Origin of the sequence: Cellulomonas sp. Y8, from assembly GCF_008033115.1 — a bacterium.
GTDB lineage: Bacteria > Actinomycetota > Actinomycetes > Actinomycetales > Cellulomonadaceae > Cellulomonas.
In genome coordinates this window covers 3,317,410-3,374,122 of sequence record NZ_CP041203.1, presented here as the reverse complement: position 1 = coordinate 3,374,122, position 56,713 = coordinate 3,317,410, and the positions used below count along the sequence as shown (strand labels likewise).

General features: G+C 75.5%; 55 protein-coding genes, 1 tRNA gene and 1 pseudogene (2 of these 57 running past the window's edge). 13 read left to right on the top strand and 44 right to left on the bottom strand.

Annotated features, from left to right (window positions below; translation table 11 throughout):
- The 4 genes from FKM96_RS15315 to FKM96_RS15300 form a co-directional block, all read right to left on the bottom strand.
- Positions 1 to 163, bottom strand: partial view of a carbohydrate ABC transporter permease gene (locus FKM96_RS15315; protein ID WP_147795963.1) — the start only. 761 nt of this gene lie to the left of the window's left edge; only the first 163 of its 924 coding nucleotides appear in the window; the start codon lies at positions 161 to 163; its stop codon lies off the left edge, out of view.
- A complete protein-coding gene (locus tag FKM96_RS15310; RefSeq protein ID WP_246855010.1) occupies positions 163 to 1,131 on the bottom strand; it encodes a carbohydrate ABC transporter permease in 969 nt (322 codons plus the stop codon). Before FKM96_RS15310 ends, FKM96_RS15315 begins: the two co-directional genes overlap by 1 nt.
- A 70-nt stretch (positions 1,132 to 1,201) precedes the next feature.
- Positions 1,202 to 2,512 (bottom strand): ABC transporter substrate-binding protein, encoded by a 1,311-nt coding sequence (locus FKM96_RS15305; RefSeq protein WP_147795962.1) that lies wholly within the window; start codon positions 2,510 to 2,512, stop codon positions 1,202 to 1,204.
- 75 nt (positions 2,513 to 2,587) lie between these two features.
- Positions 2,588 to 3,637, bottom strand: a complete 1,050-nt coding sequence (locus FKM96_RS15300) for a LacI family DNA-binding transcriptional regulator (RefSeq protein ID WP_168217000.1) — start codon at positions 3,635 to 3,637, stop codon at positions 2,588 to 2,590.
- Between the two features lie 382 nt (positions 3,638 to 4,019).
- On the opposite strand from FKM96_RS15300, the gene FKM96_RS15295 reads away from it, so the two are divergent.
- Entirely contained in the window at positions 4,020 to 5,036 is a 1,017-nt protein-coding gene (locus FKM96_RS15295) for a LacI family DNA-binding transcriptional regulator (RefSeq protein WP_147795960.1), read from the top strand.
- Between the two features lie 16 nt (positions 5,037 to 5,052).
- On the opposite strand, the gene FKM96_RS15290 is transcribed toward FKM96_RS15295, so the two are convergent.
- The 17 genes and pseudogenes from FKM96_RS15290 to rpmE form a co-directional block, all read right to left on the bottom strand.
- On the bottom strand, positions 5,053 to 6,327 hold the full coding sequence (locus FKM96_RS15290; RefSeq protein WP_147795959.1) for an N-acetylglucosamine-6-phosphate deacetylase: 1,275 nt from the start codon (positions 6,325 to 6,327) through the stop codon (positions 5,053 to 5,055).
- 111 nt (positions 6,328 to 6,438) lie between these two features.
- A complete protein-coding gene (nucS, locus tag FKM96_RS15285) occupies positions 6,439 to 7,134 on the bottom strand; it encodes an endonuclease NucS (protein WP_147795958.1) in 696 nt (231 codons plus the stop codon).
- A 17-nt stretch (positions 7,135 to 7,151) separates the two neighbouring features.
- Entirely contained in the window at positions 7,152 to 7,574 is a 423-nt protein-coding gene (locus FKM96_RS15280; protein ID WP_147795957.1) for a DUF2550 domain-containing protein, read from the bottom strand.
- 16 nt (positions 7,575 to 7,590) lie between these two features.
- On the bottom strand, positions 7,591 to 7,872 hold the full coding sequence (locus FKM96_RS15275) for a F0F1 ATP synthase subunit epsilon (protein ID WP_147795956.1): 282 nt from the start codon (positions 7,870 to 7,872) through the stop codon (positions 7,591 to 7,593).
- A gap of 65 nt (positions 7,873 to 7,937) precedes the next feature.
- Positions 7,938 to 9,422, bottom strand: a complete 1,485-nt coding sequence (gene atpD, locus FKM96_RS15270) for a F0F1 ATP synthase subunit beta (protein ID WP_147795955.1) — start codon at positions 9,420 to 9,422, stop codon at positions 7,938 to 7,940.
- 65 nt (positions 9,423 to 9,487) lie between these two features.
- A pseudogene (locus FKM96_RS15265) lies at positions 9,488 to 10,382 on the bottom strand (F0F1 ATP synthase subunit gamma).
- Positions 10,383 to 10,385: 3 nt separating this feature from the next.
- Positions 10,386 to 12,014, bottom strand: coding sequence for a F0F1 ATP synthase subunit alpha (atpA, locus tag FKM96_RS15260; RefSeq protein WP_147795954.1), 1,629 nt, complete (start codon positions 12,012 to 12,014; stop codon positions 10,386 to 10,388).
- An 84-nt stretch (positions 12,015 to 12,098) separates the two neighbouring features.
- Positions 12,099 to 12,911 carry a F0F1 ATP synthase subunit delta gene (locus FKM96_RS15255; RefSeq protein ID WP_147795953.1) on the bottom strand — a complete coding sequence of 271 codons (813 nt, stop codon included), beginning with the start codon at positions 12,909 to 12,911 and terminating at the stop codon, positions 12,099 to 12,101.
- Positions 12,911 to 13,495 (bottom strand): F0F1 ATP synthase subunit B, encoded by a 585-nt coding sequence (locus FKM96_RS15250; protein WP_371300433.1) that lies wholly within the window; start codon positions 13,493 to 13,495, stop codon positions 12,911 to 12,913. Before FKM96_RS15250 ends, FKM96_RS15255 begins: the two co-directional genes overlap by 1 nt.
- Complete coding sequence (atpE, locus tag FKM96_RS15245) at positions 13,492 to 13,746, bottom strand: ATP synthase F0 subunit C (RefSeq protein ID WP_276509384.1); 255 nt, start codon at positions 13,744 to 13,746, stop codon at positions 13,492 to 13,494. The genes FKM96_RS15250 and atpE overlap by 4 nt, the downstream gene beginning before the upstream one ends.
- Positions 13,747 to 13,850: 104 nt before the next feature.
- Positions 13,851 to 14,528, bottom strand: a complete 678-nt coding sequence (gene atpB, locus FKM96_RS15240; protein WP_371300432.1) for a F0F1 ATP synthase subunit A — start codon at positions 14,526 to 14,528, stop codon at positions 13,851 to 13,853.
- Positions 14,529 to 14,761: 233 nt separating this feature from the next.
- The gene (locus FKM96_RS15235; protein WP_246855009.1) at positions 14,762 to 15,268 is read right to left on the bottom strand and encodes a hypothetical protein; all 507 of its coding nucleotides are present in this window, start codon (positions 15,266 to 15,268) and stop codon (positions 14,762 to 14,764) included.
- Entirely contained in the window at positions 15,265 to 16,629 is a 1,365-nt protein-coding gene (locus FKM96_RS15230; RefSeq protein WP_147795952.1) for an MraY family glycosyltransferase, read from the bottom strand. Before FKM96_RS15230 ends, FKM96_RS15235 begins: the two co-directional genes overlap by 4 nt.
- Positions 16,626 to 17,285, bottom strand: a complete 660-nt coding sequence (locus FKM96_RS15225) for an L-threonylcarbamoyladenylate synthase (protein ID WP_246855008.1) — start codon at positions 17,283 to 17,285, stop codon at positions 16,626 to 16,628. Before FKM96_RS15225 ends, FKM96_RS15230 begins: the two co-directional genes overlap by 4 nt.
- On the bottom strand, positions 17,282 to 18,280 hold the full coding sequence (gene prmC, locus FKM96_RS15220; RefSeq protein ID WP_147795951.1) for a peptide chain release factor N(5)-glutamine methyltransferase: 999 nt from the start codon (positions 18,278 to 18,280) through the stop codon (positions 17,282 to 17,284). Before prmC ends, FKM96_RS15225 begins: the two co-directional genes overlap by 4 nt.
- Complete coding sequence (gene prfA, locus FKM96_RS15215; RefSeq protein WP_147795950.1) at positions 18,277 to 19,368, bottom strand: peptide chain release factor 1; 1,092 nt, start codon at positions 19,366 to 19,368, stop codon at positions 18,277 to 18,279. Before prfA ends, prmC begins: the two co-directional genes overlap by 4 nt.
- A 149-nt stretch (positions 19,369 to 19,517) precedes the next feature.
- Complete coding sequence (gene rpmE / locus FKM96_RS15210) at positions 19,518 to 19,733, bottom strand: 50S ribosomal protein L31 (RefSeq protein ID WP_147795949.1); 216 nt, start codon at positions 19,731 to 19,733, stop codon at positions 19,518 to 19,520.
- A 151-nt stretch (positions 19,734 to 19,884) separates the two neighbouring features.
- Here rpmE and FKM96_RS15205 point away from each other — a divergent pair, with 151 nt between their 5' ends.
- Entirely contained in the window at positions 19,885 to 20,649 is a 765-nt protein-coding gene (locus tag FKM96_RS15205; RefSeq protein ID WP_147795948.1) for a hypothetical protein, read from the top strand.
- 14 nt (positions 20,650 to 20,663) lie between these two features.
- A complete protein-coding gene (locus tag FKM96_RS15200; protein WP_147795947.1) occupies positions 20,664 to 21,875 on the top strand; it encodes a glycosyltransferase family 4 protein in 1,212 nt (403 codons plus the stop codon).
- A gap of 193 nt (positions 21,876 to 22,068) precedes the next feature.
- Here FKM96_RS15200 and rho read toward each other — a convergent pair whose 3' ends face one another.
- The 9 genes from rho to FKM96_RS15155 form a co-directional block, all read right to left on the bottom strand.
- A complete protein-coding gene (gene rho, locus FKM96_RS15195; RefSeq protein ID WP_147795946.1) occupies positions 22,069 to 24,195 on the bottom strand; it encodes a transcription termination factor Rho in 2,127 nt (708 codons plus the stop codon).
- Between the two features lie 244 nt (positions 24,196 to 24,439).
- Positions 24,440 to 25,393 carry a homoserine kinase gene (thrB, locus tag FKM96_RS15190; protein ID WP_147795945.1) on the bottom strand — a complete coding sequence of 318 codons (954 nt, stop codon included), beginning with the start codon at positions 25,391 to 25,393 and terminating at the stop codon, positions 24,440 to 24,442.
- An 8-nt stretch (positions 25,394 to 25,401) separates the two neighbouring features.
- Positions 25,402 to 26,493: a threonine synthase gene (gene thrC / locus FKM96_RS15185; protein WP_147795944.1), complete on the bottom strand. Its 1,092-nt coding sequence runs from the start codon at positions 26,491 to 26,493 to the stop codon at positions 25,402 to 25,404.
- On the bottom strand, positions 26,493 to 27,815 hold the full coding sequence (locus FKM96_RS15180) for a homoserine dehydrogenase (RefSeq protein ID WP_147795943.1): 1,323 nt from the start codon (positions 27,813 to 27,815) through the stop codon (positions 26,493 to 26,495). The genes thrC and FKM96_RS15180 overlap by 1 nt, the downstream gene beginning before the upstream one ends.
- 342 nt (positions 27,816 to 28,157) lie before the next feature.
- Complete coding sequence (locus FKM96_RS15175; RefSeq protein WP_147795942.1) at positions 28,158 to 28,496, bottom strand: DUF86 domain-containing protein; 339 nt, start codon at positions 28,494 to 28,496, stop codon at positions 28,158 to 28,160.
- Positions 28,493 to 29,116, bottom strand: a complete 624-nt coding sequence (locus tag FKM96_RS21680; RefSeq protein WP_147795941.1) for a nucleotidyltransferase family protein — start codon at positions 29,114 to 29,116, stop codon at positions 28,493 to 28,495. Before FKM96_RS21680 ends, FKM96_RS15175 begins: the two co-directional genes overlap by 4 nt.
- A 90-nt stretch (positions 29,117 to 29,206) precedes the next feature.
- The gene (lysA, locus tag FKM96_RS15165; RefSeq protein ID WP_147795940.1) at positions 29,207 to 30,598 is read right to left on the bottom strand and encodes a diaminopimelate decarboxylase; all 1,392 of its coding nucleotides are present in this window, start codon (positions 30,596 to 30,598) and stop codon (positions 29,207 to 29,209) included.
- The gene (gene argS, locus FKM96_RS15160; RefSeq protein WP_147795939.1) at positions 30,595 to 32,274 is read right to left on the bottom strand and encodes an arginine--tRNA ligase; all 1,680 of its coding nucleotides are present in this window, start codon (positions 32,272 to 32,274) and stop codon (positions 30,595 to 30,597) included. The genes lysA and argS overlap by 4 nt, the downstream gene beginning before the upstream one ends.
- 39 nt (positions 32,275 to 32,313) lie before the next feature.
- Positions 32,314 to 33,312: an MFS transporter gene (locus tag FKM96_RS15155; protein ID WP_246855007.1), complete on the bottom strand. Its 999-nt coding sequence runs from the start codon at positions 33,310 to 33,312 to the stop codon at positions 32,314 to 32,316.
- A gap of 390 nt (positions 33,313 to 33,702) precedes the next feature.
- On the opposite strand from FKM96_RS15155, the gene FKM96_RS15150 reads away from it, so the two are divergent.
- Together FKM96_RS15150 and FKM96_RS15145 are read left to right on the top strand one after the other, a co-directional pair.
- Complete coding sequence (locus FKM96_RS15150) at positions 33,703 to 34,356, top strand: FadR/GntR family transcriptional regulator (protein WP_147795938.1); 654 nt, start codon at positions 33,703 to 33,705, stop codon at positions 34,354 to 34,356.
- A 60-nt stretch (positions 34,357 to 34,416) separates the two neighbouring features.
- A tRNA-Arg gene (locus FKM96_RS15145) sits at positions 34,417 to 34,492 on the top strand.
- 69 nt (positions 34,493 to 34,561) lie between these two features.
- Here the strand turns inward: FKM96_RS15145 and FKM96_RS15140 are convergent.
- Together FKM96_RS15140 and FKM96_RS15135 are read right to left on the bottom strand one after the other, a co-directional pair.
- Positions 34,562 to 35,548 (bottom strand): Gfo/Idh/MocA family protein, encoded by a 987-nt coding sequence (locus FKM96_RS15140; RefSeq protein ID WP_147797154.1) that lies wholly within the window; start codon positions 35,546 to 35,548, stop codon positions 34,562 to 34,564.
- A gap of 50 nt (positions 35,549 to 35,598) precedes the next feature.
- Positions 35,599 to 35,901, bottom strand: coding sequence for a hypothetical protein (locus FKM96_RS15135; protein WP_147795937.1), 303 nt, complete (start codon positions 35,899 to 35,901; stop codon positions 35,599 to 35,601).
- Positions 35,902 to 36,055: 154 nt separating this feature from the next.
- Between FKM96_RS15135 and FKM96_RS15130 the strand changes: the two genes are divergently transcribed.
- From FKM96_RS15130 to FKM96_RS15120, 3 genes are all read left to right on the top strand, one after another.
- Entirely contained in the window at positions 36,056 to 36,445 is a 390-nt protein-coding gene (locus FKM96_RS15130; RefSeq protein WP_147795936.1) for a hypothetical protein, read from the top strand.
- A 120-nt stretch (positions 36,446 to 36,565) separates the two neighbouring features.
- Entirely contained in the window at positions 36,566 to 37,450 is an 885-nt protein-coding gene (locus tag FKM96_RS15125; protein ID WP_371300431.1) for a type II CAAX prenyl endopeptidase Rce1 family protein, read from the top strand.
- Positions 37,451 to 37,593: 143 nt separating this feature from the next.
- The gene (locus FKM96_RS15120; RefSeq protein WP_168216999.1) at positions 37,594 to 38,643 is read left to right on the top strand and encodes a serine hydrolase; all 1,050 of its coding nucleotides are present in this window, start codon (positions 37,594 to 37,596) and stop codon (positions 38,641 to 38,643) included.
- Positions 38,644 to 38,808: 165 nt separating this feature from the next.
- Here FKM96_RS15120 and FKM96_RS15115 read toward each other — a convergent pair whose 3' ends face one another.
- Together FKM96_RS15115 and FKM96_RS15110 are read right to left on the bottom strand one after the other, a co-directional pair.
- A complete protein-coding gene (locus FKM96_RS15115; protein WP_147795934.1) occupies positions 38,809 to 39,507 on the bottom strand; it encodes an AMP-binding protein in 699 nt (232 codons plus the stop codon).
- Positions 39,508 to 40,270: 763 nt separating this feature from the next.
- Positions 40,271 to 42,205, bottom strand: a complete 1,935-nt coding sequence (locus tag FKM96_RS15110; RefSeq protein WP_147795933.1) for an HNH endonuclease signature motif containing protein — start codon at positions 42,203 to 42,205, stop codon at positions 40,271 to 40,273.
- A 277-nt stretch (positions 42,206 to 42,482) separates the two neighbouring features.
- On the opposite strand from FKM96_RS15110, the gene FKM96_RS20775 reads away from it, so the two are divergent.
- Entirely contained in the window at positions 42,483 to 42,626 is a 144-nt protein-coding gene (locus tag FKM96_RS20775; protein WP_168216998.1) for a hypothetical protein, read from the top strand.
- A 443-nt stretch (positions 42,627 to 43,069) separates the two neighbouring features.
- Here FKM96_RS20775 and FKM96_RS15105 read toward each other — a convergent pair whose 3' ends face one another.
- The gene (locus FKM96_RS15105) at positions 43,070 to 45,427 is read right to left on the bottom strand and encodes an LLM class flavin-dependent oxidoreductase (protein WP_246855006.1); all 2,358 of its coding nucleotides are present in this window, start codon (positions 45,425 to 45,427) and stop codon (positions 43,070 to 43,072) included.
- The gene (locus FKM96_RS15100) at positions 45,424 to 46,368 is read right to left on the bottom strand and encodes an LLM class flavin-dependent oxidoreductase (protein ID WP_147795932.1); all 945 of its coding nucleotides are present in this window, start codon (positions 46,366 to 46,368) and stop codon (positions 45,424 to 45,426) included. Before FKM96_RS15100 ends, FKM96_RS15105 begins: the two co-directional genes overlap by 4 nt.
- Before the next feature lie 100 nt (positions 46,369 to 46,468).
- Here FKM96_RS15100 and FKM96_RS15095 point away from each other — a divergent pair, with 100 nt between their 5' ends.
- A complete protein-coding gene (locus FKM96_RS15095) occupies positions 46,469 to 46,957 on the top strand; it encodes a MarR family winged helix-turn-helix transcriptional regulator (protein ID WP_147795931.1) in 489 nt (162 codons plus the stop codon).
- 35 nt (positions 46,958 to 46,992) lie between these two features.
- Here the strand turns inward: FKM96_RS15095 and FKM96_RS15090 are convergent, their stop codons facing one another.
- Complete coding sequence (locus FKM96_RS15090; protein ID WP_371300430.1) at positions 46,993 to 47,520, bottom strand: MarR family winged helix-turn-helix transcriptional regulator; 528 nt, start codon at positions 47,518 to 47,520, stop codon at positions 46,993 to 46,995.
- Positions 47,521 to 47,557: 37 nt separating this feature from the next.
- Here FKM96_RS15090 and FKM96_RS15085 point away from each other — a divergent pair, with 37 nt between their 5' ends.
- Positions 47,558 to 47,803, top strand: a complete 246-nt coding sequence (locus FKM96_RS15085) for a hypothetical protein (protein ID WP_246855005.1) — start codon at positions 47,558 to 47,560, stop codon at positions 47,801 to 47,803.
- Between the two features lie 87 nt (positions 47,804 to 47,890).
- Here the strand turns inward: FKM96_RS15085 and FKM96_RS15080 are convergent, their stop codons facing one another.
- From FKM96_RS15080 to FKM96_RS15070, 3 genes are all read right to left on the bottom strand, one after another.
- Positions 47,891 to 48,652, bottom strand: a complete 762-nt coding sequence (locus FKM96_RS15080) for a YcnI family protein (RefSeq protein ID WP_147795929.1) — start codon at positions 48,650 to 48,652, stop codon at positions 47,891 to 47,893.
- A 116-nt stretch (positions 48,653 to 48,768) separates the two neighbouring features.
- Entirely contained in the window at positions 48,769 to 49,419 is a 651-nt protein-coding gene (locus FKM96_RS15075; protein WP_147795928.1) for a hypothetical protein, read from the bottom strand.
- Positions 49,420 to 49,539: 120 nt separating this feature from the next.
- Entirely contained in the window at positions 49,540 to 50,295 is a 756-nt protein-coding gene (locus tag FKM96_RS15070; RefSeq protein WP_147795927.1) for an SDR family NAD(P)-dependent oxidoreductase, read from the bottom strand.
- Between the two features lie 223 nt (positions 50,296 to 50,518).
- Between FKM96_RS15070 and FKM96_RS15065 the strand changes: the two genes are divergently transcribed.
- Entirely contained in the window at positions 50,519 to 52,597 is a 2,079-nt protein-coding gene (locus FKM96_RS15065; protein ID WP_147795926.1) for a SpoIIE family protein phosphatase, read from the top strand.
- 40 nt (positions 52,598 to 52,637) lie between these two features.
- Complete coding sequence (locus tag FKM96_RS15060; protein WP_147795925.1) at positions 52,638 to 53,141, top strand: metallophosphoesterase; 504 nt, start codon at positions 52,638 to 52,640, stop codon at positions 53,139 to 53,141.
- A gap of 41 nt (positions 53,142 to 53,182) precedes the next feature.
- On the opposite strand, the gene FKM96_RS15055 is transcribed toward FKM96_RS15060, so the two are convergent.
- The 4 genes in view from FKM96_RS15055 to FKM96_RS15040 are tightly spaced (at most 19 nt apart) and all read right to left on the bottom strand, a layout consistent with a single transcriptional unit that may run on beyond the window.
- Positions 53,183 to 54,358, bottom strand: a complete 1,176-nt coding sequence (locus FKM96_RS15055; RefSeq protein WP_147795924.1) for a PP2C family protein-serine/threonine phosphatase — start codon at positions 54,356 to 54,358, stop codon at positions 53,183 to 53,185.
- A 15-nt stretch (positions 54,359 to 54,373) separates the two neighbouring features.
- Entirely contained in the window at positions 54,374 to 54,799 is a 426-nt protein-coding gene (locus FKM96_RS15050) for an ATP-binding protein (protein WP_147795923.1), read from the bottom strand.
- Entirely contained in the window at positions 54,786 to 55,121 is a 336-nt protein-coding gene (locus tag FKM96_RS15045; RefSeq protein ID WP_147795922.1) for an STAS domain-containing protein, read from the bottom strand. Before FKM96_RS15045 ends, FKM96_RS15050 begins: the two co-directional genes overlap by 14 nt.
- Before the next feature lie 19 nt (positions 55,122 to 55,140).
- Positions 55,141 to 56,713: the 3' portion of a glycosyltransferase family 2 protein gene (locus tag FKM96_RS15040; protein WP_147795921.1), read on the bottom strand. 398 nt of this gene lie beyond the right edge of the window; the window shows 1,573 of its 1,971 coding nt (coding positions 399–1,971); its start codon lies off the right edge, out of view; its stop codon occupies positions 55,141 to 55,143.

Genomic DNA, 56,713 nt, shown 5'->3' with positions numbered 1-56,713 from the left:
GCATGACCACGGCGACCAGCACGGCGGCGGCGAGCACGAACCAGCGCGCGGTGCCGCGGCGGTGCCGGCGGTCGGTGTCGGTGGCCTTGGCGCGCGGCGGGCGGACCGGGCGGCCCGTGCAGACGGCGGTGCCGGCGGGCAGCGTCTCGATCGGGGCGGCCATCAGCGACCCTCCTCCTCACGGCGGGCGCTGCGGGCCTGCAGCACCATGATGACGACGGCGATCAGGATGATCAGGACCGTCAGGACGTTCGCGATCGCGGCGCCGTAGCCGACCTTCGACTTGTCGAAGAAGTTCAGGTACGAGTAGTACGACGGCACGAGCGTCGACGACTCGGGGCCGCCGCGGGTCAGCACGTAGATCGGGCCGAACACCTTGAGCGCGGCCACGGTGCAGGTGAGCGTGATGACGAACGTCTCGGGCTTGATCTGCGGGATCGTGATGGCGCGGAACCGGTGCCACCAGCCGGCGCCGTCCAGCTCGGCGGCCTCGTAGAGCTCGGGGTCGACCCGCTGCAGCGCGGACATGAAGATGACGACCGGGTAGCCGATCTGGATCCAGATCAGCACGAGCATGACGGTCGGCAGCGCGGTGTCGGTCGAGCCCAGCCAGTTCGGCGGGTTCGCGACGCCGATCTCCCGCAGGATCACGTTCACGGCGCCGGTCTGGGAGTTGAGGATCCAGTTCCACAGCACGCCGGCGACGGCGACCGGCAGGATCTGCGGCAGGTAGTAGGTGGCTCGGAGCACCGAGGCCACGCGCGGGCCGAACCGCTTGCCGAGCACGTCGAACAGCGTGGTCGCGAGCAGCAGGCCGATCAGCGTCGGCACCACCACCATCGCGAGGATCATCGCGATCGAGTTCCGGAACGACGTCCAGAACTGCTCGTCCGCGAGCAGGTCGGTGTAGTTGCCGAGCCCGTACCAGCGCAGCGGGGCGTTGCCGCCCTTCCACTTGTGCAGGCTGTACCAGATGTTCATCCCGAACGGGATCAGGATGACGACGGTGAAGGCGATCAGGCCGGGCAGCAGGTAGGGCAGGTACCCGACCCAGTCGCGCGAACGGCGGCCGCGGCGGCTGCCGCGGGTGCGCGGCTCCTGCGGCGGCGCGGCGCGGTCGACGGTGGTCAAAGCGGCTCCTCGCGAGGTGGGGCGCCCGGGCCGGCGGCGTGCACCGCCGGCCCGGGCAGGGGGTGGGGACTCAGCCCTCGAGCAGGTCCGTCTTGCCGTCCTGGTAGGCGGTGGACAGGCCGTCCAGCACCTCGGACGGGGACTTCGACTGGTTGACCAGCGACTGCAGCTCGCTGACGATCACGTCGTAGTAGCCCGGGACCGGCCAGTCGGGGTAGAACGCCAGGCCGTCCTCGTCGAGGATCGACTCGAAGTTCTCGGTCATCTCCTTCGTCTTCTCGTCGGTGATCGACGAGGAGTCGCCGGCGACCGGCAGGCCGCCCTTCTGGCCGAGGATCTCCTGCACCTCGGGGCGCAGCGTGATGTCGATGAAGTCGTACGCCAGGTCCTTGTTGGCGGCGTTCTCCGGGACGACCCACAGGTTGCCGGACGATCCCGGGTGCATCGTGTTGTCCGGGAACAGCGCCTGGGTCCAGGTGAACGGGATCTCCTCGACCAGGCGGCCGAACCACCAGGAGCCGGAGACCATGATCGGGTAGGTGCCGTTGATGAACGACACGCCCATGTCCTCGGCGGTCAGCGCGGCCGAGTCGGACGCGATGTAGCCGGCCTTGATCCACTCGTCGAGCTTCTCGGTCGCCTGCGTGAACGCCTCGTTCTGGAAGTCCACGTCGTCGGCGAACAGCTGGTAGTCGTCGATGAGGTCGCGGTCGCCGTAGTGCAGCACGAGCTCGTACCAGAGCTGGCCGAGCGGGTACTCCGCGCCGGCCTCGGCGAGCGGGGTGATGCCGGCGGCCTTGAACGTGGCGAGCGCGGCCTCGAACTCGTCGAACGTCGTCGGCTGCGCGATGCCCTGCGCGTCCAGCATGTCCTGGTTGTAGTAGACGCCGACGAACTCGCCGTAGTTCGGCACCCCGTACCAGTCGCCGGAGCCCATGAGGCCCTGCTCGTCGTACATCGCCGTCGTCTGGATCGAGTCGGGCAGGGTGTCCGCCCAGCCGCGCGAGTCGGCCTCCTCGGTCAGCGGGGTGATGAGGCCCTGCGAGGCGAGCTGGCCCGCGGTCGCGTTGCCCTTGTTGTACTCCATGACGTCCGGCACGTCGTCGCCGGTGAGGAAGATCTTCGCGTTCTTCTGGATCTGCTCGAACGTCTGGTTCTCGACGTTCACCGTGACGTCCGGGTGCTCGTCCTCGAAGATCTCGATGGCCTTGGCCCACGCCTGGCCCATCGCCGAGTCGTCGTTCTCGTAGTGCCAGACGGTCAGCGTGTCGCCGTCCGAGCCACCGCCCCCGCCGCTGCTGTCTCCGCCGCACGCCGCCAGGGCGAGCGGCAGGGCGAGCGCCAGGGCGCCGGCCACGTACCGCTTCCGCGCAGATGCCATCACACGTCCTCCTCGTCGAGTTCCTGCTGTGCTGGTCGGGGTCCGGCGGTCGCCGGCGCCCCGTGGTCGATCGGTCTAGGGGGTCGTCGCCCCGGCGAGCGCACCCGCCTGGGCGTCGCGCGGCGCCGGGCCGGTGCTGCCCAGGTCCACGAGCCGGCACGGCTCGAGGACGGGGGCGGGCACCTCGCCGGTGCCGAGCAGGGCGAGCAGGGCGTCGACGCCCGCCCGCCCGAGCTGCGCGCCGGGGGCGTGCAGCGTCGTGAGCGGCGGCACCGTCTGCCCGGCGACCGCCGGGGACGAGACCACCGCGAGCACGGACAGCTCCGCGGGCACGGCCACGCGGCGGACGGCGAGCTCGGCGGCCACGCCGAACGTCGCGTCCTCGTTCATGGTGATGACCGCCGTCGGCGCCGGGGACGCGTCGAGCAGCCCGGCCAGCGCCGCGCGGCCCCCGGCCACGGACTCCTCGGCGTACACCTGCACGGGGTCGAGGCCGCGGGCCAGCATCTCGGCGGTGTAGGCCGCGGCGGCGCGCACGGTCGGGCCGTGGCCCTCGGCGAGCCGGTGCTCCGCGTGGTTGACGAACGCGATCCGGGTGTGGCCGAGCCCCGCGAGGTGCGCGACGGCGTCGGCCAGCGTGGCGGCGAAGTCGACGTCCACGGTCGGCACCTCGGGGTCCGCCTCGTCCGCGGTGCGGCCGATGAGCGTCACCGGGACGCCGGCACCCCGGAGGGCGGCGACCCGGGCGTCCCAGGCGTGCACCTCCATGACCAGCACGCCGTCGGCCAGCCCGCGCCGCGCGACGTCGAGCACGCCGTCGGCGTCCTCGGCCGCGAACGGCCAGAGCACCAGCTGGTACCCGCGCTCCTGGGCGACCGCGGCCGCGCTGAGCACGAACTCGGCCGACGTCCGGCTGAGCCCCGAGTCCGCGACGGGGTAGGTCAGCGCGAGCACCCGGCTGCGGCGCGTGGCCAGGCCGCGGGCCAGGGCGTTGGGGCGGTAGCCGAGCTCGTCCATCACGGACTCGACCCGGGCGCGGGTCGCGGCGGAGACGGGGCGGGCGCCGGTGAGGGTGGCCGACACGGTGGACAGCGCGACGCCGGCCCGGCGTGCCACGTCCTGCATCGTCACCATCGTCGTGCGGACCTCTCCCTCGAGTGTCTCGGCGGCACCTCGTCCGTGAGGTGTCGAAGCGCTTCGCGCGGTCGTCACTGTAGGCCCGGGATCACGAGGGCGTCCAGCCCCAGGGGTCTCGAAACGGTCACAACTCGTGTCGAATCGCTTCGATAGTAGGCGATGGATCGCGCCCGACGTCAAACCGCGGGAACGCGCGGCACACGTAGGACGAATCGCGCGAACGGCGCACCTGTGCCCGACCCCGCGTCGAACCGCTTGCACACCGCGAAGCGCTTCGCCTCAGCGCGCCACTGCTCCTCGTCCAGGTGCCGGCACGCACCCGCGCCCCGACCTGCGCCGGGGGACGCCGCACCCCCACTACCCTGGGCGGATGGCGACCATCGGGGACGTGGCCCGCGCGGCGGGGGTGTCCGTGTCGACCGTCAGCTACGTGCTGAGCGGCAAGCGCACGATCTCCGGCCCCACCCGCGACCGGGTGCAGCGCGCCATCGCCGAGCTCGGGTACCGCCCGCACGCCGGCGCCCGCGCCCTGGCGTCCAGCCGCAGCAACGTGATCGCCCTGATGGTGCCGTTCCGGCCGGGGATCAACGTGCAGATCATCATGCAGTTCGTCGGCGGCGTCGTGACCACCGCGCGTGAGCACGACCACGACGTCCTCGTGCTCACCCAGGACGACGCCCAGGGCATCGACCGGGTCGCGGCGAGCTCGACGGCCGACGCCCTGATCGTGATGGACATCGAGTCCGAGGACGCCCGGCTCCCCGCGCTGCGCGCGCTGGCGCTGCCGAGCATCCTCATCGGCGTCCCCGACGACACCACCGGGCTCAGCTGCGTCGACCTCGACTTCGCCGGGGCGGGCCGGCTGGCCGTCCGCGAGCTCGCCGGGCACGGCCACCACCGGCTCGTCCTGGTCGGGGCGTCCCAGGACCGGCTCGACCACCGCGCGAACTACGCCGTGCGCATGCGGCAGGGCGTGCTGGAGCAGGCCGCCGCGGCCGGGGTCGAGGCCGCGGTCGTGCCGGCCGAGCCGACCTTCTCCGGCGGCGCCGCCGCCCTGGACGCGGTGCTCGCGCGGCACCCGGGCACCACGGGTCTCGTCGTGCACAACGAGGCGGCCCTCGGCGGGCTGCTGGCCCGGGCGGCCGAGCGCGGCCTGCGCGTGCCGGACGACCTGTCGATCGTGGCCGTCAGCCCGGCGGAGATGGCCGCGGGCCTGCCCGTGCCGGTGTCGCTCATCGAGGTGCCGGGCGAGCGGATCGGGCGGATCGCGGTCGAGATGGTGATGGCCCGCCTGTCCGGCGAGGACACCGCCGAGACGCGCCTGGTCTCCCCCGCCTTCGCCGACCACGGCAGCGTGACGGCGCCCGCCGGGACGCGCGCGGGCTGAGTCCCGCGGCGCCGCGTCAGGCCGTGACCAGCCGCCCCGCGCGGTACACCGCGACCGGCGCCAGGTCCTCGTCCGTCACGACCACGTCCGCGCGCCGCCCGACCGTCAGCGCGCCCAGGTCGGGCCGGCCCAGGACCTCCGCGGGCGTCGTCGCCGCGGCGCGCACCGCCGCCACCAGCCCGATCCCGGCACCGACCACGGTCCGCACCACGTCCAGCAGGTGCGCCGTCCCGCCGGCGATCGCGCCGGCCGAGCCGTCGTCGGCCAGGATCCGCGCCACCCCGCCGCCCACCCGGACCGCCATCGGCCCGAGCCGGTAGTCGCCGTCCGCCATGCCCGCCGCGGCCATCGCGTCGGTGACCAGCGCGATCGAGCCCGGGCCCACCAGGTCGAAGACGGCCCGCACGGTGCCGTCGGCCAGGTGGGTGCCGTCCGCGACGAGCTCGACCACCAGGTCCCCGCGCGCGGCGGCGGCCAGGCAGGCGGCGATCGGGCCGGGGTCGCGGTGGTGCAGCGGGCGCATGCCGTTGAACAGGTGCGTGGCGGTGGGCCGCGGCGACCGGCCCGGCGCGCCGAGGCGCCCGGTCAGCAGGGCTCGCGCCCGGTGCACCGCGACGTCCACCTGCTCCGACGCGGCGTCCGTGTGCCCGATCGACGGCACGACGCCCCCGCGCACCAGCGCGGCCAGCACGTCCGCGCCGTCGCCGGCCCCCGCGGCGCCCGTGCCGTCCGCCACCCCCGGGACCTCCGGGGCGACCGTCATCGTCACCAGGTGCCCGCGCGCGGCGGCCACCAGGTCCGCGACCAGCGCGGGGTCCCCGGCCAGCATGTCCGCCGGGTTCTGCGCCCCGCACCGGTCGACCGACAGGAACGGTCCCTCCGCGTGGACGCCGACCAGGTCGCCCGACTCCACCAGGTCCGCCAGCAGCGCCGCGCGCGCCAGCAGCACGTCCCGGGGCGCCGTGACCAGCGAGGCGACCAGGCTCGTCGTGCCGTGCCGCAGGTGCTCGCGCACGGCGACCAGGGCCTCGTCGCGGGTGGTCGCGTCCGGGAAGCTCGACCCGCCGCCGCCGTGGTCGTGCAGGTCGACCAGCCCGGGGAGCAGGGTCGTCCCGGGGGCCGGGGCGGGCGGGACCTCGTCGGCCCAGCGCCCGGGGACCTGCGCGGCGGGCCCGACCCAGGCGATGCGGCCCTCGGCGAGCACGACGGCGCCGTCGGGCAGGACCTCGGAGGGCGTCACCACCTCCCCGCGCAGGACGACGGCGGCGGGGGCGGTGTCGGCGGTGGTCACGGGCCCATCATGGCGCACGCTCGAACCCGGCCGACGCAGTTGGGTGGAAGGTTCTGACCGACACGCCGACGGCGTGTCGGTCAGAACCTTCCACTCGACGCAGGAACCCGGTCAGAACAGCCGGGAGTCCACGTCGTCGACGCCGCGCATCGCGTCGTAGTCCAGCACCAGGCACGCGATGCCGCGGTCCGTGGCCAGGACCCGCGCCTGCGGCTTGATCTCCTGCGCCGCGAACACGCCCCGCACGGGCGCGAGCAGCGGGTCGCGGTTCAGCAGCTCCAGGTACCGGGTCAGCTGCTCGACACCGTCGATGTCGCCGCGGCGCTTGATCTCGACGGCCACCGTGGCTCCGGCCGCGTCCTTCGCGAGGATGTCGACCGGGCCGATCGCGGTCGGGAACTCGCGGCGCACCAGCGTGTGACCCGCGCCGAGGACGTCGATCTGCGCGGCCATGAGCTCCTGCAGGTGCGCCTCGACGCCGTCCTTGATCAGGCCGGGGTCGACGCCCAGGTCGTGGTCGGAGTCGTGCAGCACCTCGTGCACCTCGATGACCAGCCGGTCGTCGCTCTTGGTGTGCTGCACGGTCCACACCTGGGCGACGCCGCGCTCGAGCGCCTCGCCCGCGGCGTCCTCGGTGCGCAGCGTGCACGGCGGGCTCATCCAGTTGAGCGGCTTGTACGAGCCGCCGTCGGAGTGCAGCAGCACCGAGCCGTCCGCCTTGACCACGACCAGCCGGGTCGCGAGGGGCAGGTGGGCGTTGAGCCGGCCGCTGTACCGGGCCGAGCAGCGCGCGACGAGCAGGCGCATGGGAGTCCTTACGACGGTCAGATCACGTGGTGCGGCACCGGCGGGGCGGCCTCGAGCCAGGACGTCAGCCCGGCGTACGCCTCGGGCGTCATGAGCAGCTCGACCTCCTCGGCGCCGGCCGGGCCCGGGACCCGGCAGCGCACCAGGTACGGACCGCCGGACACCGCGGCGTCCACCGCGGTGCGCTCCAGCACCTCCATGCCGCCGCGCGGCCAGACCTGGCCGGGGCGCGGGGCGAGCGAGCGCAGCCGCCACCAGTACAGGTGGCGGGCGCCGTAGTGCGCGATGCCGCGGGACCAGCGGGTGCCGACCCGCAGCGAGCAGCGGAAGGACCCCACCCGCCGGGTGAGGCTGCTCCACCGGGACAGGCCGAGGCCCACGACCACCAGCGCGGCCACGACGAGCAGCAGCGCGAGGAACGCGATCTGGTGCCCGGTCACGGCCTGCCCGCCGACGTCAGCGGCCGGACGTGCCGGAGGCCACCGCCTCGGCGGCGTCGACGACGACGGTCACCTGGTCGCCGTCGACGGAGAGGAAGCCCCCCTCGACCGCCCAGCGGTGCACCGTCCCGCCGGCCTCGATCACCCGGACCTCTCCGCGCCGGAGCACGGAGAGGACCGGGGTGTGCCCGGCCAGGATGCCGATCTCGCCGTCCGAGGCGGGCGCGCTCACCTGACGCGCGTCGCCGGACCAGATGGTGCCGTCGGTGTCGACGAGGTCGACCTCGAGCTGGGCCATGGGACGAGAACCTCCTGGAAGGGGGTGGATCGAGGGTGGTGCGGGTGGAGCGGGCGACGCCTGCGTCAGACGCCGTACTCCTTCTGGATGCGGGCCCAGTTGCGCTCGAGGTCCTCGAGGCCGCCGATGTTGAAGAAGGCCTGCTCGGCGATGTGGTCGAACTCGCCGTCGGCGATCTTCGCGAACGCCTCGACGGTCTCGGACACCGGGACCGTGGAGCCCACGACTCCGGTGAACTTCTCGGCCATGTAGGTGTTCTGCGAGAGGAACTGCTGGATGCGGCGGGCGCGCGCGACGACCGTCTTGTCCTCCTCCGACAGCTCGTCGACACCGAGGATCGCGATGATGTCCTGGAGCTCCTTGTTGCGCTGCAGGATCGACTTCACGCGGGTGGCGACGTCGTAGTGCTCCTGGCCCACGTAGCGCGGGTCGAGGATGCGGGACGTCGACGCCAGCGGGTCCACCGCGGGGTACAGACCGCGGGACGCGATCTCGCGGGAGAGCTCCGTCGTCGCGTCGAGGTGCGCGAACGTCGTGGCCGGGGCCGGGTCGGTGTAGTCGTCGGCCGGCACGTAGATCGCCTGCAGCGAGGTGATCGAGTGGCCGCGGGTCGAGGTGATGCGCTCCTGCAGGAGGCCCATCTCGTCCGCGAGGTTCGGCTGGTAGCCCACCGCGGACGGCATGCGGCCGAGCAGCGTGGAGACCTCGGAGCCGGCCTGGGTGAACCGGAAGATGTTGTCGATGAAGAGCAGCACGTCCTGCTTGGCGACGTCGCGGAAGTACTCCGCCATCGTCAGGGCCGACAGGGCGACGCGCAGACGCGTGCCCGGCGGCTCGTCCATCTGGCCGAAGACGAGGGCGGTCTTGTCGAAGACGCCCGCCTCCTCCATCTCGACGATGAGGTCGTTGCCCTCGCGCGTGCGCTCGCCGACGCCGGCGAACACCGACACACCGCCGTGGTCCTGCGCGACGCGCTGGATCATCTCCTGGATGAGGACGGTCTTGCCGACGCCGGCACCGCCGAACAGGCCGATCTTCCCGCCGAGCACGTACGGCGTCAGCAGGTCGATGACCTTGATGCCGGTCTCGAACATCTGGGTCTTCGACTCGAGCTGGTCGAAGGCCGGCGCCTTGCGGTGGATGGGCCAGCGCTCGGTGACCTCGAACGTCTCGCCCTCGGCGAGGTTCAGCACCTCACCGGTGACGTTGAAGACGCGGCCCTTGGTGACGTCGCCGACGGGCACCGAGATCGGCGCGCCGGTGTCGGTGACCTGGGCGCCGCGCACGAGGCCGTCGGTCGGCTTCAGCGCGATCGCACGCACCAGCGAGTCGCCGAGGTGCTGCGCGACCTCGAGCGTCATGTCGAACCCGCCCGACTCCTCGCCCTCGCCCTGCGACGACAGGTCGATGTGCACGGTGAGCGCGTTGTAGATGTCGGGGATCTGGTCCGCGGGGAACTCGATGTCCACGACGGGCCCGATCACACGGGCGACGCGGCCCACGCCCGGCGTGGCCGTGGAGTCCTTCGCGTCGACGGTGGTCGCGGTCATGTCTGCCTGCCTTCGGTCGTCCGCCGGTGTCCGGCGGGCTGGTTCGGGTCGTGCGTCGGGTGCGTTCAGGAGGCGAGCGCGTCGGCGCCCGACACGATCTCGCTGATCTCCTGGGTGATCTCGGCCTGGCGGGCCTGGTTCGCCAGCCGCGTGTACGTGCGGATGAGGTCCTCGGCGTTCTCCGTCGCGGTGTGCATCGCGCGCTGCCGCGCCGCGAGCTCGGACGCCGCCGCCTGCAGCAGGCAGGCGAAGATCCGGGTCCGCACGTACCGCGGGAGCAGGGCGTCCAGGACCTCGGCCGCGTCGGGCTCGAAGTCGTACAGCGGGAGCGCCTCGTGCTCGCCGGCGGGGGCCACGCCCTCGACGACCTCGAGCGGCAGCATCCGGATGACCTGGGGGCGCTGGCTCACCATGTTGACGAACTGCGTCGACACGATGTGCAGCTCCCCCCACGCCGCCGTCCGCCGGGTCGGCGTCGAAGGCCTCGAGCAGCGTGCTCGCGATCTCCTCCGCCAGCTCGGACGTCGGGGCGTCGGACTGCCCGGTCCACACGGCCGCGAGCTCGCGCTGGCGGAACCGGTAGTAGGACTCGGCGCGGCGGCCGCTGACGTACAGCGCGACCTCCTTGCCCTCCGCCTCGAGCCGCTCGATCAGCCGCTCGGTCTCGCGGATGACGGACGCCGAGTAGGCGCCCGCCATGCCGCGGTCCGAGGCGATGAGCAGCACGGCGACGCGGTTCGTGTCGTCGCGCTCCGCCAGCAGCGGGTGCGAGACGTCCGAGTGCGTCGCGACCGCCGAGACGGCCCGCGTGATCGCGCGGGCGTACGGGGACGCCGACGCCATCCGGTCGCGGGCGCGCCCGATGCGGGACGCCGCGATCAGCTCCTGCGCGCGGAACATCTTCTTCAGCGACTGGGTCGACCTGATCCGCTGCCGGTAGACCCGCTGCTGTCCGGCCACGCGTCAGGCCTTCTTCTGCCGGACGATCTGCTCCTGCTCGACCGGGGTCTCGTCCTCGGGCTGCTCGGCGCCGACCAGCGGCGTGCCGTCGCCCTTGAGGAACCCGTGACGGAACTCGTCGACGGCGGCGGACAGCTTGTCCTCCAGGTCGTCGCCGAGCTTGCCCGTCTCCGCGATCGTGCTGAGCACGTCCGTGTTGCGGCGCAGGTGGTCCAGCAGCTCGGACTCGAACCGGCGGACGTCCTCGACCGGCACGTCGTCCAGCTTGCCCTTGGTGCCGGCCCAGATCGACGCCACCTGCTCCTCGACCGGGAACGGCGAGTACTGGGGCTGCTTGAGCAGCTCCATCAGGCGGGCGCCACGGGTCAGCTGCGCGCGGGACGCGGCGTCCAGGTCGGACGCGAACATCGCGAACGCCTCGAGCGACCGGTACTGCGCCAGGTCGAGCTTCAGCGTGCCCGAGACCTGCTTCATCGCCTTGACCTGCGCGGCACCACCGACGCGGGACACCGAGATGCCGACGTCGACGGCGGGGCGCTGGTCCGCGTTGAACAGGTCGGACTGCAGGAAGATCTGGCCGTCCGTGATGGAGATGACGTTGGTCGGGATGTACGCCGAGACGTCGTTGGCCTTGGTCTCGATGAACGGCAGGCCGGTCATCGAGCCGCCGCCGAGCTCGTCGGACAGCTTCGCGCAACGCTCCAGCAGGCGGGAGTGCAGGTAGAACACGTCGCCCGGGTACGCCTCGCGGCCCGGCGGGCGGCGCAGCAGCAGGGACACGGCGCGGTACGCCTCGGCCTGCTTCGACAGGTCGTCGAACACGATGAGGACGTGCTTGCCGCCGTACATCCAGTGCTGGCCGATGGCCGAGCCCGTGTAGGGCGCCAGGTACTTGAAGCCGGCCGGGTCGGACGCCGGGGCTGCGACGATCGTCGTGTACTCCAGGGCGCCGGCCTCCTCCAGGGCGCCGCGGACGGCGGCGATGGTGGAGCCCTTCTGGCCGATGGCGACGTAGATGCAGCGGACCTGCTGCTCCGGGTCGCCGGTCTCCCAGTTGGCCTTCTGGTTGAGGATCGTGTCGATCGCGATGGCCGTCTTGCCGGTCTGGCGGTCGCCGATGACGAGCTGCCGCTGGCCGCGGCCGATCGGGATCATCGAGTCGATCGCCTTGATGCCGGTCTGCAGCGGCTCGTGCACCGACTTGCGGGCCATGACGCCCGGGGCCTGGAGCTCGAGCGCGCGGCGGCCCTCGGAGACGATCTCGCCGAGGCCGTCGATCGGCTGACCCAGCGGGTCGACCACGCGGCCGAGGAAGGCGTCGCCGACCGGGACGGACAGGACCTCGCCGGTGCGGCGGACCTCCTGACCCTCCTCGATGCCGGTGAACTCGCCGAGGACGATGACGCCGATCTCGCGGACGTCGAGGTTGAGCGCGAGGCCCAGCGTGCCGTCCTCGAAGCGGAGCAGCTCGTTGGCCATCGCGCCCGGCAGGCCCTCGACCCGGGCGATCCCGTCGCCGGCCAGGGTGACCCGCCCGACCTCCTCGGCGGCGGCGCCGGTGGGCTCGTACGTCGTGACGAAGCTGTCCAGCGCGGCGCGGATGTCCTCCGGCCGGATCTGCAGCTCGCTCATGGCATCTCTCCTGTCGTGCAGCACGCCCGCGGCATGCGGTACCACGTGGGTGAACTGGTCGTTGACGGCGGGCCGTCGGGCCCGTCAGCTGGCAAGTCGTCGGCGTGCGTCCGCCAGCCGTGCGAGCACGGTCGCGTCGATCACCTCGGGGCCGACCTGCACGCGCAGGCCGCCCAGGACGTGCGGGTCCACCAGGACCTGCACCTGGATCTCGCGCCCGTAGGCGCGGCCGAGGATCTCCGCGAGCCGGGCCCGCTGAGCGGGACCCAGGTCGGCCGCGGTGGTGACCGTGGCGACCGTGCGGCTCCGGCGCTCGGCGATCAGGTCACCGAGGTGCCCGAGGGTCGCGACGTACCGGCGGCCGCGCGGCGCCACGGCCGCCCGGCGCGCGAGCACGCGGGTCGCCGTCGCGCCGGTCCCGGCCGTCAGCCGGTCGACGAGCTCGCCGCGCGCCTGGGCGTGCAGCGTGTCGTCGTACAGCCGGCGGCGCACCTCGCGCTGACCGGCGAGCGCCCGGCCGAGCCGGAACAGCTCCTCCTGGACCTGCTCGATCGTGCCGTCGGCCTCGGCCGACGCGAGCACGGCCGAGAAGGCCAGCTGCTCGGCGGCGTCGGCGAGGTCGCCCTCCTCGGACCACCGCGCCCGCACCAGCCCCTGCGCGGCCTCGGCCACGCGGGGGTCGGCGCCGGCCAGCAGCCGGGTCGCGAGCGCGGCCTTGGCCTCGCCCGCGGCCGACGGGTCGGTGAGGGTGCGCCGCAGCGAGCCGGACGAGTCCAGCGCGTCGACCAGCGCGAACAGCTGCTCGCCGAGCAGCAGCCCCTCGGCGCCGGCCGTCCGCAGCACCGGCTCGAACCGGCCCTCCGCGGCGGCCAGCGACGCCCGGCTCGTCCCTCGCATCAGTTCCCCTTACCCGCGGTGGCGGTGGTCTGCGCGTCCAGCTCGTCGAGGAACCGCTCGACGACGCGCGAGCGACGCGCCTCGTCCGCGAGCGACTCGCCGACGATCTTCGACGCGAGCTCGGTGGCGAGCGAGCCGACGTCCGCGCGCAGCGACACGGCGGCCTGCTGGCGCTCGGCCTCGATCTGGCGCTGGGCCGTCTCGGCGATCCGCGCCTGCTCGGCGGTGGCCTTCTCGCGCGCCTCGGCGACGATCTGGCCGGCCTCGGAGCGCGCCTCCTCGCGGATGCGCGCCGCCTCGGCGCGGGCGTCCTGGAGCTGCTGCTCGTACTCCGCCTTCGCGGCGGCAGCCTCTTCCTGGGCGCTGGCGGCCTTCGCGAGCCCGCCCTCGATCTTCTCGGTCCGCTCGTCGAGCACCGCCTGGAACTTCGGCAGCACGAGCTTGTAGAAGACGACGCCGATCACGATCAGGACGACCGACGACCACAGGATGTCGTAGCCCGCGGGGATGAGCAGGCGCCAGCCCTCGACCTCTTCGGTCTCCGCGGCCAGGATGCTCGCCGCGGGGAGCGCGGCGGTGATCACGAGAAGAGGAAGCCGGTGATCAGGCCGAGGAGGCCGAGGACCTCGACGAAGCCGATACCGATGAACATGGTGGTCCGGAGCTGGCCGGCGACCTCGGGCTGGCGCGCCATGCCCTCGACGGTCTTGCCGATCAGGATGCCGAGGCCGATGCCCGGGCCGAGAACCGCGAGGCCGTAGCCCACGGTCGCGATGTTGCCCGAGATGGCGTTCTCGGCCGCAAGGATGACGCTGGGGTCCGCGAGAAGAGACACGCTGTGCTCGTTCCTTCCGTTTGGCCGCCGACCGGTCGGCCGGCGGTCGTCTGGTGACGAGGGCCCGTCGAGGCCCCCGTGGGGGTGGTGCTGGTCAGATCAGGTCAGTGCTCGTCCTCGATGGACTGGCTCAGGTACACGGCCGTCAGGACGACGAAGATGTAGGCCTGCAGCGCGGCGACGAACACCTCGAACAGGGTGATCGCGAAGCCGCCCGCGAGGGTGAGCGCGCCGAAGGGCTTCAGGCCGCCGCTCGCCTCGAACAGCAGGAACTGGGTGGCCGAGAAGCAGAGCACCAGCATGAGGTGCCCGGCGACCATGTTGGCCATGAGCCGGATCGCCAGCGTGACGGGCCGCAGGACGAACACCTGCAGGAACTCCACCGGCGCCAGCAGGATGTACAGCGGCCACGGCACGCCCGGGGGGAACAGGCTGGTCTTGAGGAACCCGCCCACGCCGTGCGCCTTGACGCCGGCGCCCAGGTACATCACGTACACCCAGAGGGCCAGCATGACCGGCAGGCCGATCAGCGAGGTGCCCGCGATGTTGAGGAACGGGATGACGCCCGTGATGTTGAAGGCGAAGATCGCGAAGAAGATCGTCGTCAGGAGCGCGACGTACTTCGGCGCCTTCTCCTTGCCGAGGATGTCCTGGGCGACGTTGATCCGGACGAAGTCGAGCAGCATCTCGGCCATGTTCTGGCCGCGGCGCGGCACCAGGCGGGCCCGGCGCGCGGCGATGACCATGATGGTCAGCAGCACCGCGACGGCGACGAAGCGCACGACCTGGATGCGATTGATCTCGAAGATCGTGCCCTCGAACCAGATGGCGGGAGGGAAGAACTCGGCGATCGACGGCTTGTGGAACCCGGACTCGCCTTCGGCAGCGAGCGGCAGGATCGTCGCAAGGCTGGACAGAGCAGTCTCCTGTAGGTCGAAGGCTCGCGGCGTCGGGTGCCTCGAGGTGCGGGTCACCGCGCCGGGACCCGGCCGTCGTGGGTGGTTCGGCTGGAAGCCTAGCCTACGGAACGACCGGACCCGTCCGGCTCGTCCCCATTCGGGACCTTGGGCCTAGCACCTGTAGGGGACACGTAAGGCACCCTGCCCCGCGACACCGCGCGGTAGTCGAGGAGCGCGGACCCGATGACGGCCACCGCGACCACCACGGCCAGCACGTACCGGTCGTAGAAGTCCATGCCGCGCAGCACCGCGAGCACCACGATCACGACGACCAGCTTGCCCAGCCAGGTGCCCATGATGACGGCCATCATCCGGCCCGGAGCGGCGGTGTCGGTCTTGAGCATCGACAGCGTCGTGGTCCCCGAGAACACCAGGGCGATGGCGGCGCCGATCAGCGCGCCCCACACCCCGGGCAGGCCCGCGACGAGCCAGCCCACGGCCACGCCGACGACGGTGACGCCGGCGACCAGCCAGATCATGTCGTGCAGCGCGCGGCGGAACACGGCGGCCACCTCGGGGCTGTCCCCCGGGCGGGGGGTCGGCTCGGTGGTGGGGTCGGTCATCGGTCCGTCCTCGGGTCGGCGTCGTGCAGGGCGTCGGTCAGGCGGGTCAGGGGGTGCGCCGCGGCGGCGGGCGCGGGGCCGGCGGCGACCGAAGGGCCGGCGGCGGGGGCCGCGTGCCAGGCCCGGCGGTGCGTGTCGGCGGCGTGCCGGGCGGGAGCCGGGGCGGGCGCGCCGGCGGCGCGGTGCTCCGGGGCGGCCTGCGGCGCGGGCGCCGGCTCGGGCCCCGTCGGCGGGCGCACGCCGGGGCCACCGCCGGGCGTGCCGCCGCCCGCCGTGCTGCGGCCGCGCAGCGGGCCGAGGGTCAGCGCCAGCGCGGCCAGCACGCCGACGGCCAGCCCGACGAGCACCGCGGTCGTGGAGAACCACACGAGCGCGGTCGCGGCGCCGGTGAAGACGAACGTCCACACGTACAGGATGATCACCGCGCGCCGGTGCGAGTGGCCCAGCGCCAGCATCCGGTGGTGCAGGTGCATCCGGTCCGGGTGGAACGGCGACTTCCCGGAACCCACCCGGCGGATCACCGCGAGGCCCATGTCGAGCAGCGGCAGCAGCAGCACGGCCAGCGGCAGCAGGATCGGCAGGAACGCGGGGAACGACTGCCGCGTGGAGGCGATCGCCGGGTCGATCTGCCCGGTCACCTGGATGCCCGCCGCGGCGATCACGAGGCCGATGAGCATCGACCCGGAGTCGCCCATGAAGATCCGCGCCGGGTTGAAGTTGTGCGGCAGGAAGCCCACGCACGCGCCGACGAGCAGCGCCACGACGAGCGTCGCGAGGTTGGAGTAGTCGCCCGGGCTGGCGTCGCGGGTGAGCTGGTAGGAGTACAGGAAGAACCCGGCGCCGCCGATGGCGATCAGCCCCGCCGCGAGCCCGTCCAGCCCGTCGACGAAGTTCACGGCGTTCATCGCGACGACGACCACGAGCACGGTCAGGCCCAGCCAGATCCGGTCGGAGCCCAGCACCACGCCGTCGATCGGCAGCTGGTAGAGCTGCACGCCCATCGACGCCATGACGAACGCGGCGAGCACCTGGCCCACCAGCTTCGTCATCCAGTCCAGGTCCCAGATGTCGTCCGCGACGCCCAGCGCGCACACGATCGTCGCCGCGGCGGCGATGCCGATGATCGGCTCCGGCCGGTCGAAGACGTCCGCGAGGAAGGGCAGCTGGCTCGCCATGACGAGGCCGACCATGATCCCGGCCCACATCGCCAGGCCGCCGAGCCGCGGCGTCGGGATGGAGTGCACGTCCCTGCTCCGCACGGCCGTGATCGCGCCCCAGCGGAGCGCGCACCACCGCGCCAGCGGCGTCAGCACGTAGGTCGCCGCCGCGGCGATCAGCAGGAGCAGGAGGTACGCCCTCACCGGCCGGCGTCACCCGCCACGACGGGGGCGACCTCGCGGAGGCGCTCCAGGGAGATGGCGCCCTGGCGGACGACGCGGAGCTCGTCGCCGGTGGCGTCCACGATCGTCGAGGCGACCTGCCCCGGGGTGCGGCCGCCGTCCAGGTACGTCTGGACCCGGTCGCCGAGCTGCTCGTAGGCCTCGCCGACCTCGAGGGCCGACGGCTGGCCGGTGCGGTTCGCGCTCGACACCGCCATCGGGCCGGTGCGGCCGAGCAGCGCCAGCGCGACGGGGTGGTCCGGCACCCGCAGCGCGACGGTGCCGTGGGTCTCCCCCAGGTCCCAGGCGAGCGACGGCTGCGCGACCAGGATGATCGTCAGGCCGCCCGGCCAGAACGCCTCGGCGAGGTCCCGGGCCGCGGCGGGCACCCCCATCGCCAGGCCGTCCATCGTGCGCGCGTCCGGCATCAGCACCGGCGGCGGCATCTGGCGGCCGCGGCCCTTCGCGGCGAGCAGGGCGTTCACCGCCGGCGGCGTGAAGGCGTCCGCGCCGATGCCGTAGACGGTGTCCGTCGGCAGCACGACGAGGCCGCCCCGCGACACGGTGTGCACGGCGGCGTCGAGGGCCGGCCCCCAGGTCGCGGGGTCGGTGGCGTCCAGCACGGCGTCGGCAGTCACGGCTGCGAGTCTCCCACGGCCGGCTGGGCGTGCGGACGCGGCTCGCCCGCGGGGGCCGCCGGGGCCTCGGGGGCGGGCGCGGCGGCCCTCCGGCGGGCGACCAGCATCCGGGGCCGGCCGGTCAGGTCGGCGCGCGACCCGACGGCCTCGAACGCGCCGGTCGCCTCGGCCGCGGCGCGGGCCGCGGCGTCCTGCACCTCCGCGTGCTCCATCACCAGCAGCCCGCCGGGCACCAGCAGCCGGGCGGCGGCGGCCAGCACCGCGCGCGGGACCTCCAGGCCGTCGGCGCCGCCGCCGTACAGCGCGAGGTCGGGGTCGTGGTCGCGGACCTCGGGGTCGACAGGCACGGCGTCGGGCGGGATGTACGGCGGGTTCGACACGACGACGTCGACGGTGCCGTCCAGGTCGGCGAGCAGCGCGGGGTCCCGCACGTCGCCGAGCTCGACGCGGACGTCGCCCGCGGCGACCCGCTCGCCGTTGTCCCGCGTCAGCGCCACGGCGGCCGGGGACGCGTCGACCGCGGCCACCCGCGCCTCCGGCACCTCGGTCGCCAGGGACAGCGCGATGCCGCCGGCGCCGCAGCACAGGTCCACGACGACCGGGGTCCGCCCCTCGGTGGCGATCCGCGCCGCCTCGTCGATCCCGACCTGCGCGACCGTCTCGGTCTCGGGCCGCGGCACGAACACCCCGGGCTCCACGCGCAGGGTCAGGTAGCGGAACACGGTCGAGCCGACGATGTGCTGCAGCGGCTCGCGGCGCCGGCGGCGGTCGACCAGGCCGGCGAACTCCTCCGTGAACCCCTCGGGCACGGGCGGCGCCAGCACCAGGTCGAGGCGCGGCAGGCCGAGCGCGTGCGCGGCGAGCGCGGTCGCGTCGTGCCGGGGCGAGCCGACGCCCGCCTCGGCGAGCACGCGGGCGGCGGCCTCCACGAGGGTGCGCAGGGTGGGGGCGCCGGGGGCCTGCGCGGGGGCGCCGGGCGCGCCCGGGGCGGTCACCGCTCCCCCGCGGCGGCCAGCCGGGCGGCCTCGTCGGCGTCGACCGCCGACTGCACGACCGGCTGCAGGTCGCCGTCGAGCACGGCGTCGAGGTTGTACGCCTTGTACCCGGTGCGGTGGTCGGCGATCCGGTTCTCCGGGAAGTTGTACGTGCGGATCCGCTCCGAGCGGTCCACCGTGCGCACCTGCGACCGGCGGGCCTCGCTCGCCGCCGCGGCGGCCTCCTCCTGGCGCGCCGCCAGGAGCCGGGCGCGCAGCACGCGCATGGCCTGCTCGCGGTTCTGCAGCTGCGACTTCTCGTTCTGCATCGACACCACGATCCCGGTCGGCAGGTGGGTGATCCGCACCGCCGAGTCCGTCGTGTTCACCGACTGGCCGCCGGGGCCGGACGACCGGTACACGTCGATCCGCAGGTCGTTCGGGTCGATCTCGACCTCGCCCTCGTCCTCCACCTCGGGGAACACGAGCACGCCCGCGGCCGAGGTGTGGATCCGGCCCTGCGACTCGGTGACCGGCACGCGCTGCACTCGGTGCACGCCGCCCTCGTACTTGAGGCTCGCCCAGACGCCGTCGGCCGGGTCGGTGACGGCACCGCGCGCCTTGATCGCGACCTGCACGTCCTTGTAGCCACCGAGGTCCGACTCGGTGGACTCGAGCGTCTCGGCCTTCCAGCCCCGGCGCTCGGCGTACCGCAGGTACATCCGCAGCAGGTCGCCGGCGAACAGCGCGGACTCCTCGCCGCCCTCGCCGGCCTTGATCTCCAGGATGACGTCGCGGGCGTCGTCGGGGTCGCGCGGGACCAGCACCCGGCGCAGCTTCTCCGCCGCGTGCTCCTCGGCCTCGGCCAGGGACGGCAGCTCGGCGGCGAACGCCTCGTCCTCCTGCGCCAGCTCGCGCGCGTCCGCCAGGTCCTCCGCCGCCGTCCGCCACGCGCCGTGCGCCTGCGCGACCCGGCCGAGCTCGGCGTACCGCCGGCCGAGGGTGCGGGCCAGCGCCTGGTCGGCGTGCACCGCCGGGTCGGCGAGCTGCTGCTCGATCCGCGCGTGCTCGTCGAGCAGCGGGCGGGCGGCCGCGAACGGGTCGGTCATCGCGGGGGTCTCCTGGGGGCGGGGCGCCGCGGCGCCGGGGCGTCGCCGGTCGCACGGCGGACCGGGGACGGCGGACCCGGCCCCGGACATGCGAAGACGCCGGTGCCCGGCGGTCCTCGGGGGACCGCCGCGCACCGGCGTCAGGACGGCTAGTTCGCCGGGCGCTTGCCGTAGCGCGCCTCGAACCGGGCCACGCGGCCACCGGTGTCGAGGATCTTCTGCTTGCCCGTGTAGAACGGGTGGCAGGCGCTGCAGACGTCGGCGCGGATCTCGCCGGAGGTCTCGGTGGAGCGCGTGGTGAACGTGTTGCCACAGGTGCAGGTCACCTGGGTCACCACGTACTCGGGGTGGATGTCAGTCTTCACAGGTGTTCTCCTCGGGTTGGGTCTCCGGGTCGTGCGCGCGAGCCGCGCACGTGAACCGCAGACCGACGGGACAGTCTGCCAGAACAGCGGGCGGCGCGGAAATCTTCCCGCCGGTCGCGATCGCGGTCGGGCCGTCCTAGCGTCGAGGGCGATGAGCACCCGACGCGCCCCGCTGACCCTGTCCGCCCTGGCCACCGCCGCCCTGCTGCTGTCCGCGTGCAGCGCCGGGTCCGGCGACGACGCCGCGTCGAGCGCCCCGCCGCCCGCGTCCTCCCCCGCCACCGCCGCACCGTCGCCGACCGGCACGCTCCAGCCGAGCGCGGCCGCCGCCGAGGGCTGCACCGGGACCGGCGGCCTCGCGCCGGCCACCGCCGCGACCGTCGACACGATCGACCTGGACGGCGACGGCGTGCCCGACCAGCTGTGGATCGCCGACGACGGCGCCGCCCGCACGGTCGGCGTCTCCACCGCCGCCGGTGCCACGCTGACCCACCCGGTCGACCTGGCCGGCCCCGCGGGCGCCACCGCGTTCGCCCTGCGTCCCGACCCGGCGGAGCCGGCCATGGTGCTCGTCTCCGACAACCGCGTCGCCGACCTGCTCGTGGTGCAGGACTGCGCGCTGGTCGCCGCCACCGACACCCGCGGCGAGCCGTGGCAGTTCGACCAGGGCTTCGCCGGCCAGGGCACCGGCGTCGGCTGCGTCGACCTGGACGGCGACGGCGCCCTCGACCTCGTGGGGCTGAACCTGGTGGACGACTCGGTCACCCGCACCCTGATCCACGTCGACGGGACGACCGCGTCCGCCGGGACCTCCGACGAGGTGGCCGCCGGCACCGACGCCGCGCGGGAGACCGCCCGGGCGATCACCTGCGGCGACCGGACGCTCAGTGCCGACGGGGTGCACGAGCCGGCCTGAGCCGCGCCCCTACGATGGGGACCGTGCTCCGCATCGGCCTGGTGATCGACGACGGCCTCGACAAGCCGGACGGGGTGCAGCAGATCGTGCTGACGCTCGGCCGCCGGCTCGCCGAGCTCGGCCACGAGGTGCACTACGTCACCTCCACCACCGAGCGCACCGACCTGCCCAACCTGCACGTGCTCGGACGCACCGTGTCCGTGCGGTTCAACGGCAACCGGCTGCGCAGCCCGCTGCCCGCGCGGCGCGCCGACGTCCGCCGGCTGCTCGCCGACGTCCCGTTCGACGTCCTGCACGTGACCATGCCGTACAGCCCGCTGCTCGCCGGGCGCGTCGTGTCGGCGGCGTCGCCGCGCACCGCCGTCGTCGGGCAGTTCGTCATCTACCCGCAGGACCGGCTGACCCGGTGGGGCATCCGGGCGCTCGGGCTCGCGGAGCGCCGGCGGCTGCGGCGGTTCGACGCGATCACCGCGCTGTCCGAGGCCGCGCGGGAGTCCGTGCGGGAGGCGTACGGGCGGGACGTGCCGATCATCGGGGGGCCGGTGGAGCTGGGCGGCGCGGCGGCGGGCGGCGACGCGGCGGCGGGCGGCGACGCGGCCACGGCCGGCGCGGGAGCAGGATCCGCGGCGGACGCCCCGTCCGGCGCCGACGACCGCCCCGTCCGCATCGTGTTCCTCGGCCGGCTGGTCGAGCGCAAGGGCCCGCGCGAGCTGCTCGCCGCCGTCGCCGCCATGCCCGCCACCCGCCCGTGGACGCTCACGCTCGCCGGCCGCGGCCCGCTGCTCGACGAGCTGCGCGACCGTGCCCGCGGCGCCGGCATCGCCGACCGGGTCGACTTCCCGGGCTTCGTCGCCGAGGAGGACAAGGCGGCCCTGCTCGCCGGTGCCGACGTCGTCGCCCTGCCGTCGACCGGCGGCGAGAGCTTCGGCATGTCCGTCGTCGAGGCGCTCGCGGACGCGGGCGGCGTGGTCCTCGCCGGCGACAACCCCGGCTACCGCACGCCGATGGCGGGCCTGGAGGACCAGCTCGTGGACCCGCGCGACACCGCGGCGTTCGCGCGCACGCTGGCCCGCTGGGTCGACGACCCCGCCGCGAGAGCGGCCGCACGCGCCCCGCAGCGCGCGGGTGCGCAGCGGTTCGAGGCGGGCGAGATCACGGCGCAGACCCTGGCCTGGTACGAGCAGGCGATCGCGACCCGCCGCGCGAACGCCCGCGCCCCGCGCTGACCCCACGCCCGCCGCACGGACGCCCGCTCCGCGCCCTCTCACCCCTCGCGCGCCCCCTACCGAGATGGCGACTCTCGGCTGTGCGCGGGCACCCCAGCACAGCCGAGAGTTGCCATCTCGGCGGACGCTTCGCCGGGGTACGCACGACGGGGCGGCACCCCCGGAGGGTGCCGCCCCGTCGTGGGTGCGTGCGTCAGACGATCGCGCGCTGCTGGCTCTCGTCGTGGTGGCCGTGGCCGTTCTGCGCCGGGGTGGTCTTCTGGACCTGGAGCAGGAACTCGACGTTGCTCTTGGTGTCACGGAGCTTGCCGAGCAGCAGCTCGATCGCCTGCTGCTGGTCCAGCGCGCCCATGACACGGCGGAGCTTCCAGATGATCTTGAGCTCGTCCGGGGCGATGAGGATCTCCTCGCGGCGGGTGCCGGACGCGTTGACGTCCACCGCCGGGAAGATCCGCTTGTCCGCGAGCGACCGGGAGAGCCGGAGCTCCATGTTCCCGGTGCCCTTGAACTCCTCGAAGATGACCTCGTCCATCTTGGACCCGGTCTCGACCAGCGCCGAGGCGAGGATCGTGAGCGAGCCGCCGTGCTCGATGTTGCGCGCGGCGCCGAAGAACCGCTTCGGCGGGTAGAGCGCCGAGGCGTCCACACCACCGGAGAGGATGCGCCCGGAGGCCGGGGCCGCCAGGTTGTACGCGCGGGACAGGCGGGTCAGCGAGTCGAGCAGCACCACGACGTCCTGGCCGAGCTCGACGAGGCGCTTGGCGCGCTCGATCGCCAGCTCGGCGACCATCGTGTGGTCCGAGGCGGGGCGGTCGAAGGTCGAGGCGATGACCTCGCCCTTCACGGTCCGCTCCATGTCCGTGACCTCCTCGGGGCGCTCGTCGACGAGCACGACCATGAGGTGGACCTCGGGGTTGTTCGCGGTGATCGCGTTGGCGATCTGCTGCATGATGATCGTCTTGCCGGCCTTGGGCGGCGCGACGATGAGGCCGCGCTGGCCCTTGCCGATCGGGGCGACGATGTCGATGACCCGCGGCGTCAGGTGGTTCGACTCGTTCTCGAGGCGCAGCCGGTCCTGCGGGTACAGCGGCGTCAGCTTGGTGAACTCGGGGCGGGTGCGCGCCTGCTCGGGCGCCATCCCGTTCACCGTGTCCAGGCGGACGAGCGCGTTGGCCTTGTTCGGCCGGCCCGCACCGCCCTGGCCCTGCTGCTCGCCGTCGCGGGGCGCGCGCACGGCGCCGGTGATGGCGTCGCCGCGGCGGAGGCCGGCCTTGCGGACCTGCGCGAGCGGCAGGTACACGTCGTTCGGGCCGGGCAGGTAGCCGCTGGTGCGCACGAACGCGTACGACTCCAGCACGTCGAGGATGCCCGCCACCGGGACGAGCACGTCGTCCTCGGCGATCTCCACCTCCTCGTACGGGAGGTCGCCGACGCCGCCGCGCTGGCCGCGACCGCGCTTGCGGCCGTCGCGGTCGCGGTACCGGTCGCGCGAGCGCCGGCGGCGGCCGCCGCGCTCGTCGTCGTCCTGGCCGTCCTGGCCGTCCTGCGGGTGACCCTGCTCGGCCGGGTTCTGGCCGACGCGGCGCGGCTGGTCCTGCTGCGGCTGCTGCTGGCGCTGGCGCTGGCCCTCGGGCTGCTCGCGGCGGTCGCCGCGCTCGGCCCGGTCGCCACGCTCGGCCCGGTCGCCGCGCTCCCCGCGGTCGCCCGCGGAGGTCGGGCCCTCGGGCAGCGTCACGTCGACGGTCGGCGCACCGGCGCCGCGACCCGCACGGCGGGACCGGCGCTCGCCGGTGACGGTGCCGACGGCGTCGGCCGCGCGCGCGGCGCGGTCGTCGGCCTGCTGGCGGGAGTCGAGCGAGCGCTCGACGGCCTCGAGGCCGGCGAGGACGTCGACGGTGCGGCCGCGGGCCTCGGTCGGCTCGGCGGCCGGGGCGGCGGTGTCGGCCGCGGCGGACTCGTCCCGCGCCGGGCGGCGGCGCTGGCCCCGGGGCGCGCTCTCGGCGGGCGCACCGGACGCCGCCGGGGCGACCTCGGCCGGGGCGGCGGCCGGCGCCGTGGTCTCGGCGGCGGCCGCGGTGTCCGGCCGGCCGGCGTCGCGCGTCGCCGCGCGGCGGGTGCGCCCGGCCGGGCGCTCGCCGCCACCGGCGCGCTTGGCCTGGATGGCGTCGACCAGGTCGCTCTTGCGCATCCGGGAGGTCCCGGTCACGCCGAGCTCGGCCGCCAGGGCCTGGAGCTCCGGCATGCGCATGGCGGACACGGCGCCACCACGGGCGGAGCCGCCGGAGGCGCTGCTCACGGCCGGCTCGATGGTGTCTGTCACGAAGGACCCTTCCCCCTCGTCGGGGACCGCCGCCCACGGTCGGGGCGCGCGGTCCGCATCCGGCCCTGTCTCGGGGCCGGCGCGTCGGTGAAGCCGCACGGGTCGCGCCGATCGCGTCGACTCGCGTGGGCTGGATCGTTCCCGGGCTCGGATCTCCTGAGCGACGCTGCACCGGAAAAAGGCTGAGCGGATGTCAGGACGAGGCCCGGGGAACGGCGCCCAGCATAGCACCGGGGCGCGTCGATCAGGGCAGTCTCCGGGCCTCCGCGCCCGCGGTGTCGATCGCGAGCGGGACGATGCGCCAGCCGCCCATCACCCCGCCGAACACCTGCTGCAACGCGTCGTCCGCGTCGGTCGGCCGGGCCCCGTCGCCGCCCGCCTCGCCCGCCGCGCGCGCGAGCACGAGCACCGTCGGACCCGCGCCCGACACGACCGCCGCGACGCCCCGGGCGCGCAGCGCGTCGACGAGCGCGAGGCTCTCGGCCATCACCGGGCGACGGTAGCCCTGGTGCAGCCGGTCCTCGGTCGCGGGCAGCAGCAGGTCGGGGCGGCGGCCCAGCGCCTCGACCAGCAGCGCGGCGCGGCCCGCCTGGAACGCCGCGTCGCCGTGCGGCACCTGCGCGGGCAGCACGCCGCGGGCGTGCGACGTCGACAGCCGGCTCGACGGCACCACCGCGACCGGCGCGACGTCCGGGTGCACCGCGAGCCGGGCCGCGCGCACCGCGTCGGCGCCCTCGGACCAGGCCACGGTCGCGCCGCCGAGGAGCGCCGGCGCCGCGTTGTCGGGGTGCCCCTCGAGCTCCGTGGCCAGCCGCAGCACGACGTCGTCGTCCAGCGACTCGGGCTCCGCGACGAGCGCCCGCGCGGCGAGCAGGCCCGCGACCACGGCGCCGGCCGACGACCCGAGGCCGCGGCCGTGGGGGATCCGGTTGCGGCACGTCAGGTGCAGGCCGGTCTGCGGCGCGCCGACGTGGTCGAGCGCGTGCCGCAGCGCGCGGACGACGAGGTGGTCGTCGCCGGACGGCACCTCGTCGGCGCCCTCCCCCACCACGTCCACGAGCACGTCGCCCGAGCCGAGCGCGCGCACCTCGACCTCGTCGTGCAGCGCGAGCGCGAGGCCCAGCGCGTCGAACCCCGGTCCGAGGTTCGCGCTCGTCGCCGGGACGCGCACCCGCGCCCGGTCGGCACCCAGTCGCACGACGCGCCTCAGCCGAGGCCGAGCGCGGTGGCGATCTCCACCACGTCGGGCCGCACCCGGGTGGTCTCGACCTCCGTGCCGTCCGCGGTGCGCAGCGCCCACTGCGGGTCCTTGAGGCCGTGGCCGGTGACGGTCACGACGATGCGCGCCCCGGGGGGCACGCGGCCCTCCTGGGCGAGACGCAGGATGCCCGCGACACCCGCGGCCGACGCCGGCTCGACGAACACGCCGACCTGCGAGGACAGCACCCGGTGCGCGTGCAGGATCTCGTCGTCCGTCACGGCTTCGATCAGCCCGCCGGACAGGTCGCGCGCCGCCTCGGCCTGCGTCCAGGAGGCCGGGTTGCCGATCCGGATCGCGGTCGCGATCGTCTCGGGCTCGGTGATCGGGTAGCCGTGCACGATCGGCGCGGCGCCGGCGGCCTGGAAGCCCCACATCGCCGGCGTGTGCGTGGCGACCGGGTCGAGGTCCGCCCCGGCGTCGAGGCCGGCGTACTCGCGGAAGCCCTTCCAGTACGCGGTGATGTTGCCGGCGTTGCCGACGGGCAGCGCGTGGATGTCCGGGGCGTCGCCGAGGGCGTCGACGATCTCGAACGCACCGGTCTTCTGGCCCTCGATGCGGTCCGGGTTCACCGAGTTCACCAGCTCGACGGGGTACGCCTCGGCGAGCTTGCGCGCGGCGATGAGGCAGTCGTCGAAGTTGCCGTCCACCTGCAGCAGCGTCGCGCCGTGCGCGACCGCCTGGCTGAGCTTGCCCATCGCGATCTTGCCGTCCGGCACCAGGACCGCGCACACCATGCCGGCGGCGGTGGCGTACGCGGCGGCCGACGCCGAGGTGTTGCCGGTCGACGCGCACACGACGGCCTTGGCGCCGCGGCCCGCGGCGGCGGACATCGCGGTCGTCATCCCGCGGTCCTTGAACGAGCCGGTCGGGTTCATGCCCTCGACCTTGACGAACACCTCGGCCCCGGTGAGCCGCGACAGCGCGGGGGCCTCGACGAGCGGCGTGCCGCCCTCGCCGAGCGTGACGACGCGCTGCTGGACGTGCGCCGGCAGCCGGTCGGCGTACTCGCGGATCACGCCGCGCCACTGGTGTGCCATCAGGCTCCCTCGACTCGCAGGACGGACACGACCTCGCGCACGGAGGCGAGGTCGCGGATCGCGGCGACGGTGGCGGCCAGCGCGGCCTCCGGCGCCTCGTGCGTGGTGATGACCAGGCGGGCGACGCCGGGCGCGTCGTCGCCGACGGCGGCGGAGTCCGCGGGGGCGACGTCGGCGGGCGACTGCCGGACGGCCTCGATCGACACCCCGTGCTCGGCGAGCACCGCGGACACGTGCGCGAGCACGCCCGGCCGGTCGTCGACGTCGAGCCGGACCTGGTAGCGCGTGCGCGCCGACTCCGCGGGCAGCACCGGCAGCGCCGCGTACCAGGACTCGGCGGGGCCGCGCCCGCCGTGCACCCGGTGCCGGGCGGCCGACACGACGTCGCCGAGCACGGCGCTCGCCGTCGGGGCCCCGCCCGCGCCGCGGCCGTAGAACATGAGCTCGCCGGCGGCCTCCGCCTCGACGAACACCGCGTTGAAGGCCCCGCGCACGCCCGCGAGCGGGTGGCTGAGCGGCACCAGCGCCGGGTGCACCCGGACCTGGACGCCCTCCGCGCCGTCCTCGGTCGCGCGGCGGTCCGCGATCGCCAGCAGCTTGATGACGTGCCCGGTGCGCGCGGCCCAGGCCACGTCGTCCGCCGTGACCTGCATGATGCCCTGGCGGTCGACGTCGTCGATCGACACCCGGGTGTGGAACGCGAGCGACGCGAGGATCGCGGCCTTCGCGGCGGCGTCGAAGCCCTCGACGTCGGCGGTCGGGTCGGCCTCGGCGTAGCCCAGCGCCTGCGCCTCCGCCACGGCGTCCGCCAGGTCGAGGCCCTCGGTCGCCATGCGGTCCAGCACGTAGTTGGTCGTGCCGTTGACGATGCCGAGCACGCGGTGCACCCGGTCGCCGGTGAGCGACTCGCGCACCGGGCGGACCAGCGGGATCGCGCCGGCGACGGCGGCCTCGAAGTACAGGTCCACGCCTGCGGCGTCGGCGGCCTGGTAGAGCGTCGGGCCGTCCTCGGCGAGCAGCGCCTTGTTCGCCGTGACGACCGCCGCGCCGTGCTCGATCGCGCGGAGCAGCAGCCCGCGGGCCGGCTCGATGCCGCCGACGACCTCGACCACGACGTCCGCCTTCGCGACCAGGCCCTCGGCGTCCGCGGTGAGCAGCGCGCGGTCGACGACCGGGTCGCGCGGCGCCTCGACGTCGCGCACGGCCACCCCGACGAGCTCCAGCGGCGCCCCGACCCGCGCGGCGAGGTCCGGCGCCTGCGTCGTGAGCAGCCGGACGACCTCCGTGCCGACGACCCCGCAGCCGAGCAGCGCGACGCGCACCGCGGGGGCGGCCGGTCGCGCCGGGCGCGGGCGAGGTGGGGCTGACGGACTCGTCGCGTGCGGTCACCGCGTGCACCTTCCGATCACGCCCGGTCTGCTCCGGGCCTGCTGGGGTGGGATCCGGCGCAGCGGCGCCCGACCGGACCACAGGATAGGGGGGCGCCCTCGGCGGGCGGCCGGGTATCCACACCGTGGGCGTGGCGGTCCGGCGGGCTGCCACGACCGTCGGGCCGCCGGGCTGCCCAGGGGGAGGTCCCGCGCGCACCGGTTGCCGCCGCCACCCGCCGGAACCGCGCACCGGGTCGTCCGATTGCTCGAGGTCGGACGACCCGGTGCCGGCCGTCAGGTGTCGGTCTCCGGTCGAGCCACGAGCGCGACGAGCCGCCGCTCCATGCCGGCGAGGTGCCGGCGGACGACGTCCCGCACCACGTCGGCCTCGATCCAGAGGTACCCGTGCGCGATCCGGTTCCGCAGGGACCGGATCTGCGGCCACGCGTTGTCGCACGCGTCGTCGCGATCTGCGTCGGGCATCTTGCCGATGCAGTCGAGCGCGCTGGACAGGTGGAGCGCGACGGCGTCGAGCGCCACCTCCTCGTCGAGCCCGTACTCGTCGACGTAGCGCCGGATGAGGGCGAGGTGCTCGAGGGCGTCGTCCGCCAGGTCGGCTGTCGTCCGCTTCACAGTGCGATCGCCTCCACCGTCCGCGCGACCCGCGGCTTGAGCATCCGCGCGGGGACCAGGTCGACGGGTCGCCCCAGGAGGTCGGTCAGCTCGACCTCGAGACGCGCGAGGTCGAACAGGCTGACCCCCGGTTCCAGGTCGACCAGAAGGTCCACGTCCGACTCCGGGCCGTCCTCGCCGCGCGCGACCGACCCGAAGACCCGGACGTTCGACATCCCGTGCCTGCCCGCGGCCGCGACGATCGCGTCCCGCTGCCTGCCCAGCACCCGGTTCAGCACGGTCTCGGGCGGTCCGTCCGCGCGCTCCCCCGGCGGCGCCGCGCCGTGCCGGTCCCCCGGCGCCCCGTCGACCACCACCTCGCGCCTCGCCGGCGCGACGTCCACCGCCGGCGGCACCGCGTCCACGCGCCGCAGCAGCCGTGCCACCTCCGGCTGGCTCCGCCCGAGCGCCGCCGCGATCCGCCGCTGGCTCCACCCGCGGTCCGCCGCCTGCCGGACCGCGAGCACGAGCCCGCGCGCCGCCTCGGCCCGCAGCCGGTCGGCTCGCGCCGCGGCCTCGCCGAGGTACGCACCGAACGCCGCCTCGACCGCCGTCGTCCCGTCCTGGTCCCCGTCGACCATCCCGATCACCTCCGATAGCAGACGCTATCGACGGCGCGCAGCACTCAACCGGCGCCCTACCACCTACGCAGCACGGCCCGGGGGCACGCCTCAGCCCAGGTCGAGCGCCAGCAGGTCGTCCTCGGTCTCGCGCCGCACCAGCACCCGGGCCGCCCCGTCGTGCACGGCGACCACCGGCGGCCGCGGCACGTGGTTGTAGTTCGACGCCATCGACCGGCCGTACGCCCCGGTCGCCGCGACCGCGAGCAGGTCGCCCGCCGCCACGTCGGCGGGCAGCTGCACCTCGTGCACGACGATGTCGCCGCTCTCGCAGTGCTTGCCGACCACCCGCGCGAGCACGGTCTCGGCGGCGCCCCCCCGGGACACGATCGCCGCGTGGTAGTGCGCGCCGTACAGCGCGGGGCGGATGTTGTCGCTCATCCCGCCGTCGACGGAGACGTACAGCCGGGACCGGCCGTCGTCGAGCGAGACGGGCTTCACGGTGCCGACGGTGTACAGGGTGAGCGTGGTGGGGCCGACGATCGCGCGCCCCGGCTCGAACGACAGCCGCGGCAGCGGCGTGCCGAGCGCCGCGCAGGTCGCGTCGACCGCCGCGGCGATCTCCTTCGCGATCCGGTCGACGTCGAGCGGCACCTCGCCGGGCAGGTAGGCGATGCCGAACCCGCCGCCGAGGTCGACCTCCGGCACCAGGTACCCGGTGCGCGCGGCCAGGTCGGCGCGCAGCCCGAGCACCGACTGCGCCGCGACCGCGAACCCCGCGGGGTCGAGGATCTGCGAGCCGATGTGCGAGTGGATGCCGAGCAGCCGCAGCTCGGGGTGCCGCAGCACGAGCTGCAGCGCGGTGAGCGCCGGGCTGTCGCCGCCACCGGCGGGCGTGGCGACCGACAGGCCGAACTTCTGGTCCTCGTGCGCGGTGGAGATGTACTCGTGCCCGCCCGCGTGCACCCCGGTGGTGACCCGCACCATCACGGGCGCCGGCTCGGCGCCCGTGCCCCGCGCGCGGACGGCCGCGGCGACGCGCTCGACCTCGCCGAGGGAGTCGACGATGATCCGCCCCACCCCCGCGTCGAGCGCCCGGGCGATCTCGGCGTCGGACTTGTTGTTGCCGTGCAGGCCGAGGTCCGCGCCCGGCACCCCGGCGCGCAGCGCGACGGCGAGCTCGCCGCCGGTGGAGGTGTCGACCCGCAGGCCCTCCTCGTGCGCCCAGCGCGCGACGGCCACCGACAGGAACGCCTTGCCCGCGTAGTAGACGTCGACGCCGGCGCCGACCTCGGCGAACGCGGCCTCGAACGCGGTCCGCAGGGCCCGTGCCCGCGCCCGGAAGTCGGCCTCGTCCAGCACGTACGCGGGCGTGCCCTGCTCCGCCGCGAGGTCGCGGAGGTCCACCCCGGCGACGCGCACGGCCCCGTCGGCGCCGCGGCCCGCGGAGGCGGGCCAGGGCAGGCCGAGCGGGGCCGGCGCGGCGGTCGGGCCGGCCGTCACATGCGCTCCGGGGCGCTCACGCCGAGCAGGGCCAGGCCGTTCGCGAGCACCTGGCGGGTCGCGTCGTTGAGCCACAGGCGGGTGCGGTGCACGTCGGACACCTCCTCGTCGCCGAACGGCAGGACCCGGCGCTGGTCGTACCACTTGTGGTACGCCCCGGCGAGCTCCTCCAGGTACCGGGCGACGCGGTGCGGCTCGCGCAGCTCGGCCGCCTGGGCGACGATCCGCGGCAGCTCGGCGATCTTGCCCAGCAGCACGGACTCGGTCGCGTGGTCGAGCAGCGACGCGTCGAACCCGTCGTCCCGGCGCACGCCGGCGTCGGCGGCGTTCCGGCCGACCGAGCAGGTGCGGGCGTGGGCGTACTGCACGTAGTAGACGGGGTTCTCGTTGGTGGCCCGGGTGAGCAGGTCGAGGTCGAGGTCGATCGACGAGTCGGTCGACGAGCGCGCCAGCGAGTACCGCGCGGCGTCCACGCCCACGGCCTCGACCAGGTCCTCGAGCGTGACGACCGTGCCGGCGCGCTTGCTCATCCGGACCGGCTGGCCGTCCTTGACCAGGTTGACCATCTGCCCGATGAGGATCTCGAGGTTCACCCCCGGGACGTCGCCGAACGCGGCGCACGCCGCCATCATCCGCCCGACGTAGCCGTGGTGGTCGGCGCCGAGCATCATGATCGCCCGGTCGAAGCCACGCTCGCGCTTGTCGAGGTAGTACGCCAGGTCGCCCGCGATGTACGCGGCCTCGCCGTCGGACTTGACGATGACGCGGTCCTTGTCGTCGCCGAACTCGGTGGTGCGCAGCCAGGTCGCGCCGTCGGACTCGAAGACGTGGCCGAGCTCGCGCAGCCGCGCGACGGCCCGGTCGACGGCGCCGTTCTCGTGCAGCGAGTCCTCGTGGAAGTACACGTCGAAGTCGACGCCGAAGTCGTGCAGCGCCTGCTTGATCTCGCCGAACATGAGGTCGACGCCGCGCGCGCGGAACGCCTCCTGCGCCTCGGCGTCGGGCAGCGTGCGCGGGTCGGGGTCGCCGGCCGCGACGGCCTGGGCGATGACGGTCTCGGCGATGTCGGAGATGTACTGGCCGCCGTAGCCGTCCTCCGGCGCCTCCTCGCCCTTCGCGCGGGCCAGCAGCGAGCGGGCGAACCGGTCGATCTGCGCGCCGTGGTCGTTGAAGTAGTACTCGCGGGTCACGGCCGCGCCGGACGCCTCGAGCACCCGCGCGAGGCTGTCGCCGACCGCGGCCCAGCGGACGCCGCCGATGTGGATCGGGCCGGTGGGGTTCGCGGAGACGAACTCCAGGTTGATCTTCTCGCCGGCCAGCGACGCGTTGCGGCCGTACCCGCCCGCGGCCTCGACCACGGAGCGGGCGAGCTCGCCCGCCGCGGCGGCGTCGAGCGTGATGTTGAGGAAGCCGGGCCCGGCCACGTCGACCTTCGCGACACCCGGGGCGTCCGCCAGCCGGCGCGCGAGCTCCTCGGCGAAGGCGCGCGGGTTGGTCCCGGCCTTCTTCGCCAGCTGCAGCGCGACGTTGGTCGCCCAGTCGCCGTGCTCGCGCTGGCGGGGTCGCTCCACGTGCACGGTGGCGGGCAGGTCGGCGGCGTCCAGGGCGAAGGTCCCGTCGGCGACGGCGCCCGCGAGGGCGGCGCGCAGGGACTCGGAGAGCTCAGCGGGGGTCACCGGACAAGCGTAGCGACGCGCCGGGGCTCCCCCGACCCGTCAGGCGGGCGGGGCCGCCGGCCGCCGCGGCCCCCAGGTGTCCTCCAGCATCACCGGCCGGCACGCCACCGTCGCCGCACCCAGCAGCACCACCAGCGTCCCGAGCAGGAACAGCAGCGCCGCGGTCCACGTCCCGGTCGCGTCGTACAGCGCCCCGACCAGCAGCGGCCCGGTGCCGGCGATCGCGTACCCGACGCCCTGCGTGAACCCGGACAGCGAGGCCGCGCCCGCCGACGTCCGCGTGCGCAGGTTGATCAGCGCCAGCAGCACCGGGAACGCACCCGGCCCGATCCCGCCGAGCAGCACCCACAGCCACACCGGCCCGCCCGGCGACACCAGCAGCCCGACGTACGACACCGCCCAGCAGGTCACGAACACCACGACCAGCCCGATGGGGTTCCGCATCCGGGACGCGGCGATCGGCGCGATCAGCGCGGGCGGCAGGCCGAGGATCGCGAACACCGACAGCCACACCCCCGCCGCGTGCGCCGACGTCCCGCCGTCCACCAGGATCTGCGGCAGCCAGGCGAACATCACGTACGAGTCGAGCGAGTTCATCGCGAACGTGATCGCCATGCCCCACGCGAGCGGGCTCCGCCACACCCGGCCGCCGGACCGGTGCCGCGACGTCAGCGCGGGCGTCGTCGCGGGCGCCCGGCGCAGCAGGCCGGACAGGTGCGTCCGCGCCGCCGCCGACCGGACGACCACGACGACCCACGGCACGGCCGCGAGCACGCCGACGACCGCCCACACCGACAGCGCGGTCCGCCAGCCCAGCCGCTCGGCCACCGGCAGCGCCAGCAGCGCGGGCAGCGCCGTGCTGAACGACATCGTCACCGAGTAGATCGAGGTGACCACGCCGATCCGGTCCGGGAAGTACCGCTTCACCACCGGCGGGAGCAGCACGTTGCCCATGCCCATGCCGGCCAGCGCGATCACCGACCAGCCGAGGAACCCCGCCGCCGACGTCGAGGTGGACCGCACGACCTCGCCCGTCACCGACAGCAGCATCGCCGCGACCAGCAGCGGCTCCAGCCCGACCCGGCGCGGCGAGCACCGGGGTCAGCGAGCCGAACGCCGCGAACGACGCCACCGGGATCGTGCCGAGCAGACCCGCCTCGGTCGGCGACAGCGCCACGTCGGCGCGCACCAGGTCGAGGATCGGCGAGACCGACGCGACGGCGATCCGCAGGTTCAGCGCGACCAGCACCACCCCGAGCAGCACGACGCGGCGACCCCGCCAGGGCGCGACGGGACCGGCGGGCGGGGTGGTGGACGACATGCGGCCTCGGTTCTGCACGGGAGACTGCGCGCGTCGGCGGGCGCTGGCGGACGGGTGCCCCCGGTCGTGTTGAATCGCGGCACAACTGACCAGGGAGACTACTCCGCATGACGCGACGCACCGGACTCATCGACGCGACGGTGGCGCAGCTCCGGGCGCGCATCACCTCGGGCGACTGGCCGGTCGGCACCCGCATCCCGCCCGAGCCCGCGCTGGTCGAGCTGCTCGGCGTCGGCCGCAACACGGTCCGCGAGGCGGTCCAGTCGCTGGTGCACGCCGGGCTCGTCGAGCGGCGGCAGGGCTCGGGCACCTACGTGCTGTCCACCTCCGAGCTGGCCGTCAGCATGGGCCGGCAGATCGCCGACGCCCGGCAGCGGGACGTGATCGAGGTCCGGCGCAGCCTGGAGGTCGAGGCCGCCCGGCTCGCCGCCCGCCGCCGCACCACCGCCGACGTGGCGGCCATCACCCGCCTGCGCGACCAGCGCGCCGAGGCGTACCGGTCGGGCGCGCTCGACCGGATGGTCGCGGCCGACCTCGCGCTGCACCGCGCGATCGCCCGGGCGGCGCGCAACCCCGTGCTGCTGTCGCTCTACGAGAACCTCATCGACGCGATCACCGACAACATCCGGTTCAACTTCGCGCAGATCCTGCAGGACGGCGACAACCACGACGGGCTCGTCGAGGCGATCGCGGCGGGCGACGACGTGCGGGCCGTCGACGAGACCAGCGTCTACCTGTCGGGGCTGCTCGGGGAGGACTGAGAGCCTGGTAGTCTCGTGCACCGCGCTGCTGGTTCGCCGGTCGGCGTGCGGCGGTACCCCGCCCTCGTAGCTCAGTGGATAGAGCGTCTGCCTCCGGAGCAGAAGGTCGTAGGTTCGAATCCTATCGAGGGCACCAGCACGCAGGCCCGGCCCCTCGAGGGACCGGGCCTTCGTCGTCCCCGCGCCCCGCGTCCGGGCCGGCGCGTCAGCCGTCCGCCGGGAACCGGATCCCCGCCGCCAGCCGCGCCGCGGTCTGCACCCGGCTGACCGCCACGCTGCTGTCCAGCCAGGCGGACGCGGCGGCCCGGTCGTCCTCCTCGACCGCCCGGACGAACGCCCGGAACTCCGTCGCGAGCCGGTCCCCCGCCAGCCCGTCGTCGACCGTCTCCACGGTCCCGTCGGCCAGCTCCAGCGTCACCGCCCCGACCAGGTTCGGCGACGTCGACGTCGTGATCCGGCCCGCGGTGCCCTGGATCAGGCCGCCCTGCGGCCCGGCCGAGTCCTTCGCCTGGGTGCAGGTCGCGACGAACCCCGGGTACCGCAGCACCAGCACGCCGCTGGTGTCGATCCCCCGCTCGACGTTCGCGGTGTACGTGGCCTGCTCGGGCTCGCCGAACAGGCCGAGCACGAAGTGCAGGTTGTAGAGCCCGAGGTCCATCAGCGCGCCGCCCGACTGCTCCGGGTCGAACGCCGGGGGCACCTCCCCGGCCCGGAACGCGTCGTACCGCCGCGAGTACTGGCTGTACTGGCTCTGCACCAGCTTCACGTCGCCGATCCGCGGCAGCCAGGCCCGGACCTGCGCGAGCGCGGCCAGGTGGATCGTCGTGACCGCCTCGAACAGGAACCGCCCGCGCTGCTCGGCGAGCCGACGCAGGTCGAGCGCCTCGTCGACGGTGCTGGTCATCGGCTTCTCGACGACGACGTGCAGCCCGCGCTCCAGGCCCTCGCGGGCGTAGGCCACGTGCGCGGCGTTCGGCACGGCGACGTAGAGGGTGTCGATCCCGGCGGCGCAGAGCTCGTCCAGGCTGTCCGTCACGAGCGGCACGCCCGTGCGGGCCGCGAGCTCCCGCGCCCGGTCGAGCGACCGCGGGCGGGCGAGCACGCCCACCACCTCCAGGCCCGGGACGAGCGGCGCCCCGCGCTCCAGGAACTCCGCCACCATGGCACCCGCACCGACGACCCCGAGACGCATCACCCGGAGATCATCCCCCGGGCGGGACGGCGGTCCGGCCCGCCCTCCGGTCAGCGCGGGGCGCGCGGGAGCGAGCGGGCCGCCGGCTCGCTGAACTCCAGGGTGATCCGCAGGTGCCGCAGCTCCCGCTGGTCGAGCACCCGGCCCGCGCCCTCGTAGTGGATCGACTCGCCGTCGATCAGCTCCAGGCGCGCCATCGGGGCGTCGACCAGCAGCGTCTCCGTCGTCGTGTCCTCGACTCTCAGGCTGCCCCCGGTGCCCTCGATGCGGACCGTGTGGCCGCGCAGGTCGACCGCGCGCAGCAGGGCGCGGGTCGCGCCGTCGCGCAGCAGGATCCGGGTCGGTCGCAGCACAGGGGGTCCTTCCGGGGGCGGGGTCGGGTGCGCGGCGCTGCGCGAGGGGAAGCGCATGCCACCCAGATCGTACGATCGGCCGCGACCAGGGCACTTGTGAGGACTTTGGCGCCGGCTTGACCCGGCGTGACGGCCCGGCCGGTACCGTCGGCACGTGCCCCGCCGCCGCCCGTCGTCGATCCCGGGCCTCGTGGAGCACCGGGAGCCGCTCGCGCCGGGCGAGGCGCACGTCGACCCCGCAGACCCGCGTGGCCTGGCCCGTGGTGCGGGCGACGGCTCGGACTGGTTCTCGTGGCGCGCGGAGCTGTTCTCGTGGGTGGCCGCGGTCCTCGCGGTCGTCGAGGTCGTGGTCGCCGTCCGCGCGGCGTCCTGGCGCCCGCTCGTCGCGACCGCTCTCCTCCTCCTGGCGGCGGCGGTCGCGCGGCGGACGCGCACGCGGTACGACCGCTCCCCGCGGGGGAGGCGCGACCTGCTGCGGATGAGCGGCGGGATGTTCGGCGCGCTGCTCGTCTTCTTCGCCGGCCTCCCGTTCCTCGCGCCCTGACCGGGCCCGTCCCTCAGCTCGCCGGAACCGTGCCGCGCGGGCGGCGACCGCGCGGCCTCCGGCCCTCGTGCGGCCGGCGTTCCCGTGGCCCCGACACGCCGCGCATGGCACTGTGCCCAGGTGACCCCCTCCGCCGCGGCCACGCCCGCGACACCGCCGGCCGCCGCGCGCGGTGCCGCCCCGGAGCCCGCGCGCGCCTCGTGGGACATCGGCTCGCCGACACGGCTGCTCGCCGCCGCCCTCGTGTGCGGCGCCGCCGTCCTGATCTTCGCCGTGCACGTCCGGCCGCTCGGGTACGTGCCCCTCGTGCTCGGCGTCGCGCTCGGACTCGCCGTCGACCGCGCGCTCGGGCGGGACCTGGCCCTGATCGGCACCGGCATGGCGATCGTCTCGGCCATCTCGCTCAAGGCGGACCTCTCCGACGCCGGCATGGCGCGGTTCACCGTCGCCCTGTCCCTCGCCGTCCTGGTGCCGTGGGCGCTCTCCCGGTACGTGTTCGGGCAGCGGACCATCCGGTTCCCCGTCGCCACGGGCCGGCGCTGGGCGCGCTGGCAGTGGGCGTACCTGGCCGCCGTGGTCGTGATCGGCTACCTCGTCCTGCCGTTCTACTTCATCGGCTCCGGGGCCTACCGGAACTGGCCGGACCTCGACGGCGGGCAGGACATCGCGCGGCTGTTCGTGGGCGTCAACGCGGTCGGCATCTGGGACGAGCTGTTCTTCATCTGCACCGTCTTCGCCCTCCTGAGACGGCACCTCGGGCTGTGGACCGCCAACGTCCTGCAGTCGGTGGTCTTCGTGTCCTTCCTCTGGGAGCTCGGCTACCGCGAGTGGGGGCCGCTGCTCACCGTGCCGTTCGCCCTCGTGCAGGGGTGGATCTTCGCGCGCAGCACCTCGCTGCCCTACGTCGTCGCGGTGCACCTGCTGTTCGACCTCGTGGTGTTCGGCGTCCTCGTGCACGCGCACCACCCGGAGCTGCTCGACGTCTTCGTCACCGCGCCGGGCTGAGCGCGCGACGGGCCGAGCGCGAGAAGAGCCGAGTGCGAGACGGGTTCGACCCGCGCGCGTGTCGGTGGGCGCCGCTAGCGTCGTCGGCACAGCCGCGTCCAGGGCGAGGACCGCGGGTCGCACCCGACCTCCCGGAGCCCTCGTTGACCGCTTTTCCGCCCTCTCTCGCTCCCGCCCCTGCTCCCGCCCTCGTCACCGTCGTCGTCGAGGACGGCCGGCCACCGGTCGTCGACGTCACCGGGTACGCCGACCTCGCCGAACGGGTCCCCGCGACCGCGACCACGCCCGTCCACCTGTGCTCGGCCGCGAAGGCGGTCACCGCGGTCGGCGTCCTCCGCCTCGCCGGTCGCGGCGTGCTGGACCTCGACGCCGACGTGCGCGCGCTCGTCCCGCTCGACGTGCCGGGGCGGACCGGCCCGACCCTCCGGGAGCTGCTCGGGCACCGCGGCGGCGTCGTCGACCCGCCGGGCGCGTTCGAGCCGGCCGCCGGCCGTGTCCCGCCGACCGCGGACGTCCTCGCGGGGACCACGGCGGCGCACGTCGGCCCGGTCCGGGTCACGGTCGAACCCGGTTCCGGTTTCGCGTACTCCGACGCCGGCTACTGCGTCGTCGAGCGCGCCGTCGAGGTCGCGACCGGCGAGTCCTTCGCCGACGTCCTGCACCGCGAGGTCGTCGCCCCGCTCGAGCTCTCGTCGACCGGCTTCTGGGCCGGCGAGGCGGCCGCCCACGTCCGCGGCCCGCGCGCGGCCGCGGTCGCCCGCCTCGCCGAGTCGGCCGCCGCGGGCCACCACGCCGACGGCCACCGGGTCGCCGGCACCCGGGCGCACTACGCCGGCCTCGCCGCCTCAGGCCTGTGGGCGTCGGCGTCGGACCTGGCCGTCCTGCTCGACGACGTCGGCCGGGCCCTCGACGGCCGGGGCGGGGTCCTGCTCGACGCCGACCAGGGGGCCGCGCTCGTCCGCGACCCGGGCGGCCTCGGCGTCGGACTCGGCGTCTTCCCGTTCGGGGTACCCCGGCGCCCGTGCGTCATGACCCAGGGGTGGGGTGTCGGGTCCCAGTGCCAGCTCCGGTGGTACCCGGCGGCGGGCGGTGCGGTGGCGGTGGTCGTCGCGGCTGATCCCGGTGTGGGGCAGGACGAGTCCGTCGTGGGGACGACGGTCGCCGCGGTCGCGGATGGGCGCGGGTGGCGGTGACGCGACACCCGCGACCCGGTCGACGTACCCCGACGGCGGCCCGGTCGACTGACGCCCGACCACGGTCCGGCCGACTCACCACCGACCACGGCCGGGCCGGCTGGTCCCCACCGCGAGCGGGCCGACCGACCCCCGAGCGCCCGGACGGCCCGAGGCAGCCGGCGGCTAGACCAGCGCCGGCCGACGAGCCGGCGCCGGACCTCCGGTGCTCGCGTGCCGGTGCCGCCAGCCGCCGGCCGCGTCGAGCACGTCGAGCGCGAGCGGCACCGACGCGGCCCGGGCGCCTCGGGGAGCCGACCTCCGCCCCGGACCCGGCACGGCACCGTCGACCTCCCACGGGGCGCTGTCTGCGTCGCCCGACGCCCCGGCGAGCGCCTCCAGGTCCTCGTGCGTCCAGTGAACGCCGAGCGGACCTTCGCCCGGGCGGTCCGACGGCACGAACAGCAGCGCCGCGTCGCCGTGCGGGTCCGGCGCCGGGGGCAGGGCCACGAGCAGGTGCCGCGTCACCAGGTCGACGAGCGGGAGCGCCCCACCCACGAACCGGTCCGCCAGCCGCGGTCGGTCGGCCGCCAGCCACAGCGCGGGTCCCCGCAGGCGCCGGACGAGGCGCAGGCCGCGCCGGTCCCCGACCACCACGTCGGGGCGGGCCGCGGCGTGCGCGGACGCGACCTCGGCATCAGGCAGGTCGGGGCTGGCCGCGACCACGACCGCACCGAGCCGGAGACAGGCCGCGATCGTCGCCGACCGCGCGGGGCCCGGCCCGAGCACCAGCGACACCCGGTGGTTCGCCCGCACCCCCGCGGAGTGCAGGGCCGAGGCGAGCCGGATCGCACGGTCCGCGCGCACGCTCCGGTCGGCGCGCACGCTCCCGACGGTGGCGACGCGACGACGGGTGGCGACGCTCCCGGCGGAGGTGACGCTCCCGTCGGTGGCGGGGCTCCCGGTGGTGGCGAGGCCCCCGGCGCGGTCGAGGCTCCCGACGGTGGCAACGCTCCCGGCGTGCTCGAGGCCCCCGACGGTGGAGTGACTCCCGCCGGTGGCAAAGCTCCCGGCGTGCTCGACGCCCCCGACGGTGGTGCGGCCACCGACGGTGGCGTGGTTCCGACGGGTGTCGACGCCCCGGTCGGCGCCGACGTCCGGGACGGTGGCCGCGACCCGGTCCCTGGAGGGCGCGTGCCCGGATCGACGTGCGGGAACCTCGGCGACGGTGCGGTCCGTGGGATCGAGACCGGTCACGGTGCCTCCTCGAACGCTCAGCCGGCAGGTCCGGCGACGTGCTCCCACCGTCCCCCGCCCGGGCACCTCGCGTCGTCATCCCCCGGGAGGGATCGCGCCTACACCCGCCGCGGTAGACCCACGACCGCAGGAGGACGAACGCGCGCGAGAGATCGGCCGGACGACTGACCCCCGAGGTGTACGCAGGCCGCCGGCGGATGGCGGGCGCGGGGTGGGGTGGGGTGGGTGGGGTGGGGTCTCGGACGCGCAGAGGATCGCTTGCGGCACCGGCCCACGCGGGCGGAGGTCGTCGCCGGGTTCTGGCGCGGGTCGGACGGTGCTCCCGGGAACGGAGTGCCGCGCGAGGCGCGGGGCGGACGGCCGCGCACGGACCGGACGAGCGGTTCGTCGCTCAGAAGGGAGGTGGTGCGTCGTACGGTTCGGCCGTGGCGTCGTAGATCTGCCCGGTGCCCGGCCGGGTCAGGTACCGGTGGCCGGTCGGGGTGATCCACTCGAACAGGCCGGGTTGGATCTGCCGTAGTCGGAAGCCGCCGTCGGTCTTGAGGCGGTGGTGCCGGTGGCAGACCGGGCCCAGGTTGTCGGCATCCGTGCCGCCTAGGGGCGCGTCGGGATCGCCGCCGGGTCGAGGGTGGAACTCCTGGGTGTGGTCGAGCTCGCAGCCGCACGCCGGGACCAGGCAGCCGGGTGCCACGCAGGTCTTGTCCCGGACGCGGATGAGTTCTGCGAGGGCGGCGGGTGGTCGATACCGCTCGCGGCCGACGTCCAGGACCCGGTCGGTCAGTGGGTCGGTGACGACCCGCTGCCAGACCCCGCCGATCGCCAGGGCCCGGGCCTGGACCGCGTCGACGGGGCCGTGCCCGTCGAGGTGCGCCGGCTGGTCGTCCAGCCCGAGCAGGGTGGACGCAGGGATGGTGATCCGGATCTCGGCGCCCGGACGGCCCGAGCAGCGGGTGCAGCCGCGACGCGCGGTGGTGGTCGCGGTGGCGGTCGCCGTCGCGACAGGGCTGTGCGTCGGGGCAGGTGGGTTGGCTCCGCTCGTTGGGTTCGGCGTGGTGGCGCAGGTGGTGGTGCCTGCTCCGGTCCCGCCGTCGGTCGATACCCTGGCGTCGTCTTCGGCCCCGGCGTCGGTCGGGACCCTCGTGTCGACTGAGGCCCCGGCCCCCAACTCGGCCCCGGTGTCGGTCGGGACCCCGGTCGACGTGCGTCGCGCTCCGCGCGAAGGGGCCTGGTGGCCCACACGGGGCTCGGGGTGCGTGGCGGGACCGAGCGGGGTGAGGGTGGCGATCGGGATCGGCTCCACCGGGCGGGTGAGCACCGCGCCGTCCCGGTCGGTGGAGGTCGCCCCGTTCCACGACCGTCGCGGCTCCGGCGGCACGGGCAGGCCCGGGGACAGGTGGACCTCGAACGCCGGCCCGTCCGACTCCGGGACGTCGCCGACCACCAGGTCGCGGAGGCCGTCGGCGCGCAGCTGGTCCAGGGTGCGGTCGTCGCCGAGCGCTTTGGCGGTCTTCGCGGCGTGCGTGAGGACCCCGTCGACCCGGAGCGCGTCCGCCGCGTCCAGAACCAGCCACATCGAGGCCATCCCGTCCGGCTGCGGGCGCGGGTGGGAGACCCTCCTCGTGCACCGGGCGCGTTCGCGGCGCGCGGCGGCGCCCTCGGGGTCGACCAGCCGGATCTCCCGCTCCACACGCTGGCGGAGCTCGGCGACCGAGCACTGGTCGGCGTCGGGCAGCACCGCGTCCTCCACCGCGTGGGCGACCTGGAAGGACAGGTCCGCCAACCCCGCCGTCAGGACCTGGGCCTTGGCCGCGTCGAGGTGCCCGACCTCCAACGCCTCGCGGGTCGCGCCGAGCATCCCGTCCAGCACCAGGGCACGGTGCACGGTCTTCGTCGCCGCGACCCGCGGCCATCCCAGGCGCATCGCCAGCTCGTCGCCGGCCACGCACGCCTGCGTCGGGGGCGCGCCCGCCAGCGGCGACCACTCCGGGCTCATCTCCTCCCGGGAGGCGAGCTCGGCGATCAGGCCGAGGGTCCGGGCGTGCTGGTAGGACTCGATCCGGGTCTGCGCGGCGATCACCTCGACCACGATCGCCGAGGGCAGCACGCTCGCATCCAGCCCCCGCAACCACGCGTCCAGCTCGGGTCCGGGCTCGCAGGACCGGATCGCCTCGATCTGCCGCTGCTCACCCGTGCGCGGCGCCCCACCGGCCGCGACGACGGGGTCCGGGCCGAAGTCCGTCAGGCAGGTCCCGTCGGGCCCGTAGACCGGCAGCACCACGGCAGCGACCGGGTCGCCGTCGGGGTGTTCCTGCAGGTCAGATGCCATGGAACGACACTACCGACGCCCACCGACACGCCCCCGGCGGCGGCACCTCGCCCTGGGGACGGAGCACGGCCACCGCACCTGTGGACGACTCGGCGCCCACACGTGGAGCCGCGCCCGAGCCCACCTCCGCACCGAGCGGTCGGCCGTGGGCTGCTCGACCGACCGACCACGGACCGGGCCGCCCCCGGTCGCGCCCCGGAGCGCCCCGTCCGAGACTGGCGGAGGCGGGCCGCCCCGCGACCCGCCGGCAGCACCCGAGCGACGAGAGGACCGCGTCATGGGCCTGGACGACATCACCGAGAAGGCGAGCGACGCCGGCATCGAGAAGGCCGGGGACACCGCCGCGAAGAAGTCGGGCGGCGGCAACGCCGAGCACATCGACGACCTCGAGAAGAAGGCCGACGACAAGATCGGCAAGTAGCCCGCACGCGACGACGCCCGCACCTCCCCCCGGGGGTGCGGGCGTCGTCCTGCGTGGCGCGAGCCACGGCCTCGCGGGCGGTGCCGGGCCTTCCTCCCGGCACCCGCCCGCGGCGGGTCAGCGGCGCACGCGCTGGCGTGCGTCCCGGGCACGGGTGACCAGGTCGCCCAGGCCGACGACGACGATCACGGCCACGAGGCCCGCGACGACGATCCACACCTGCGGCGACATGACGTTGCTCCTCGTTCCGGCCCTCGACGTGCTGACGGGTTCCATCCTGGCAAGCCGACCCCGCCCGGCGGATCGGCCCTGCGCCGTATCTTCGGGTCCGACGTCGGGCGTACGGGGTCCCCCTCGGGGTGCACGGCCTCCTCCTCGCGGCGGAGGCCGACCCCCGGTCGCCCTCGGGGTCGCACCCCGAGAGCCGCGACCGCGACCGGCCCTCAGAGCACGACGGCGGGCGGCTCTGCGACCGAGTAGTTGTGCCGGAAGACGTCCTCGGGGTCGTACCGCCGCTTGAGCCCGCGCAGCCGCTCGAGGGTGGCCCCGGGATAGACGTCCGCGAGCCGCTCGGGCCGAGGGTCGGTCTCGAAGGACAGGTACGTGCCGTCGAAGTGGTGCGCCATGGCGTCCCAGATCGCGTCGATCCGCCGCCGGCTGCTGCCCATGGCGACGATGCTGAAGTTCGCCGACCGGTGGGCGTAGGCGGTGGCGTCGGCGGGCACGTCGTGCACGGCTCCCCCGGCGGCTCGGATCTGGAAGAACGGCGTGGCCCCGCTGCGGACGAGCCGGGCGGCGTCGGCGGCGAGCTCCGGGGTGAGGTGCTCGGCCATGCCCGACCGCGTGACGGGCTCGCCGTCGGACGTGTGCCGCTGCGGGACCGAGACGACGGCCGGGTACGGCACGACCTGCACCTGCTGCTGGAGCAGCGGCGCGATCCGGGCGAACGGGTTCAGCCGCTCGATGATCGTCTCCGGGTCGTCGGAGTCGACCATCGCCATCACCTGCGCGGCGACGATCCCGCCGCGGGGCGGTCCCATGATGAGGAACGCCGTGGTGTCGCGCGGCGCGGCCTCCAGGGTGGCGCCGTAGTCGACGAGGAACCGCTCGGTGTCGGAGGCGTCGAAGACGAGCTGGGCGAAACCCACGTCCCCGACCTCGTCGACCTCGAACTCGAAGGACGTGACGACGCCGAGATTCGCCCCGGCGCCGCGGATGCCCCAGAACAGGTCGGGGTCCTCGTCGGCGCTCGCCCGGACGACGGAGCCGTCGGCGAGGACGACCTCGGCGGCGCGCAGGTGGTCGAGCGTCAGGCCGTGCTCGCGCACCAGGAAGCCGATGCCGCCCGCGGTGGCGAGGCCGCCGACGCCGACGCCGCCGTAGTCGCCGGAGGTGAGGGCCCAGCCGTACGGGTGCAGCGCCGCGGCGACCTCACCCCAGCGCGCACCGGGCTGGATGCGGACCCGCCGGGCGGCGACGTCGAGGACCTCGATCGCGTTCATCCGCGACAGGTCCAGCACGATGCCGCCCTCGTTGGTCGACCGCCCGCTGATGCCGTGCCCGCCGCTGCGGATCGCGATCGTGACGTCCTGGGCACGGGCGTAGGCCAGGGCCTCGACCACCTCGGCGGTCCCGCCCGGCCGCAGCACGAGCCCAGGCCGGCCGCCTCGCATGTAGGTGGACCGGACGGCGGCGTACCCGGCGTCGCCGGGCTCGACGGCGGTGCCGACGAGGGCGGCCGGGATCGCGTCGTAGTCGATGCCCGGCGCCCGGGCGGCGCGCACGGCGGCGCTCCGGAGGGTGCCGACCCGGGTGCCGCGGGACGCGCGGGCGGCGGCGACGCGGTCGCGCACCGCGCCGGCCACCTCGGCGAACGCCTCGAGCGCGCGGTCGTCGGCGACCCCGAGGACGAGCGTCCCCACACCCGCCTCGAGGACGAGGGCGGCCAGGGCGTCCGCCACGTCGGCGACCGGCGCAGACCCGTCGGCGCCGGCCCCCAGGCCGAGCGCCCCCGCGTCGAGCACGAGGCCGCGCCGGACCTCGCGCGGGTCCCGGCCCGCGGCCGCGAGCGCCGCGTCCAGGGCGGTCTGCTCGCCGAGCACGGCGTCGAGGTGCGACGCCGTGCGCGGCGGCACCGGCAGCCACCAGCCGTCGGCGACGCGCGCGGCCAGCGTCCGCGCACCGGCGTCGACCGCACCCGGCACGGCACCCAGCCACAGGGCCAGGTCGTGCGCGGGCGCCGGACCGCGCTGCGCCCCGGCGACCCGGTGGTGCCGCCCCTCGTGCACGAGCGGCCCCGGCTCGGCGGCGGCCCACATGCCCCGCAGGACGTCGACGCCCTCGGCGAGCGCGTCGAGCGCGTCGTCGGCGTCCGCACCGTCCGGGCCGGGCGCGAGCCCGGGCGTGATGCGCCCGCCCGCCAGGTGGTCCAGGCTCGCCACGGCGCGCGCGAGCACCGCCGGGGGCCGGTCGTCGAGCCGCAGGCCGCGGGTCGCCACGTCGACGCGCTCGGTGGCGCCCGCGACGGACGCGAGCACGGTCCACGCGTCGAGCGCGTCGTCGAGCGCGTCGCCCTCCGGCGCACCGGCGCCCTCCCGCGTCGCCACACCCTCCCGCCCTCCCGGAGCCTCCGGGGCGACGCCGGCGCCGTCCCCGGCACCCGCGCCGTCCGGCACGACCACCAGGTCCAGCCCCAGCTCCTCCGCGCGCCGCGCGAGCCGCCCCGGCGCACCGGGGTCGGCCGCGGACGGGACGAGCTCGACGCCGAGCTGCAGCGGGTGCCCGAGGTCGACGCCGGTCACGCCTGATCCCCCGCCCCGACGGCCTCGGGGGCCACGCCGGCGGACCCGCCGCGCTGCGCGGCGACCAGCTCGCGCACGGCCGGCGCGATCTCCTGGCCGAGGACGGTGAGCAGCGTCGGGTCGTCGCCGGTGGCGATGAAGGCGCTCATCCCGTGCTCGAGGGCGAGCACGGCGAGCTGCTCGACCCACTGCTCGGGCGGCCCGGAGAGCAGGTCGGTGCTGCGTCGCGCGGTGAGCTGCCCGCCGACGTTGAGCAGCCGGCGCACGGCCCGCGGGTCGCGGCCCTCGGCGTGCGCGGCGTCGTCGATGCGCGCGTTCGCGTCGTCGAGGTCCTGGAGGCTGCGGAGGTAGCCGAGGGACGGGAGCCAGCCGTCCGCGTGCTCCCCGGTGAGCCGGAGCATCCGTGGCTTGTAGGCGCCGACCCAGATGCCGACCGGGTGGGCCGGCGCGGGGCCGCGCTTGGCGCCGGCGAGCGGCCAGTAGTCGCCCGGCAGGTCGACGCGGGTGCGCTCGCTGGTGTCCCAGAGGGTGCGGATGACCGTGATGGCCTCGCGCAGCGCGTCGACCCCCTGACCCGGGGTGAGCCGCCGCCCGCCCATGGCCTCGATGGCGTCCCAGAAGGCGCCCGAGCCCAGCCCGAGCTCGACGCGGCCGCCGGACAGCAGGTCCAGGCTGGCGACGGAGCGGGCGAGCACGGCGGGCGGCCGCAGCGGGAGGTTGGCGACGTTCGGCGCGAGGGTGATCCGCTCGGTGCGCGCCGCGACGTAGGACAGCAGGGTCCAGGTGTCGAGGAAGGACGGCTGGTAGGGGTGGTCCTGGAAGGTGGCGAGGTCGAGCCCCGCCCGCTCGGAGAGCTGCGCGAGCCCGACGACGCGCTCGGGCGCCGCGTTGCTCGGCGTGATGAACGACCCGAACAGCAGGTCGTGGCCGTAGTCCGTCATGTCCGCCTCGTCTCGATCCGCCGACGCATCCGTCGGCCAGCACGATCGTATGTCTAGCAGATGATTGGCTCAACCACGGGACGGGGCGTACGATTCCCGTATGACGGCGACCGGCGAGCAGACGACGCACCCCGCCTCCGATCTCGGGTGGTCGCTCGGCGTGCTGCTCCGCGCCTACGAGCACGCGATGACGTCCGCGGTCGAGGCGGTGCCCCACGGGTTCCGGGGGTTCCTGGTGCTGCGCGAGGTGGTGCGCGGGGCGCACCCGAGCCAGGCCGCGCTGGCGGCGAGCCTCGGGATCGACCGCACGGTGATGACGTACCTGATCGACGACCTGGAGCGCGCCGGCCTGGTGGAGCGGCGGGTGGCCGAGGTCGACCGGCGGCAGCGCCGGGTGCACCCCACGGCGGGCGCCGAGGCGCTGCTCGCGGAGCTGGAGCACCGGATGGCCGTCGCGGAGGACGCGGTGTTCGGCGCGCTCGACCCGGCGGACCGCGCCGCGGTCGGGCAGCTCCTGCGCCGCGCGGCCTGCGGGTACCGCGAGACCGGCGACCCGTGCACGACGGTGGAGCACGCGCTCGGGCGCTGACCCGGGCGCAGGCCACCCGGCGCCCGGGCGCGGCGTCAGCCCCGGCGCGCCTCGGCGTCCTCGCACGCGGCGAGCAGGAGCTGCGCCGCCTCGCGCACCTGGGCCACCTGGCCGAGGTCGAGCCGCAGCCCGTCGACCATCGCGGCCGGGATGCCGACGGCCCGCTCCCGCAGGGCGCGCCCGTCGTCGGTCAGGCGGATCGCGAGGGCCCGCTCGTCCGCGCCGTCGCGCGCCCGCTCGACCAGCCCGAGCGCCTCGAGCCGGCGGACCAGCGGCGACGCGGTGGCGGGCTCGAGGTGCAGCAGCGCCGCGAGCGCCTTGAGCGTGAGGTCGCCGTGCTGCCAGAGCGCGAGCATCGCGAGGTACTGCGGGTGCGTCAGCCCGAGCGGCTCGAGCAGCGGCCGGTAGAACCCGACGAGCGCGCGGGCCGCGGCCGACATCGCGAGGCAGACCTGCGCCTCGACGGCGAGCGGGTCACCGGCGGGTGCGTCAGCGCTGGACGCAGCCGGGCCCGATGCAGCCGCCCCGGGAGCAGGGACGGCGGTCGGGGCGGGCGGGATCACGCCCCCGATGCTAGCCCGGATCGTTCGTGCGCATATGATGAGCGCCCTCAGCATCGGACGGGACGAGGCGGCGGGCATGGGCAAGATCGGCAGGGCGAACGACAGGCGCGAGGCGGCGCTGCTCAGCGTGTTCGGGCCGGCCCAGGTCGGCGACCCCCTGGCCCCGGACCGCGAGGTGGCCGAGGCCGACCGCGAGCGGGACCAGGCGCTGCGCACCGAGTTCGTGCGGGTCGTCGGTGCCGACGGCCGGTCCTACCTCGTGGAGCGCCCCGTCGAGGACTGACACCGCTCCCCGCGGCACACACCCCGCGCAGCGCGACGCCCCCGCGACCGAGCCGGTCGCGGGGGCGTCGTGCGTGGGGGACGCCGCTCAGCGCGCCCCGGCCCGCCGCCACGCGAGCACGGCGACGACGAGGGCGCCGACGCCGGCCGCGAGGCCGAGGCCGCCGAGCACGACGGGCAGCGCGCCGGCGTCGTCGGTCGACGAGCCGGACCCGGCATCCCCAGCCCCGACCTCGTCGCCCGCCCCGGCGTCCTCGGACCCGTCGCCCGACGCGTCCGCCGTGCCGTGGCCGTGGCCGTCCGCCGCCGCCTCGGTCGTCGTGAAGGTCGGCGCCGGGCTGTCCGGCTCCTCGTCGCCCTCGGCGACCTGGTCCCAGTCGACGACCTCGCCGTCGGCGTACTCCTGGTGCGCGGGCAGGACGAGCTCGGTGCCGGCCGCGGGCAGCGGGCCGACCGAGATCGCGAACTGCTGGAACTCGCCGTCGCCGATGCCGGCGCCGTCGGCGGTCCAGGTGACGTGCAGCGGCGCCTGGGTGAGGGTTGTGCCGTCGACCTCGACCGGCTCGGGCAGAGCGCCGCGCTCGACGGTGGCGCTCCACCCGGGCACGGGCTGCGTCGAGACCGACGTCAGGGGCGTGTCCGTCGGCAGGTCGACGGTCACCCGGGTCGTCGCCGACGTCGGCGACTCGTTGGGCACCCGGAAGGTGAGGACGGTCCAGCCGCCGGCGGCGGTGGTCTCGGGGACGACGCGGACGTGCGCGGACGCCGCGGCGGCGGAGCCGAGGACGAGGGCGGCGGCCAGAGCGGGGCCGGCGGCGAGGCGCGCGAGGGCGCGGGGCGATGCGGACATGGTCGGTTCTCCTGGGGACGGCGTGGCGCGCGCCGCCGGGCCGTCGCACGGGGCGACGGCGGGGCGCGCGGGGACGGCGCGACCCGGCGCCCCCGCCGCGCAGGGCGTGCGGGGGCTCAGGCCACGCGGGGGCGGAGCACCCCGGGCGGGCCGCGCCTCGCGACGCCGCCGCGCAGGGCCGGCACCGGGCGCGGTGCGGCGGCGACCGGCGCCACGGGCCGCGCGCGCGGCGCGACCGGGGTCGGCAGCGCGCCCGCGAGCGCCGGCAGCAGCGCCGCCCAGCGGCGGGCGAGCGCGAGGACCCCGCGGTCGGTCGCCACGAGCAGCAGCACGGTGGCCGCCATCGCGGCGGCGTGGGCGGCGAGCATCAGCCCGCCGGCGCCGTGCGGGTCGGCGACCACGGCGTCGACCGGGACTCGGGCCGCGGCCCCGGCGAGGCCGGGCACCGCCCCCGGGAGGACGACCCCGTGCCCGCCGTGCGCCGCGCCCGGGAGCGCGGCGCCCGCGCCCGGCGCGAGCCAGGTGAGCGCCGCGTGCACCCCGAGCTGACCGGCCACCGCTGCCGGGAGCAGGACCCGCACGGTCAGGGGCCGGCGCGCGAGCGCCGCGGAGCCGACCACGACGAGCGACCCGATGAGGGCGAGCGCGCTCCCGGACGGGGCGTGGCCGCCGCCGAGCACGTGCGCACCGGACCCGAGCGCGAGCACGGTCGCCGCGACGCCGAGCAGGCGCCCCACGACGAGCGCACGCTGCACGGACGGGTCCACGGCGCCGACGCTACGGCATCGCCGGGACGAAGGTCCCACCGGCGCCGGGTGACCGGCGCGCCGACGCGCGCGGGCCGGTCACCCGGCGGGTCGCCGGCGCCCGCCCGAGCGCGGCGGGTGTCAGGCGGCCGGGTACCCGCCGTCGACCTGGTGCAGGCTGCCCGTGATGAACGACGCCTCGTCGCTCAGGAGGAAGGCCACGAGCGCGGCGACCTCGTCCGGCCGGCCGATCCGGCCGATCGGGTGCTTCGCCGTGATGGCGTCGATCTGGTCCTGCGGGAGCTGCGCCATCAGCGGCGTCCAGATGTTGCCCGGCGCGACCGCGTTGACCCGGACGCCGCGCGTGCCGTACTCGACGGCGGCGTTCTTGGTCAGGCCGTTGATCGCGTGCTTCGACGCGACGTAGGCGGAGTTGCCCGGCGCGGCGACGAGCGCGTGCATCGACGCCATGTTGACGACCGCTCCGCCGCCCGCGGCCTCGATGGCGGGCAGCTCGTACCGCAGGCCGTACAGCACGCCGTTGAGGTTGATGTCGATGACGCGGCGCCAGTCGGCGTCGAGGTCGAGCTCGCCGGTCGGCAGCTGGTTCCGGGCCGCGATGCCGGCGTTGTTCACCGCGAGGTGCAGCGCGCCGTAGGTCGCGACCGCGAAGTCGACGGCGGCGCGCGAGCTCTCGGGGTCGGCGGTGTCCTGCTGGAACGCGGACGCGGCGCCGCCGGCCGCGACGATCTCGTCGGCCACCCGCTGCGCCGCCTCGAGCCGGATGTCGGTGAGCACGACGGACGCGCCCTCCGCGGCGAGCCGCTGCGCGACGGCCTCCCCGATCCCGCTGCCGCCACCCGTCACCAGGGCCACCTTGCCGTCGAACCGCGCCATCACGCGTCACTCCTCGCTCAGATCTCGTGAGCCGCGGGGCGCGGCCCGTCCGAGTCAACACCGACCGACCGGTCGGTGATGGCCGCTCGCGGTGTCGGGACGATCACACCGGGACCGACGGCCCTTGACACCGCCGTCCGGGCCGCGGACTCCACGGCCCGGGCGCCACGGCGCGCAGCCCCGTAGCCTGCTCGTCGGGAGCGGACGACATCAGGGAGGGCGCGTGACGACGGAGCCGCAGAGCGGCGCGACCACCGCCGGGACCCCGCGGCTCCCCCGCGCGCCCCGTCGGCCGACCGCCCGCGACCTGCGCCTCGTGGCGCTGTTCGCGCTGCTCAACGCCGCCGCCTGCCTGCTCGGCCGCGCGAACCGCGTCCCCGACGCAGAGGTCAGCCTGGTCTGGCCGGCCGCGGGGGTCTCGGTGCTGTGGCTGGTGGCGCGGGCCCGCCGCCCGTGGCCCTGGCTGGACCCGCTGGTGCTCGCCCTGTCGACCGGCACCGTGGTCGCGGCGACCGGCGCGTCGGCGTCGACCGCCGCGATCGGCGCGCTCGCCGCGACCGTGCAGGCGGTGGTCTGCGCGGCGGTGCTCGCCCGGTACGCGCCGTACGTCTGGGCCGCCCGCGGCACCCAGCAGCTGCGCCGGGTGCCCGACCTCTGGTGGTTCGTGCTCGGCGCCGCGCTGAGCTCCGTGGTCTCGGCCCCGCTGGTCGAGCTGGCCGTGGTCCTCGGCGGCGAGCCGTGGACGTGGCGCACGGCGCTGCTCTGGTGCGCGCGGAACACCGTCGCGATCGTCGGCATCGGCTCGCTCGGCTTCACCCTCGGCGCGTGGCTGCGCGGTCGCCGGTCGCGCACGGCGCCCGAACGCGTCGAGTGGTGGACGGAGGGCAGGGGCGCCGACTACCTCGCGGCGATGCTGCTCGCCCCGCTGCTCTACGTGGTGTGGTTCGTCGAGATCGACTGGCTCGCGGTGGTGTTCCCGCTCATCGGCCTCACGGTGTGGGCTGGCTCCCGGCTGCCGACGCGGTCGGTCGTGCTGCACACCACGCTGTGCGGCGTCGTCGCGATCCAGCTCACGCTCGCCGGGTCGGGCCCGTTCGCGGAGCTGCCCGACCCGACGGCCCAGGTGGCGATCGCCCAGCTCTACGTCGGGCTGGTCGCGGTGATCGGGCTCGCCCTCGCGATCGCCCGCGACGAGCGGGCGCTCCTGGTCGCGGACCTGCAGGCCGCCCGGGACCGCGCGCAGGAGCAGGCGACGCTGCTGGCGACGGTCGTGGACACGATGTCGGAGGGCGTCCGGGTGGTCGACGCAGCCGGTCGCGTGGTGGTGCGCAACCCCACCGCGGGCCTGCTGCTCACCGGCCGCACCGCGCCCGACGGCGCGGGCGACGCGGACCTGGCCCACCTCGCGCACCTCGACGGCAGCCCGGTCCCGGACGCGGAGCTGCCGTTCCGCCGGGCCCTCGCGGGCGAGCAGGTGCGCGAGGCGGACCTGCTCGTGCGGGTGCCGGGTGCGACGGAGCCGCGCATCGTCACGTTCTCGGCCTCGCCCCTGCCCGCCGCGGCGGGCGGCGGCGCGGTGACGGTGCTGCGGGACGTCACGGTCGAGCGCACGGAGCTGCGCCGGGCGGCCCTGGTGCAGGCGAGCCTGCTGCCGTCGCGCGCGCTCGACGTGCCCGGGCTGGACCTCGCGGCGCGGTTCGTGCCCGCGGGCTCGGTGGGGGGCGACTTCTACGACTGGCAGGCGGTGGCGGACGGCCTGGTGCTCACCCTCGCCGACGTGATGGGCAAGGGCCCGGCCGCCGCGATCCTGGCCGCGACCACGCGCTCGGTGCTGCACGCGCAGTCCGCGCTGCAGGACGTCGCCGGCACGCTGGCGGCGACCGAGCGGGCGATGACCGCGGACCTCGCGAACGCCGGCGCGTTCGTGACGATGTTCCGCGCCTACGTGGACGCGGCGGACGGGCAGGTGTCCTACACGGACGCGGGGCACGGCCTGTCCCTGATCGTCGGCCAGGACGGCACGGCGCGCCGGCTCTCGGCGACCGGGCTGCCGCTCGGGATCGCTCCCGGGCCCGACCGGGTGACCGCCCGCGCCCGGCTGGCCCCGGGCGAGCTGCTGGTGACGTTCTCCGACGGGGTGCTCGACGCGCTCGGCGGGTCGCTGGGCGACCTGGACCAGGTGGGGCGCGCGGTGCGCGGCACGCGTACCGCCGAGCAGGCCGCCGACGCGGTGCTGTCGCTGGTCGACCCCCGGCACCCCGAGGACGACCTCACGGTCGTCGCGCTGCGCCGCGCCGCCTGACCCGGACGACCCCGCCCGAACCCCCGGCACCGGAGGCCCCGTGGACCTGCTGCTCCTCGCCGACACCCACGTCCCGCGCCGCGCGCGCGACCTGCCCCCGGCGGTGTGGGACGCCGTCGACGCCGCCGACGTCGTGCTGCACGCGGGCGACTGGGTCGACGTGGCGCTCCTGGACGCCCTGGAGGCCCGGGCGCGGCGGCTCGTCGGCTGCTGGGGCAACAACGACGGGTCCGACCTGCGCGCCCGGCTGCCGGAGGTGGCCCGCGCGGAGCTCGGCGGGCTGCGGTTCGCGGTCGTGCACGAGACCGGGCAGGCGGCGGGCCGGGAGGCGCGGTGCGCCGCGGCGTACCCCGACGCCGACGTGCTGGTGTTCGGCCACAGCCACATCCCGTGGGACACCGTCGCACCCGGCGGGCTGCGCCTGCTGAACCCCGGGTCGCCGACCGACCGCCGCCGGCAGCCGGCGGGGACCTACCTGACGGCCCGGGCCGAGGGCGGGGCGCTGCACGACGTGGTGCTGCACGCGGTGCCGCCGCGCGCCTGAGCGCACGCGCCACGCCGGGCGCCGTCGCCCGGCGTCACCGGTCAGCCCGCCCGGCGCACCGCCACGACCGTGATGTCGTCCGGCCGCTCGGCCGCTCCCGCCGCGAGGCGCAGCACCGCGTCGACCGCCGCGTCCGCGGACCCGGCGCCCCGGACGGCGTCGACCACCGGCGGCAGCCCCGCGAGCGTGCCGTCGACCAGGTCGAGCAGCCCGTCGGAGAACGTCAGCAGCAGGTCGCCGGGCCCGAGGTGCACGACCCGCTGCTCGCGGGCCTCCTCGTCCAGGACGCCGAGCGGGAGGCCGGTCGCCGGCAGCCGCTCGTCGGACCCGTCGGAGCGGACGACGACGGTGAGCCCGTGGCCGGCGTCCGCGTAGCAGACGTCGCCGCTCGCGGCGTCGAGCGAGGCGTGGAACGCGGTGGCGAACACCCCGGCGCCGGACAGGTCGGAGTGCAGGATCGCGCCGGCGTACAGCAGGGACTGCGCGACGTCGGCGCCGTGGGCGGAGCCGCGCAGCACCGCGCGGATCGAGGCCGCCATGATCCCGGCGCCCGCGCCCTTGCCCATGACGTCGACGAGGCTCAGCACGAGGCCGCTCCCGGTCGTCGACCAGTCGTAGAAGTCGCCGCCCACGGCCCGGCTGGGCAGGCACGCCCCCGCGACCTCGTAGCCGGGCACCACCGGCGCGGACCGGGGCAGCAGCCCCGCCTGCACCTGGGCCGCGCGCTCGAGCTCGGAGTCGATGACGAGCTCCTTCTCGACCCACGCGGCGAGGTCGCGCAGCAGGGAGGCGCTGTCCGCGTCGAACTGCCGGGGCTGCTGGTCGGCGATGCACAGCGTGCCGACGCGGTAGCCGCCCGGCGCGACGAGGGGCTGCCCGGCGTAGAACCGGAGCCCGTCCGGGCCCACGACGAACGGCTTGTCCCGGAACCGCTCGTCCTGGGCGGCGTCGGGGACGACGAGCATCCGGTCCTCCTGGACCGTCGTGCCGCAGAACGACTCCTCGCGGGGGACGACCGGCTCGTCGAAGCCCACCATCGCCTTGTGCACGACGACCTGGCGGTCGACGAGCGAGACGATCGCGGTCGACACGCCGAACAGCTGCCGGGCGAGCCGGACGACGCGGTCGAACCGGTCCTCGGCGGGGGTGTCGAGCACGCCGAGCCGGTGCAGCGCGGCGACGCGGTCGTCTTCCAGGTGCAGGGTGTCAGAAGCCATCGGCACGACCGTACGTCACGCCGACCGGTGCCGGGCCAGCCGCCAGGTGTTGCGGCCGTCCTCCCGCGCCAGGCTCAGGCTGTCGACGGCCCGCAGCACCAGGGCGATCCCCCGCCCGCTCTCGGCGAAGTCGTCCACCGGCGCCGGGTCGAGGTCGACCCGCACCGGTGCGCCGTCGTCGGTGAGCTCGGCCTCCAGCCGCGCGGGGTCGGCGCGCAGCCGCACGCTCGCCCGGACGGGGCCGTCGCCGACCGGGACGGTGTGCCGCACGACGTTCGTCGCGATCTCGATGACCGCGGTCTCGAACCGCAGCCGGTCCAGGTCGGGCACCTCGGGCGCCGCGTCCCACAGGCGCGCGAGCGCGGCGTGGACGTCCTCCAGCCACGCGGTCTGCGCGGTGCCGTCGACGCGGAGCTCGACGGCCCCGTCAGCGGCCGGCACCGACCGCGTCCTCGACGGTGGCGTACGGGCGGAGCACCCGGTCCATCGTGGTGAGCTCCAGCACGGTGCGGACCTGCTGGCCGACGCGGGCGATCCGCAGGTCGCCCCCGGCGGCGCGGGCGGTCCGCAGCCCGCCGACCAGCGCGCCCAGCCCGGACGAGTCCAGGAACGCCGTCTCCGCCAGGTCGACGACCACGAGCGTGCGCCCCTCGGCCACCTCGCGGTCGACGGCGGCCTTCAGCTCGCCCGCGGCGGCCATGGTCAGCCGGCCCTGCACGCGCAGCACGGCCGCGCCCTCGGTCCGGTCGGTCGTCAGCTCCATCGGGTCCTCCTCGTCGTCGTCATGCGATGCCCCGGCGCCGCGCGCTGGGCGGCGGGCTCGCCTCGGGCCCGGCGAACCCGCGGTAGCGGAGCGCCTGCACCACCACGCTGAGCACCACCAGGTCGTACACCACCCACAGCAGGTTCACGGTCGTGCCCACCCAGAGGGACAGCCCGAGCGACGCCCGGACGATCCCGACCACCGCCGCGACGACCAGCAGCGCCATCGCGAGCAGCTGGGGCCAGACGAGCCGCCACTGGCTGGGCGACCCGTCTGGCCGGACCTTCGGGGTCACCGCGAAGCCGAGCGGCCGGCCGAACCACACGTTCGCCACCGCGGTCCACACGGCCTTGATCCACACCGGGAACAGCGCGAGCGCGTACTGCTGCCCGCGCCAGGTCTTCACGCCCCGGGCCGCCACCACGAACAGCAGCTGGCTGGCCAGGAAGAACGGGATGAACCGGGCGAAGAAGTCGACCGTCCAGGCGGTCACGGGCAGCACGCCGAAGCACAGGAAGATGATCGGCGCGGCCAGGTAGACCAGCGCGGCGAAGCCCGACAGGTAGGACCACATGGTCGCGAAGTACATGAGCTTCTGGCCGACCGCCAGGCCCCGGACGCCCAGCGGGTTCTCCTTGAGCATCACCTGCATCGTGCCCTGCGCCCAGCGCAGCCGCTGGGTCATCATCGTGCCGAGGTCCTCGGGGGCGAGGCCGTGGGCCAGGCTCTCGTGGTGGTAGACGGTCCTCCAGCCGAGGGAGTGCAGCCGCATCGCGGTCGCCATGTCCTCGGTGACCGACAGCGTGGCGACCGGCATCACGGCCTGCGCCTCGGAGGACCGGTCCACGTCCACCGCCCGCACCAGCGCCTGCACCGACTCGATCGCACCGAGCGGCGACCACTCGCGGTCGGCGAGCCGGGCCAGCGCGGGCTCGTCGACGACGACCGCGCCGATCTCGTCGTCCCGGGCGATCGGCAGCGCCGCGATCGCGGCGAGGTCGTCCTGGATGCTCGCGACGTCCCGGGCCACGACCTGCGCCGAGATCCCGTCGACCTCGCGCTGGAAGCCGTACGTGACGTCCGACAGCGGCTCGCCCGCGTCGAGCTGCGCGAGCGCCCGCGCGGCCGCCTCCTGCACCTCGTGCAGCACCGCGGCCTGGGCGGCGTCCGGGGCGTCCCGCTGCGCACGGTCGAGCAGCCGGCGCGACGCGTGCAGCGCCTCGCGCACCGACCGCTCGGTCTCCCGGACGTAGCCGACCAGGCCGAGCTGCATGAGGGCGTCCCGGCGCAGCACCGCGTTCGACCCGCAGAAGAACGCGGCGTTCCAGCCGTCCTTGCCCTGCTGGATCGGGCCGTAGAACAGCGGCGCCTGGCTGCCGAGGGGGTCGGCGGAGGTGACGTTGGTGAAGAACTGCGGCGTCTGCACGAGCGCGACCGCGGGGTCCTCGAAGTACCCGAGGACGCGGTCGAGGAGCTCCGGCTCCGGGATCTGGTCCGCGTCGAGGATGAGCAGGAACTCGCCGTCCGTCTGGAACAGCGCGTTGTTGAGGTTGCCGGCCTTGGCGTGCCGCGGCCGGTCGGTCCAGTCCTCG

Bases quoted from the DNA above. Each gene is read 5' to 3' on its own strand.
- FKM96_RS15200 (WP_147795947.1), top strand. From the start codon at position 20,664: ATGGGGACCGTGCTCCGCATCGGCCTGGTGATCGACGACGGCCTCGAC.
- FKM96_RS15080 (WP_147795929.1), bottom strand. From the start codon at position 48,652: ATGTCCGCATCGCCCCGCGCCCTCGCGCGCCTCGCCGCCGGCCCCGCT.
- FKM96_RS15085 (WP_246855005.1), top strand. From the start codon at position 47,558: ATGAGCGCCCTCAGCATCGGACGGGACGAGGCGGCGGGCATGGGCAAG.
- FKM96_RS15275 (WP_147795956.1), bottom strand. From the start codon at position 7,872: ATGGCCCAGCTCGAGGTCGACCTCGTCGACACCGACGGCACCATCTGG.
- prfA (WP_147795950.1), bottom strand. From the start codon at position 19,368: ATGACCGACCCGTTCGCGGCCGCCCGCCCGCTGCTCGACGAGCACGCG.
- FKM96_RS15100 (WP_147795932.1), bottom strand. From the start codon at position 46,368: ATGACGGACTACGGCCACGACCTGCTGTTCGGGTCGTTCATCACGCCG.
- nucS (WP_147795958.1), bottom strand. From the start codon at position 7,134: ATGCGCCTGCTCGTCGCGCGCTGCTCGGCCCGGTACAGCGGCCGGCTC.
- FKM96_RS15150 (WP_147795938.1), top strand. From the start codon at position 33,703: ATGACGCGACGCACCGGACTCATCGACGCGACGGTGGCGCAGCTCCGG.
- FKM96_RS15300 (WP_168217000.1), bottom strand. From the start codon at position 3,637: ATGCAGGACGTGGCACGCCGGGCCGGCGTCGCGCTGTCCACCGTGTCG.
- FKM96_RS15255 (WP_147795953.1), bottom strand. From the start codon at position 12,911: ATGCGAGGGACGAGCCGGGCGTCGCTGGCCGCCGCGGAGGGCCGGTTC.
- FKM96_RS21680 (WP_147795941.1), bottom strand. From the start codon at position 29,116: ATGGTCGACGGGGACCAGGACGGGACGACGGCGGTCGAGGCGGCGTTC.
- FKM96_RS15110 (WP_147795933.1), bottom strand. From the start codon at position 42,205: ATGGCATCTGACCTGCAGGAACACCCCGACGGCGACCCGGTCGCTGCC.
- thrC (WP_147795944.1), bottom strand. From the start codon at position 26,493: ATGGCACACCAGTGGCGCGGCGTGATCCGCGAGTACGCCGACCGGCTG.
- FKM96_RS15140 (WP_147797154.1), bottom strand. From the start codon at position 35,548: ATGCGTCTCGGGGTCGTCGGTGCGGGTGCCATGGTGGCGGAGTTCCTG.
- atpD (WP_147795955.1), bottom strand. From the start codon at position 9,422: ATGACCGCGACCACCGTCGACGCGAAGGACTCCACGGCCACGCCGGGC.
- atpA (WP_147795954.1), bottom strand. From the start codon at position 12,014: ATGAGCGAGCTGCAGATCCGGCCGGAGGACATCCGCGCCGCGCTGGAC.
- FKM96_RS15045 (WP_147795922.1), bottom strand. From the start codon at position 55,121: ATGGAGCTGACGACCGACCGGACCGAGGGCGCGGCCGTGCTGCGCGTG.
- FKM96_RS15295 (WP_147795960.1), top strand. From the start codon at position 4,020: ATGGCGACCATCGGGGACGTGGCCCGCGCGGCGGGGGTGTCCGTGTCG.
- FKM96_RS15070 (WP_147795927.1), bottom strand. From the start codon at position 50,295: ATGGCGCGGTTCGACGGCAAGGTGGCCCTGGTGACGGGTGGCGGCAGC.
- FKM96_RS15235 (WP_246855009.1), bottom strand. From the start codon at position 15,268: ATGACCGACCCCACCACCGAGCCGACCCCCCGCCCGGGGGACAGCCCC.
- FKM96_RS15205 (WP_147795948.1), top strand. From the start codon at position 19,885: ATGAGCACCCGACGCGCCCCGCTGACCCTGTCCGCCCTGGCCACCGCC.
- FKM96_RS15095 (WP_147795931.1), top strand. From the start codon at position 46,469: ATGACGGCGACCGGCGAGCAGACGACGCACCCCGCCTCCGATCTCGGG.
- FKM96_RS15305 (WP_147795962.1), bottom strand. From the start codon at position 2,512: ATGGCATCTGCGCGGAAGCGGTACGTGGCCGGCGCCCTGGCGCTCGCC.
- FKM96_RS15055 (WP_147795924.1), bottom strand. From the start codon at position 54,358: ATGGCTTCTGACACCCTGCACCTGGAAGACGACCGCGTCGCCGCGCTG.
- FKM96_RS20775 (WP_168216998.1), top strand. From the start codon at position 42,483: ATGGGCCTGGACGACATCACCGAGAAGGCGAGCGACGCCGGCATCGAG.